The sequence below is a fragment of the Streptomyces sp. P13-3-3 genome, from assembly GCF_050571355.1.
In the GTDB taxonomy this organism is placed as follows: domain Bacteria; phylum Actinomycetota; class Actinomycetes; order Streptomycetales; family Streptomycetaceae; genus Streptomyces; species Streptomyces althioticus.
Genome location: NZ_CP192228.1, coordinates 3,454,585 through 3,510,877 on the forward strand (window position 1 = coordinate 3,454,585; position 56,293 = coordinate 3,510,877).

Annotated in this window: 49 protein-coding genes, 1 tRNA gene and 3 pseudogenes (1 of these 53 cut by a window edge); 41 read left to right on the forward strand and 12 right to left on the reverse strand. The window is 73.6% G+C overall.

Annotated features, from left to right (window positions below):
• From ssd to ACQZOG_RS15835, 7 genes are all read left to right on the forward strand, one after another.
• On the forward strand, positions 1-879 hold the 3' portion of the coding sequence (gene ssd / locus ACQZOG_RS15805) for a septum site-determining protein Ssd (protein WP_033274880.1). The gene continues 219 nt to the left of window position 1, outside the view; the window shows 879 of its 1,098 coding nt (coding positions 220-1,098); its start codon lies off the left edge, out of view; it ends in the stop codon at positions 877-879.
• Entirely contained in the window at positions 876-2,093 is a 1,218-nt protein-coding gene (locus tag ACQZOG_RS15810) for a TadA family conjugal transfer-associated ATPase (RefSeq protein WP_351033983.1), read from the forward strand. The genes ssd and ACQZOG_RS15810 overlap by 4 nt, the downstream gene beginning before the upstream one ends.
• Positions 2,090-2,953, forward strand: a complete 864-nt coding sequence (locus ACQZOG_RS15815; RefSeq protein WP_193468058.1) for a type II secretion system F family protein — start codon at positions 2,090-2,092, stop codon at positions 2,951-2,953. Before ACQZOG_RS15810 ends, ACQZOG_RS15815 begins: the two co-directional genes overlap by 4 nt.
• Complete coding sequence (locus ACQZOG_RS15820; RefSeq protein ID WP_033274883.1) at positions 2,950-3,735, forward strand: type II secretion system F family protein; 786 nt, start codon at positions 2,950-2,952, stop codon at positions 3,733-3,735. Before ACQZOG_RS15815 ends, ACQZOG_RS15820 begins: the two co-directional genes overlap by 4 nt.
• A gap of 162 nt (positions 3,736-3,897) precedes the next feature.
• On the forward strand, positions 3,898-4,107 hold the full coding sequence (locus ACQZOG_RS15825; RefSeq protein ID WP_033274961.1) for a DUF4244 domain-containing protein: 210 nt from the start codon (positions 3,898-3,900) through the stop codon (positions 4,105-4,107).
• Complete coding sequence (locus ACQZOG_RS15830) at positions 4,094-4,552, forward strand: TadE family type IV pilus minor pilin (RefSeq protein ID WP_079031471.1); 459 nt, start codon at positions 4,094-4,096, stop codon at positions 4,550-4,552. Before ACQZOG_RS15825 ends, ACQZOG_RS15830 begins: the two co-directional genes overlap by 14 nt.
• Positions 4,549-4,929, forward strand: coding sequence for an Rv3654c family TadE-like protein (locus tag ACQZOG_RS15835; RefSeq protein WP_033274885.1), 381 nt, complete (start codon positions 4,549-4,551; stop codon positions 4,927-4,929). The genes ACQZOG_RS15830 and ACQZOG_RS15835 overlap by 4 nt, the downstream gene beginning before the upstream one ends.
• Here the strand turns inward: ACQZOG_RS15835 and ACQZOG_RS15840 are convergent.
• Positions 4,865-7,597, reverse strand: a complete 2,733-nt coding sequence (locus tag ACQZOG_RS15840; protein ID WP_351084025.1) for a DEAD/DEAH box helicase — start codon at positions 7,595-7,597, stop codon at positions 4,865-4,867. The genes ACQZOG_RS15835 and ACQZOG_RS15840 overlap by 65 nt on opposite strands.
• A gap of 79 nt (positions 7,598-7,676) precedes the next feature.
• Between ACQZOG_RS15840 and bldG the strand changes: the two genes are divergently transcribed.
• The 25 genes and pseudogenes from bldG to ACQZOG_RS15965 all read left to right on the forward strand — a co-directional run bounded on the left by bldG (position 7,677) and on the right by ACQZOG_RS15965 (position 34,967).
• The gene (bldG, locus tag ACQZOG_RS15845) at positions 7,677-8,018 is read left to right on the forward strand and encodes an anti-sigma factor antagonist BldG (protein ID WP_006132569.1); all 342 of its coding nucleotides are present in this window, start codon (positions 7,677-7,679) and stop codon (positions 8,016-8,018) included.
• 110 nt (positions 8,019-8,128) lie between these two features.
• Positions 8,129-8,566, forward strand: coding sequence for an ATP-binding protein (locus ACQZOG_RS15850; RefSeq protein WP_037640848.1), 438 nt, complete (start codon positions 8,129-8,131; stop codon positions 8,564-8,566).
• Between the two features lie 321 nt (positions 8,567-8,887).
• The gene (locus tag ACQZOG_RS15855) at positions 8,888-11,299 is read left to right on the forward strand and encodes a sodium-translocating pyrophosphatase (protein ID WP_033274887.1); all 2,412 of its coding nucleotides are present in this window, start codon (positions 8,888-8,890) and stop codon (positions 11,297-11,299) included.
• Between the two features lie 182 nt (positions 11,300-11,481).
• A complete protein-coding gene (locus ACQZOG_RS15860; protein ID WP_193454469.1) occupies positions 11,482-12,072 on the forward strand; it encodes a small secreted protein in 591 nt (196 codons plus the stop codon).
• An 82-nt stretch (positions 12,073-12,154) separates the two neighbouring features.
• On the forward strand, positions 12,155-13,684 hold the full coding sequence (locus ACQZOG_RS15865) for a DUF7059 domain-containing protein (protein ID WP_203550395.1): 1,530 nt from the start codon (positions 12,155-12,157) through the stop codon (positions 13,682-13,684).
• Positions 13,685-14,126: 442 nt separating this feature from the next.
• Positions 14,127-14,324 carry a hypothetical protein gene (locus tag ACQZOG_RS15870; protein WP_261675382.1) on the forward strand — a complete coding sequence of 66 codons (198 nt, stop codon included), beginning with the start codon at positions 14,127-14,129 and terminating at the stop codon, positions 14,322-14,324.
• Between the two features lie 244 nt (positions 14,325-14,568).
• Entirely contained in the window at positions 14,569-17,409 is a 2,841-nt protein-coding gene (gene topA, locus ACQZOG_RS15875; protein ID WP_286199477.1) for a type I DNA topoisomerase, read from the forward strand.
• Between the two features lie 180 nt (positions 17,410-17,589).
• Positions 17,590-20,754 (forward strand): dTMP kinase, encoded by a 3,165-nt coding sequence (gene tmk, locus ACQZOG_RS15880; protein WP_193468055.1) that lies wholly within the window; start codon positions 17,590-17,592, stop codon positions 20,752-20,754.
• Positions 20,755-20,901: 147 nt separating this feature from the next.
• Complete coding sequence (locus tag ACQZOG_RS15885; protein WP_033274893.1) at positions 20,902-22,107, forward strand: DNA polymerase III subunit delta'; 1,206 nt, start codon at positions 20,902-20,904, stop codon at positions 22,105-22,107.
• Between the two features lie 107 nt (positions 22,108-22,214).
• Positions 22,215-23,804, forward strand: coding sequence for an alpha/beta hydrolase (locus ACQZOG_RS15890; protein ID WP_387757774.1), 1,590 nt, complete (start codon positions 22,215-22,217; stop codon positions 23,802-23,804).
• A 119-nt stretch (positions 23,805-23,923) separates the two neighbouring features.
• Positions 23,924-23,997 (forward strand) — tRNA-Thr (locus ACQZOG_RS15895).
• 123 nt (positions 23,998-24,120) lie between these two features.
• Positions 24,121-25,260, forward strand: a complete 1,140-nt coding sequence (locus ACQZOG_RS15900) for a sensor histidine kinase (protein WP_430741571.1) — start codon at positions 24,121-24,123, stop codon at positions 25,258-25,260.
• A 118-nt stretch (positions 25,261-25,378) separates the two neighbouring features.
• Positions 25,379-26,281 (forward strand): ABC transporter ATP-binding protein, encoded by a 903-nt coding sequence (locus ACQZOG_RS15905; RefSeq protein ID WP_430741572.1) that lies wholly within the window; start codon positions 25,379-25,381, stop codon positions 26,279-26,281.
• Positions 26,274-27,026: an ABC transporter permease gene (locus ACQZOG_RS15910; RefSeq protein WP_230229000.1), complete on the forward strand. Its 753-nt coding sequence runs from the start codon at positions 26,274-26,276 to the stop codon at positions 27,024-27,026. Before ACQZOG_RS15905 ends, ACQZOG_RS15910 begins: the two co-directional genes overlap by 8 nt.
• A gap of 116 nt (positions 27,027-27,142) precedes the next feature.
• Entirely contained in the window at positions 27,143-27,271 is a 129-nt protein-coding gene (locus ACQZOG_RS15915) for an aborycin family tricyclic lasso peptide (protein ID WP_106963308.1), read from the forward strand.
• A 62-nt stretch (positions 27,272-27,333) separates the two neighbouring features.
• Entirely contained in the window at positions 27,334-29,145 is a 1,812-nt protein-coding gene (locus ACQZOG_RS15920; protein WP_193468051.1) for a lasso peptide isopeptide bond-forming cyclase, read from the forward strand.
• On the forward strand, positions 29,142-29,405 hold the full coding sequence (locus ACQZOG_RS15925) for a lasso peptide biosynthesis PqqD family chaperone (RefSeq protein ID WP_037640857.1): 264 nt from the start codon (positions 29,142-29,144) through the stop codon (positions 29,403-29,405). The genes ACQZOG_RS15920 and ACQZOG_RS15925 overlap by 4 nt, the downstream gene beginning before the upstream one ends.
• A complete protein-coding gene (locus tag ACQZOG_RS15930) occupies positions 29,402-29,827 on the forward strand; it encodes a lasso peptide biosynthesis B2 protein (protein WP_430741573.1) in 426 nt (141 codons plus the stop codon). The genes ACQZOG_RS15925 and ACQZOG_RS15930 overlap by 4 nt, the downstream gene beginning before the upstream one ends.
• Complete coding sequence (locus tag ACQZOG_RS15935; protein WP_037640860.1) at positions 29,824-30,789, forward strand: ATP-binding cassette domain-containing protein; 966 nt, start codon at positions 29,824-29,826, stop codon at positions 30,787-30,789. Before ACQZOG_RS15930 ends, ACQZOG_RS15935 begins: the two co-directional genes overlap by 4 nt.
• A complete protein-coding gene (locus ACQZOG_RS15940; RefSeq protein WP_037640862.1) occupies positions 30,786-31,655 on the forward strand; it encodes an ABC transporter permease in 870 nt (289 codons plus the stop codon). The genes ACQZOG_RS15935 and ACQZOG_RS15940 overlap by 4 nt, the downstream gene beginning before the upstream one ends.
• 13 nt (positions 31,656-31,668) lie before the next feature.
• Positions 31,669-32,142, forward strand: a complete 474-nt coding sequence (locus ACQZOG_RS15945) for a MauE/DoxX family redox-associated membrane protein (RefSeq protein ID WP_078492945.1) — start codon at positions 31,669-31,671, stop codon at positions 32,140-32,142.
• A gap of 2 nt (positions 32,143-32,144) precedes the next feature.
• Positions 32,145-32,870: a DsbA family protein gene (locus ACQZOG_RS15950; RefSeq protein ID WP_193468049.1), complete on the forward strand. Its 726-nt coding sequence runs from the start codon at positions 32,145-32,147 to the stop codon at positions 32,868-32,870.
• Positions 32,867-33,637, forward strand: a pseudogene (locus ACQZOG_RS15955) (CapA family protein); the annotation flags it as partial. The gene ACQZOG_RS15950 and the pseudogene ACQZOG_RS15955, both read left to right, overlap by 4 nt.
• Positions 33,638-33,680: 43 nt before the next feature.
• Positions 33,681-34,190, forward strand: a pseudogene (locus tag ACQZOG_RS15960) (CapA family protein); the annotation flags it as partial.
• 99 nt (positions 34,191-34,289) lie between these two features.
• The gene (locus ACQZOG_RS15965) at positions 34,290-34,967 is read left to right on the forward strand and encodes a response regulator (RefSeq protein WP_058916329.1); all 678 of its coding nucleotides are present in this window, start codon (positions 34,290-34,292) and stop codon (positions 34,965-34,967) included.
• A 201-nt stretch (positions 34,968-35,168) separates the two neighbouring features.
• Here the strand turns inward: ACQZOG_RS15965 and ACQZOG_RS15970 are convergent, their stop codons facing one another.
• The 5 genes and pseudogenes from ACQZOG_RS15970 to ACQZOG_RS15990 all read right to left on the reverse strand — a co-directional run bounded on the left by ACQZOG_RS15970 (position 35,169) and on the right by ACQZOG_RS15990 (position 39,241).
• Positions 35,169-36,311 (reverse strand): PQQ-binding-like beta-propeller repeat protein, encoded by a 1,143-nt coding sequence (locus ACQZOG_RS15970; protein ID WP_352378638.1) that lies wholly within the window; start codon positions 36,309-36,311, stop codon positions 35,169-35,171.
• 228 nt (positions 36,312-36,539) lie between these two features.
• Positions 36,540-37,263 (reverse strand): annotated as a pseudogene (locus tag ACQZOG_RS15975) (serine/threonine-protein kinase); the annotation flags it as partial.
• A 23-nt stretch (positions 37,264-37,286) separates the two neighbouring features.
• Positions 37,287-37,553, reverse strand: a complete 267-nt coding sequence (locus tag ACQZOG_RS15980) for a hypothetical protein (protein ID WP_354793521.1) — start codon at positions 37,551-37,553, stop codon at positions 37,287-37,289.
• A complete protein-coding gene (locus ACQZOG_RS15985) occupies positions 37,493-38,335 on the reverse strand; it encodes a serine/threonine-protein kinase (RefSeq protein ID WP_261675384.1) in 843 nt (280 codons plus the stop codon). The genes ACQZOG_RS15980 and ACQZOG_RS15985 overlap by 61 nt, the downstream gene beginning before the upstream one ends.
• Before the next feature lie 6 nt (positions 38,336-38,341).
• Entirely contained in the window at positions 38,342-39,241 is a 900-nt protein-coding gene (locus ACQZOG_RS15990) for a serine/threonine protein kinase (RefSeq protein ID WP_058916327.1), read from the reverse strand.
• Between the two features lie 294 nt (positions 39,242-39,535).
• Here ACQZOG_RS15990 and ACQZOG_RS15995 point away from each other — a divergent pair, with 294 nt between their 5' ends.
• Positions 39,536-41,449 carry a BTAD domain-containing putative transcriptional regulator gene (locus ACQZOG_RS15995; RefSeq protein WP_430741574.1) on the forward strand — a complete coding sequence of 638 codons (1,914 nt, stop codon included), beginning with the start codon at positions 39,536-39,538 and terminating at the stop codon, positions 41,447-41,449.
• Here ACQZOG_RS15995 and ACQZOG_RS16000 read toward each other — a convergent pair.
• Complete coding sequence (locus ACQZOG_RS16000) at positions 41,431-43,125, reverse strand: bifunctional 3'-5' exonuclease/DNA polymerase (RefSeq protein WP_203550389.1); 1,695 nt, start codon at positions 43,123-43,125, stop codon at positions 41,431-41,433. The genes ACQZOG_RS15995 and ACQZOG_RS16000 overlap by 19 nt on opposite strands.
• A gap of 64 nt (positions 43,126-43,189) precedes the next feature.
• Entirely contained in the window at positions 43,190-43,939 is a 750-nt protein-coding gene (locus ACQZOG_RS16005) for a Clp protease N-terminal domain-containing protein (protein ID WP_033274904.1), read from the reverse strand.
• A gap of 87 nt (positions 43,940-44,026) precedes the next feature.
• On the opposite strand from ACQZOG_RS16005, the gene ACQZOG_RS16010 reads away from it, so the two are divergent.
• Entirely contained in the window at positions 44,027-45,157 is a 1,131-nt protein-coding gene (locus ACQZOG_RS16010; RefSeq protein ID WP_078492960.1) for a DUF2786 domain-containing protein, read from the forward strand.
• A 244-nt stretch (positions 45,158-45,401) separates the two neighbouring features.
• Here the strand turns inward: ACQZOG_RS16010 and ACQZOG_RS16015 are convergent, their stop codons facing one another.
• Positions 45,402-45,953: a hypothetical protein gene (locus ACQZOG_RS16015; RefSeq protein ID WP_203550388.1), complete on the reverse strand. Its 552-nt coding sequence runs from the start codon at positions 45,951-45,953 to the stop codon at positions 45,402-45,404.
• 378 nt (positions 45,954-46,331) lie between these two features.
• Here ACQZOG_RS16015 and ACQZOG_RS16020 point away from each other — a divergent pair, with 378 nt between their 5' ends.
• A complete protein-coding gene (locus ACQZOG_RS16020; RefSeq protein WP_033274906.1) occupies positions 46,332-46,616 on the forward strand; it encodes a DUF397 domain-containing protein in 285 nt (94 codons plus the stop codon).
• An 80-nt stretch (positions 46,617-46,696) separates the two neighbouring features.
• Here ACQZOG_RS16020 and ACQZOG_RS16025 read toward each other — a convergent pair whose 3' ends face one another.
• On the reverse strand, positions 46,697-47,203 hold the full coding sequence (locus ACQZOG_RS16025) for an ATP-binding protein (RefSeq protein ID WP_167338205.1): 507 nt from the start codon (positions 47,201-47,203) through the stop codon (positions 46,697-46,699).
• 366 nt (positions 47,204-47,569) lie between these two features.
• Between ACQZOG_RS16025 and ACQZOG_RS16030 the strand changes: the two genes are divergently transcribed.
• The 5 genes from ACQZOG_RS16030 (at position 47,570) to ACQZOG_RS16050 (ending at position 52,497) form a co-directional block, all read left to right on the forward strand.
• Positions 47,570-48,394 (forward strand): helix-turn-helix domain-containing protein, encoded by an 825-nt coding sequence (locus tag ACQZOG_RS16030; RefSeq protein ID WP_051724511.1) that lies wholly within the window; start codon positions 47,570-47,572, stop codon positions 48,392-48,394.
• A gap of 124 nt (positions 48,395-48,518) precedes the next feature.
• Positions 48,519-49,979 (forward strand): aldehyde dehydrogenase family protein, encoded by a 1,461-nt coding sequence (locus ACQZOG_RS16035; protein WP_203550387.1) that lies wholly within the window; start codon positions 48,519-48,521, stop codon positions 49,977-49,979.
• A gap of 64 nt (positions 49,980-50,043) precedes the next feature.
• Positions 50,044-50,685, forward strand: coding sequence for a PadR family transcriptional regulator (locus tag ACQZOG_RS16040; protein WP_033274910.1), 642 nt, complete (start codon positions 50,044-50,046; stop codon positions 50,683-50,685).
• A 61-nt stretch (positions 50,686-50,746) separates the two neighbouring features.
• Positions 50,747-51,733 (forward strand): ATP-binding cassette domain-containing protein, encoded by a 987-nt coding sequence (locus ACQZOG_RS16045; RefSeq protein ID WP_106963309.1) that lies wholly within the window; start codon positions 50,747-50,749, stop codon positions 51,731-51,733.
• Positions 51,730-52,497: an ABC transporter permease gene (locus ACQZOG_RS16050; RefSeq protein WP_033274912.1), complete on the forward strand. Its 768-nt coding sequence runs from the start codon at positions 51,730-51,732 to the stop codon at positions 52,495-52,497. The genes ACQZOG_RS16045 and ACQZOG_RS16050 overlap by 4 nt, the downstream gene beginning before the upstream one ends.
• Positions 52,498-52,545: 48 nt before the next feature.
• Here ACQZOG_RS16050 and ACQZOG_RS16055 read toward each other — a convergent pair whose 3' ends face one another.
• Complete coding sequence (locus ACQZOG_RS16055) at positions 52,546-53,955, reverse strand: glutamate decarboxylase (RefSeq protein WP_033274913.1); 1,410 nt, start codon at positions 53,953-53,955, stop codon at positions 52,546-52,548.
• 52 nt (positions 53,956-54,007) lie between these two features.
• Positions 54,008-55,294, reverse strand: coding sequence for an ion channel protein (locus ACQZOG_RS16060; protein WP_391605621.1), 1,287 nt, complete (start codon positions 55,292-55,294; stop codon positions 54,008-54,010).
• A gap of 101 nt (positions 55,295-55,395) precedes the next feature.
• Between ACQZOG_RS16060 and ACQZOG_RS16065 the strand changes: the two genes are divergently transcribed.
• A complete protein-coding gene (locus tag ACQZOG_RS16065; protein ID WP_033274915.1) occupies positions 55,396-56,157 on the forward strand; it encodes a MerR family transcriptional regulator in 762 nt (253 codons plus the stop codon).
• Positions 56,158-56,293: the final 136 nt, after the last annotated feature.

Here is a 56,293-nt window from a genome sequence, read left to right on the forward strand (position 1 = left end):
GCGCCCCGCAGACAGGGGGTGGTGCTGGTCGGCCGCGACCAGGACGACCCCGGCGTGTGGCGGCGGGCCGTCGAGATCGGCGCCGACCACGTGCTGATGCTGCCCGACGGCGAGCAGTGGCTCGTCGACCGCATCGCCGACGTCGCCGAAGGCGTCGGACGGCCCGCGCTGACCGTCGGCGTCATCGGCGGCCGGGGCGGCGCGGGCGCGTCCACCCTGGCGTGCGCCCTCGCCGTCACCTCCGCCCGCGAAGGACTGCGCACCCTGCTGGTGGACGCCGACCCGCTGGGCGGCGGACTGGACGTGGCGCTCGGCGGCGAGACCGCGAAAGGGCTGCGCTGGCCCGCCTTCGCGTCGTCGCACGGCCGGGTCGGCGGCGGCGCGCTGGAGGAGTCGCTGCCCGAACTGCACTCGCTGCGCGTGCTCAGCTGGGACCGCGGCGACTGCCTCTCGGTGCCGCCCAGGGCCGTGCGCGCGGTCCTCGCCGCCGCCCGGCGCGGCGGCGGAGCCGTCGTCGTCGACCTGCCGCGACGCGTCGACGAGGGCGTCGCGGAGGTCCTCGCCCAGCTCGACCTGACGCTCCTCGTGGTCCCCGCCGAGCTGCGCGCCGTCGCGGCGGCCGGCCGCGTCGCCTCCGCCGTGGGCATGGTCATGCGCGACCTGCGCGTCGCCGTCCGGGGACCGTACGCACCCGGTCTGGACGACCACGAGGTGGCCCGGCTGCTCGGCCTGCCCCTCGTCGGTGACGTGCCGGTCGAACCCGCCCTCCAGCGCCCGTACGGCACGGGACGCCCGCCCGGAGTGACCGGACGCGGCCCGCTGTCCCGCTTCTGCCGCGCGTTCTGGGAGCGCGCGCTGGTGGAGGCGAGGGCGGCATGAGCGGCATGGGGACGACCGGGGCGGCGATGCCTCCCGGGCTGCTCGACGGGGTGCGGCGACGGCTGGCCGAGAGCGGCGCCGAACCGACGCCCGCGCGGGTCGCACAGGCCCTGCGCGAACAGGGCCGGGTGCTCGGCGACGCCGAAGTGCTCGGCGCGGCCGAGCAGTTGCGGTCCGAGCTGGTCGGCAGCGGGCCGCTGGAGCGGCTGTTGTCCGACCCGACCGTGACCGACGTGCTGGTGTCCGCGCCGGACCGGGTCTGGGTGGACCGCGGCGGGGGCCTGACGCTCACCTCGGTCTCCTTCCCGGACGAGCCGTCCGTGCGACGCCTGGCGCAGCGGCTCGCCGCCGTGGCCGGCCGGCGCCTGGACGACGCACGGCCCTGGGTCGACGCCCGGCTCCCCGACGGCACCCGGCTGCACGCGGTGCTCCCGCCCGTCGCGGTGGGCGGCACCTGCCTGTCCCTGCGGGTCGTGAGGCCGCGCGCCTTCACCCTCGACGAGCTGGTGACCGCCGGGACGGTGCCGCCGGGCGGGGACCAGGTGCTGCGGGCCCTGATGGACGCGCGGCTGTCCTTCCTGGTCAGCGGCGGCACGGGCACCGGCAAGACCACCCTGCTCAGCGCCCTGCTGGGACTGGTGGGGCCGGACGAGCGGATCGTGCTCGCGGAGGACTCCGCCGAGCTGCGGCCCGACCACCCCCATGTCGTCCGGCTGGAGACCCGGCCCGCCAACCAGGAAGGCGCGGGACTGGTGACCCTGGAGGACCTGGTGCGCCAGGCCCTGCGGATGAGGCCTGACAGGCTCGTCGTGGGCGAGGTGCGCGGACCCGAGGTGGTGCATCTGCTCGCCGCGCTCAACACGGGACACGAGGGCGGCTCCGGCACGGTGCACGCCAACGCCGCCGGCGACGTGCCCGCCCGGCTGGAGGCGCTCGGCACGGCGGCGGGCCTCGACCGGTTCGCCCTCCACAGCCAGCTCGCGGCCGCGTTGTCCGTGGTGCTGCACCTGGTGCGCGACCGCAGCGGCAGGCGGCGGATCGCCGAGGTGCACGTCCTCGAGCGCGACCCCTCGGGGCTGGTGCGGACGGCCCCGGCACTGCGGTGGGGACCGGAGACCTTCGTCGCCGAGCCAGCCTGGCCGCGCCTGCGGCACCTGCTGCGCGCCGCGCGGGACGAGGAGGCCCGGGCGGGGCGAGAGGCGGTCGGCGCGTGAGCGGGGTGACCGGGACGACGGTGGGCGCGGCGGTGGCGTGCCTGGGGTCGGCGGCCTGGGTGCTGGGCGGCGGACACCGGGAGGCCCGGAGGGCGCGGGCGCTGGCCGGGGACGACCGGGGGCTCGAGGGACGACCGCTTCTCACGGCGGCGGCGGACCGGCTTCGGGCGCGACTCGGCGTCGAGTGGACGTCGTTGGCCGTCGGCGTGGTGCTCGCGGTGCTCGGGGCGTCGGTGCTGCCGGTCGTCGCGGGGGCGGCCGGGGTGCCCGTGCTGCGCAGGGTGCGGCGGGCGGCCGCGGGGCGCAAGGAGCGGGACGGCCGCGCGGACGCGGTGGTCGCTCTGTGCGGGGCGCTCGCCGGGGAGTTGCGGGCGGGACGGCAGCCGGGCGAGGCGCTGTTGGCGGCCGCCCGGGACTCCGGAGGGCTCGGTGGCCATCAGGCGGCCGTGCTGGCGGCGGCGCGGTTCGGCGGCGACGTGCCGGGCGCGCTCACGGCGGCGGCCCGGCAGCCCGGCGCCGAGGGTTTGCGCGGACTCGCCGCGTGCTGGCGGGTGGCGGTGGACCAGGGCGCGGGACTCGCGGACGGCCTCGACCGGCTGGAAGCGGCCCTGCGTGCCGAGCGGGACCAGCGGGCCGACCTGCGCGCCCAGTTGTCCGGTGCCCGCGCCACGGCGGTGATGCTCGCGGGGCTCCCGGTGGTCGGGCTGGCGCTGGGCGCGGCCCTGGGAGCCGATCCGCTGCACGTCCTGCTGCACACACCGTCGGGGACGGTCTGTCTGGCGGCCGGCGGGGTGCTGGAGGGGCTGGGCCTGTGGTGGGCGCTGCGGATCATGCGCGGGGCCGAGGAGGCGGCGGCATGAGCGGCGACGTCGTCCACAGGCTGGGGACGGTCGCGGGGGTCGCCGCCGTGCTCGTCGGGGCGTGGGCCTGGTGGCACCGGTTCCGGTGCGAGCGGCGGACACGACGGCGGCTCGACGCGCTCGCGGCCCGGGAACGGCGAAGAACGGGAGTGCGCCCCCCGTTGCTCAGGGCCGCGCGCGGACGGCTGCCGTACGTAGCGGTCGTGGGCGCCGGGTGGGTGACGGTGGGCGGGATCGGCGGTGTCGGGCTGGGGCTGGTCCTGGCGGCGGGACTGTGGCGGTGGCACCGGCGGCAGACGCGGGCGGCCCACGGAGCGAGCGCGCCCGACTCGGCTCTGGCGGCACGCCAACTCCCGCTCGCCGCCGACCTGCTGTCCGCCTGCATCGCGGCGGGCGCCGGACCGGTACCGGCGGCGCAGGCCGTCGGGGAGGCCCTGGGCGGCCCGGTCGGGGACGCCCTGGCGCGGGGCGCCGCGGAGGTGCGGCTCGGCGGTGAGCCGGGAGAGGCCTGGCGCCGGCTGGCCGCCCTGCCCGGCGCGGTCCCGCTGGCCCGGCTGCTGGAGCGGGCCGACGTGTCGGGTCTTCCGCTCGCCGCACCGATGGGCCGGCTCGCCGCGGAGGCGCGGGCCGAGTGGTCCCGTGCGGCGACCACGCGGGCCCGGCGGGCGGCGGTCCTCATCAGCGCGCCGGTGGGCCTGTGCTTCCTGCCCGCCTTCATCGCCGTCGGCGTCCTGCCCGTGGTGATCGGGCTCGCGGGCGGGGTGCTGGGAGGGGGTGGGTGAGGAGGCGAGTGAGGAGGCGCGGCGGACGACGAAGGACGACAGCAGACGACGAGAACCGGCGACGACGGGTGACGACAACCAGTGACAGCCGGCGACAGCCAGGCGAACAGCCGGCGACGACAACCGGCGATGACAACGGACACGGCACGTATGGAGGTTCGGATGTATCAGGTGGTGCGGGCGCGGCTGCGTGCCCTGACGGCGAGGGTGCGCGGGGCGCGGAGGGACGCCGGGATGGTGACCTCGGAGTACGCGATGGGAATCGTGGCGGCGGTGGCATTCGCCGTGGTGCTCTACCGGGTGGTCAACAGCGGCCCGGTCAGCACGGCCCTGCGGAACATCGTGCAGCAGGCCCTCGATGGCCGCATGTGACCGGGGACGCGGCAGATGGCGCGGTGGAGGGGGCAGCGGACGGCGCGGTGGACGGGGCGGCGGGAGGCGTGGCCTCTCGCGCGACAACGGGCGCGACCGCGGGTTCGTGACGGCGGAGGCGGCGCTGGTGCTGCCCGTGCTGGTGCTGTTCGTGACGGCGCTGGTGTGGGGGCTGATGGTGGTGGCCGCGCAGATCCAGTGTGTGGACGCGGCCCGGGCGGGGGCCCGGGCCGCGGCACGGCAGGATCCCCCGGACGCGGTGGTCGAGGTGACCCGGGAGGCGGCTCCGGCCGGTGCGCGCGTCACGGTCGGCCGGGACGCCGAACAGGTCAGGGTGACCGTGGTGGCCAGGGCGCCGATGCTGCGGGCGCTGCCCTTCGAACTGCGGGAGGAGGCCGTCGCGGCGGTCGAAGAGGGGGTGGTCGCCGTGAGTACGGCGAGGTGAGGGACGCCACGCGGGGGCGCGACCGCGGCTCCGCCTCCGTGTGGTGCGTCGGCGCGGTCGCCGTGCTGTGCGTGGTGTTCGGGGTGGTGCTCGCCCTGGGGCACGCCGTGGTGGTCCGGCACCGGGCGGCGTCAGGCGCGGACCTCGCGGCGCTCGCCGCCGCCGACCACTGGGAGCACGGTGCGGCGGAGGCGTGCGCGCGGGCGGACCGGGTGGCCCGGGCCCAGGACGCGCGGCTCGTGCGGTGCGTGATGACCGGCGAGGTGTCGGACGTGTCGGTGGCGTCCGGCGTGGGCCCGTTCACCGCGGAGGTCAGGGCACGGGCGGGACCTCCGGGTCCGGCGCAGCCTCCGCCGGCCCCTCGGCCGACGCGCTGACCCCGTCGCGGCGTCCTTCGGCGGACGAGGTGACTTCGTCGCCGCGTCCTTCGGCCGGCGAGCTGACCCCGTTGCCGCGCCCCTCGGCCGGCGAGCTGACCCGGCCACCGCACCCCTCGGAAGCCTCTGCCCCGCCGCGACGCCCCTCGGGAGCCTCCGCCCCCTCCGCGCCCTCGGCCCTTTCATCGGCCCGCTCCTCCGCCCCGTCCGCCTTCTCCTCGGGCGCCCCCTCCAGCAGCACGTCCAGGAGCCGCACGGCGCCCCGCTTGTGCAAGGGGTCGTTGCCGTTGCCGCACTTGGGGGACTGGATGCAGGAGGGGCACCCGGCCTCGCACTCGCAGGAGGCGATGGCCTGGCGGGTGGCCGTGAGCCAGGAGCGGGCGGTGTGGAAGGCGCGTTCGGCGAAGCCCGCGCCGCCCGGGTGGCCGTCGTAGACGAAGACCGTGGGCAGCAGGGTGTCGGGGTGCAGCGGGACCGAGACGCCGCCGATGTCCCAGCGGTCGCAGGTGGCGAACAGCGGCAGCATGCCGATCGACGCGTGCTCGGCCGCGTGGAGGGCGCCGCCGAGGATCTCCGGGTTGATCCGGGCCCGGTCCAGCTGGTCCTCGGTGACCGTCCACCACACGGCACGGGTGCGCAAAGTACGGGGAGGGAGGTCGAGCTTGGTCTCGCCGAGCACCTCGCCGGTGATGACCCGCCTTCGCAGGAAGGAGACGACCTGGTTGGTCACCTCGACGGAGCCGAAGCAGAGGCGTCCGTCGCCCCAGGGGATCTCGGTGTCCGTCTCCAGGACGGAGATGGCCGTCGTGTCCCGGGCCACGGTCGTGTACGACGGGCTGGCCTGCTCGACCAGGGCGACGGAGTCCTCCAGGTCGAGGGAGCGGACGACGTAGGTGCGGCCCTGGTGCAGATGGACCGCGCCCTCGTGGACGCTGGTGTGCGCGGCGCCCGCGTCGACCGTGCCCAGCAGCCGGCCCGTCCCCGCCTCGACGACCTGGACGGGGCGCCCGCCCTCCCCGCGGATGTCGGTGAGGTCGGCGGCCCGCTCGCGGCGGGTCCAGTGCCAGGCCCGCGTCCGCCGGCGCAGCAGCTTCGCGGCCTCCAGCTGCGGCAGCAGCTCCTCGGTGGTGGGGCCGAAGAGAGTGAGGTCGTCCTCGGTGAGGGGCAGTTCCTCGGCGGCCGCGCACAGGTGCGGGGCGAGGACGTACGGGTTGTCGGGGTCGAGGACCGTGGATTCCACCGGACGGTCGAAGAGCGCCTCGGGGTGGTGCACGAGGAAGGTGTCCAGCGGGTCGTCGCGGGCCACGAGCACGGCGAGCGCGCCCTGCCCCGAGCGTCCCGCGCGGCCGGCCTGCTGCCACAGGGAGGCGCGGGTGCCCGGGTAGCCGGCGATGACGACGGCGTCCAGGCCGGAGACGTCCATGCCGAGTTCGAGGGCGTTGGTGGCGGCGAGGCCGAGGAGCTCGCCGGAGTGCAGGGCGCGTTCCAGGGCGCGGCGCTCCTCGGGGAGGTAGCCGCCCCGGTAGGCGGCGACCCGCCGGGTCAGGGACCGGTCGACCTCGGCGAGGCGCTCCTTGGCGATCACGGAGATCAGCTCGGCGCCGCGCCGGGAGCGGACGAAGGCGACCGAGCGGACGCCCTGGACGGTGAGGTCGGTGAGCAGGTCGGCGGCCTCGGCGGTGGCGGTGCGGCGGACCGGTGCGCCCTTCTCGCCGTGCAGCTCGGTGAGCGGCGGCTCCCAGAGGGCGAACACCAGTTCACCGCGGGGTGAGGCGTCGTCGGCGACCTCGACCACGGGCAGGCCGGTGAGGCGTCGGGCGGCGACGGCCGGCTCGGCGGCGGTCGCGGAGGCCAGCAGGAACACGGGCGACGCGCCGTAGCGGGCGCACAGCCGCCGCAGCCGGCGCAGCACCTGGGCGACGTGCGAGCCGAACACACCCCGGTAGGTGTGACACTCGTCGATCACGACGTACTTGAGCGCCTTGAGGAAGGAGGACCAGCGGGGGTGGGACGGCAGGATGCCGCGGTGCAGCATGTCGGGGTTGGTCAGCACGTAGTTGGCGTACTGGCGGATCCATTCGCGTTCCTCGAACGGAGTGTCGCCGTCGTGGACCGCCGCGCGCACCGAATGGCCCAGTGGCTGTGAAAGTTCCTTCACGGACCGGCACTGGTCCGCGGCGAGCGCCTTCGTGGGGGCGAGGTAGAGGGCGGTGGCGCCCCTGCCGTTCGGCGCCTCGGCCCCGTCCAGCAGCGTGGACAGCACGGGCACCAGGTACGACAGGGACTTGCCGGAGGCCGTGCCGGTGGCGACCACCACCGAGTCGCCGTCCAGGGCGTGCTCGGCGGCCCGCGCCTGGTGGGCCCAGGGGTGTTCGATTCCCGCGGCCCGCACCGCGGCGATCACCTCCGGGCGGATCCGGTGGGGCCAGACGGCATGGCGACCCGCACGCGGGGGCAAGTGCTCCGTATGAGTAATGCGGGAAGCCCTGCTCGGTCCGGACGCGAGCCGGTCCAGGACGTCGCCCGGCGCGGCGGTCCCGGATCGCGTGTCCGTCGGGGGTCGATCGGATCGGTGATTCTTGGCCATCGGCACCGAGTGTGTCACCGGCGTGACGGACAATGGGGCCAAGGCGTCGTGCACGCCTGCCGGTAAGTGATTGAATGCCATGGCGGCTGGCGAACCGTCCCGGGGGCTGAGCCGAGATGTCCCAAGGGCGACCGCTCGATAGCTAGGTGCTGGAGGATCCGTGGACCTGTCCCTGTCGACCGAGACCGTGGGCGATCGCACGATCGTCAGGGTCGGTGGCGAAATCGACGTATATACCGCGCCCAAGCTGCGCGAGCAGCTGGTCGAGCTGGTGAACGACGGCAGTTTCCACCTTGTCGTCGACATGGAAGGTGTGGACTTCCTCGACTCCACCGGTCTCGGCGTGCTGGTCGGCGGCCTGAAGCGGGTACGAGCCCACGAGGGCTCGCTGCGCCTGGTCTGCAACCAGGAGCGCATTTTGAAGATCTTCCGCATCACCGGCCTCACCAAGGTGTTCCCGATCCACACCTCGGTCGAGGAAGCGGTGGCGGCGACCGACTGACCACCCGCTCCCGGGCGGTCGTGCCCGGGCAGCACGAGAGACACCGAAGGGGGCCGGGCGTTCGGCGGCCCGGCCCCTTCACCGCACGCCCGTAGTCGCGAGGGGGATGCATGGCCACCGTCGAACTCCGCTTCAGCGCGCTGCCCGAGCACGTCCGGACCGCCCGGCTCGTGGCGGCGGCGGTGGCGCGCAGGGCCGGAGTGGACGAGGCCGTCCTCGACGAGGTGCGGCTCGCCGTCGGCGAGGCCTGCACCCGGGCCGTCGGACTGCACCAGCACGGCGGGATCTCCGCGCCCGTGAAGGTGCTGCTGATCGAGGAGGAGAAGCAGTTCTCCATCGAGGTCGGCGACGAGGCCCCGCACGCCCCCGTCCGGGCCCGCTCGGCCGACGAGGTGCTCGGCGACCCCGACGTGGAGACCGAGGAGGACGAGATGGGCCTCGCGGTCATCAGCGGCCTCGTCGACGACGTCGAGGTCAGTGCCGGGGAGAGCGGCGGATCGATCCGCATGAGGTGGCCCACCACGCCGCCGGCCGCGACGTTCACCTGACCGGTTCACCCGTACGCCGACCGTTTTCCGAAGGGCCCCCTGCGTGGGGGCCCTTCGGCATGTGCGGGTGCCGGGGACCGCGCTTACAGTGGTTCCCAGCGGAAGATCGCGTGAATTCGTTCACGATCCTCCGTGCCCGGGAGAATGCGATCACGAGAATGCTTCAAAGGCATTACCGATTTCCGGCCGGCCGGTCGCCGGAGATCAATGGTGAAGAGTGACTGCACGCCATTTACATTTCTCGCGGTCTGTTTAGATCAGGTTCCGGTACCTACAATCCCGTCCACATCTTGAGCTCAGCCCAAGCGTCAAGGAGGACGAATGGCGGGGCTTTCCATCTCATACGAGTCGGGCCAACCCACATCCCTCGCAGCCGCCGTGCTGACCGACGAGAACCGCGTGCTCGTGGTGACCATCGGCGTCGTGGCCCTGGCGGCGCTGGCCGTCGCGGCGGTCCTGGTGCGCCAGGTGCTCGCGGCCGGCGAGGGCACCGACGGCATGAAGAAGATCGCGGCCGCGGTCCAGGAAGGCGCCAACGCCTATCTGGCCCGCCAGCTGCGCACGCTCGGCGTATTCGCCGTGATCGTTTTCTTCCTGCTCATGCTGCTGCCCGCGGACGACTGGAATCAGCGTGCCGGGCGGTCGGTGTTCTTCTTGATCGGAGCGGCGTTCTCGGCGGCCACCGGCTATATCGGCATGTGGCTCGCGGTGCGCAGTAATGTCCGGGTCGCAGCCGCGGCCCGGGAAGCCACTCCGGCCGAGGGTGAGCCGGAAAAGGATCTCACCACCGTTTCGCACAAGGCGATGAAGATCGCTTTCCGTACGGGCGGTGTGGTCGGCATGTTCACGGTGGGGCTGGGTCTGCTCGGCGCCGCCTGTGTCGTGCTGGTGTACGCGGCCGACGCGCCGAAGGTGCTCGAGGGCTTCGGCCTCGGGGCCGCGCTGATCGCGATGTTCATGCGGGTCGGCGGCGGCATCTTCACCAAGGCCGCCGACGTCGGCGCCGACCTGGTCGGCAAGGTCGAGCAGGGCATTCCGGAGGACGATCCGCGCAATGCCGCGACCATCGCCGACAACGTGGGCGACAACGTCGGCGACTGCGCGGGCATGGCGGCCGACCTCTTCGAGTCGTACGCCGTGACGCTGGTGGCCGCGCTGATCCTCGGGTCCGCGGCGTTCGGCAACGCGGGCCTCGCGTTCCCGCTGCTGGTCCCCGCGATCGGTGTGATCACCGCGATGATCGGCATTTTCGCGGTGGCGCCCCGGCGCGCCGACCGCAGCGGCATGAGCGCGATCAACCGCGGGTTCTTCATCTCCGCGGTGATCTCGCTGGTGCTGGTCGCGATCGCGACGTTCGTCTACCTGCCGTCGTCGTACGCCGACCTCACCGGGGCGACCGACGAGGCGGTCCTGGCCAAGAGCGGCGACCCGCGGGTCCTCGCGCTGGTCGCGGTGGCCATCGGCATCGTGCTGGCGGCGCTGATCCAGCAGCTCACCGGCTACTTCACCGAGACCACCCGGCGCCCGGTGCGGGACATCGGGAAGACCTCGCTGACGGGACCGGCCACCGTGGTCCTCGCCGGCATCTCCGTGGGCCTGGAATCGGCCGTCTACACCGCCCTGTTGATCGGCCTCGGCGTGTACGGGGCGTTCCTGCTCGGCGGCACGTCGATCATGCTGGCGCTGTTCGCGGTGGCGCTGGCCGGCACCGGTCTGCTCACCACGGTCGGTGTGATCGTCGCGATGGACACCTTCGGCCCGGTCTCCGACAACGCGCAGGGCATCGCCGAGATGTCCGGCGACGTCGAGGGCGCGGGCGCCCAGGTGCTCACCAACCTGGACGCGGTCGGCAACACCACCAAGGCCATCACCAAGGGCATCGCCATCGCCACGGCCGTCCTCGCGGCAGCGGCGCTGTTCGGCTCGTACCGGGACGCCATCACCACCGGCGCCCGGGAGGTGGGCGAACGGCTCAGCGGCGAGGGCGCTCCGCTGAGCCTGATGATGGACATCTCGCAGCCCAACAACCTCGTCGGCCTGATCGCGGGCGCGGCGGTCGTCTTCCTCTTCTCGGGGCTGGCGATCAACGCGGTGTCGCGGTCGGCGGGTTCGGTGGTCTACGAGGTGCGGCGGCAGTTCCGTGAGAAGCCCGGGATCATGGACCACACCGAGACGCCCGAGTACGGCAAGGTCGTCGACATCTGCACCAAGGACGCCCTGCGGGAGCTCGCCACGCCCGGTCTGCTCGCGGTGATGGCGCCCATCTTCATCGGGTTCACGCTCGGTGTGGGCGCGCTCGGCGCCTTCCTGGCCGGCGCGATCGGCGCGGGCACGCTGATGGCGGTGTTCCTCGCCAACTCCGGTGGCGCGTGGGACAACGCCAAGAAGCTCGTCGAGGACGGTCACCACGGCGGCAAGGGCAGCGAGGCCCACGCGGCCACCGTCATCGGCGACACGGTCGGCGACCCGTTCAAGGACACCGCCGGTCCGGCGATCAACCCCCTGCTGAAGGTGATGAACCTGGTGGCGCTGCTCATCGCGCCCGCGGTCATCAAGTTCTCCTACGGCGCCGACAAGAGCGTCGGGATGCGGGTGCTGATCGCGGTGCTCTCCGCGCTGGTGATCATCGCGGCGGTGTACGTGTCCAAGCGGCGCGGGATCGCGGTGGACGACGACGAGGGCGACGCGGAGCCGAGGCCCAACTCGCCCGACCCGGCGGTGGTTTCCCGGTAGGGCGAGCCGGACACCGGTCCAAGGTGCGGGCGGGCGGCGCGGTTTGACGCGCCGCCCGCCCGCACGGTTTCCGGCCCGTGACCCTTGTCTCGCCTGGTGCAAATGGTTACAAAAAGTCTCTTACCGGACGTTCGACAAGTGGGTGTAGGCCATCCGGCGTGTATGTTCCGGGGCCGAAGGCCATGGAAGGGACCAATCCGGTGAACAAGAAGCTCGCGGCCGCACTGTCCGGCGGTGCGGTACTGGTACTGGCGCTGACGGGATGCGGCGGCGACGACAGCGACGAGAAGCTGGACGCATGGGCGAAGGAGGTCTGCGACGGCGTGCAGCCGCAGGCCGCCAAGATCAAGGCGGCCAACACCGCCATCCAGAAGGAGACCTCGGACAACAGCACGCCGCAGGCGGTCCAGCAGGCCGACTCGAAGGCTTTCCAGGACATGTCCGACGCCTACAAGGCCATCGGCGCCGCCGTGACCAAGGCCGGCGCGCCCGACGTCGAGAACGGTGAGCAGAAGCAGCAGGACGCCGTGAAGGAGCTCAACAGCATCTCCGCGTCCTACGCCACCCTGAAGAAGCAGGTCGACGGCCTCAACACCAAGGACCAGGCGGACTTCGCCGACGGTCTGAAGGACATCGCGGCCGAGCTGGACAAGCTGAGCAAGAGCGGCAGCGACGCCCTCAGCGCGCTGGAGGAGGGCAAGGTCGGCGAGGCCATGTCCCGTCAGGCCAGCTGCCAGACCGCCACCGCGTCGGCGGGCGCGACCAAGAGCTGACGGCGTCCCGCGCGCTACGGGCCGCCCGGCTGACGGCGGCTCAGCGGCCGCGGGTGCGCGCCGGGTGGGGGCGGCGGCCACAATGGGGGGCGTGAGTGACGCCAGCCTGCCGCCCCTGCCCTCGTCCGACCGCACCGACGCCGCCGCCCGGCTGCGGGAGGCGCTGCTCGGCGCCTCCTTCACCGCCGACGGACTGCTCGATCTGCTCGGCGCCCCCGCGTACGCGGCGCTGGCCCGCAGCGAGACCGTGCCCGCGCTCCGCGCCACGCGAGGGGACACCCCGCTGGAGCTGCTCGTGCGGCTGTTCCTGCTCCAGCAGCCGGTGGAGCGCGCGGGACTGGACGGCGTCCTGCCCGTCGACGTCTGCCTGGAGAGCGGCTGGCTCCGCCCCGCGGGCGGGGACGCGCTCGCGGCGACCGTGGACGTCCGGCCGTACGGCGGGTCCGACGGCGAGGACTGGTTCGTCGTGTCGGACCTCGGGTGCGCGGTCGGCGGCGCCGGGGGCATCGGCAGCCGGGAGCCGGGCGTGGTGCTCGGTGTCGGCGGCGCGTCCACCACGCTTGCCGGCATCACGGTCCGTACGCCCGTGGGGTCGGCGCTCGACGTCGGCACCGGGTCCGGCATCCAGGCGCTGCACGCCGCCCGGCACGCCACGCGCGTGACCGCCACCGACGTGAACCCGCGCGCTCTGCACATCACGGCGCTCACCCTGGCGCTCTCCGGGGTCCCGGCCGCCGACCTGCGCGAGGGGTCGCTGTTCGCCCCGCTGCGGGACGACGAGACGTACGACCTGATCGTGTCCAACCCGCCGTTCGTCATCTCGCCCGGGGCGCGGCTGACCTACCGCGACGGCGGGATGGGCGGGGACGACCTGTGCCGCACGCTGGTGCAGCAGGCGGGGGAGCGGCTCGCCGTCGGCGGGTACGCGCAGTTCCTCGCCAACTGGCAGCACGTGGAGGGGGAGGACTGGCAGGACCGGCTCCGCTCCTGGGTGCCGCGTGGCTGCGACGCATGGATCGTGCAGCGCGAGGTGCAGGACGTGACGCAGTACGCCGAGCTGTGGCTGCGGGACGCGGGCGACCACCGCGGGGACGAGGCGGAGTACCGGGCGCGCTACGACGCGTGGCTGGACGAGTTCGAGGCGCGCGAGGTCAGGGCGGTCGGCTTCGGGTGGATCACCCTGCGCCGGTCGGACGCGGCCGTGCCGTCGGTCACGGTGGAGGAGTGGCCGCACCCGGTGGAGCAGCCGCTCGGTGACACGGTCCGCGCTCACTTCGAGCGGCTGGACCACCTGCGGTCGCACGACGACGCGGCGCTGCTGGAGGCGCGCTTCGAGCTGGCTCCCGAGGTGGTCCAGGAGCAGGTCGGGCTGCCCGGCGCCGAGGACCCGGAGCACGTCGTGCTGCGGCAGAACCGCGGGATGCGCCGGGCGACCAAGGTCGACACCATCGGCGCGGGGTTCGCCGGCGTCTGCGACGGCACCATGACCGCGGGGCGGATCCTGGACGCCATCGCCCAGCTTCTCGGTGAGGACCCCGTCCTGCTGCGGGATCGCACCCCGGCGCAGATTCGGCTGCTGGTCGAGCAGGGGTTCCTGAACCCGGTGGACTGAGGGGCCCTTCGCCCCTGGACCCCGGGTGCGGGTGGTCGGTGGTTGCTCGCGCAGTTCCCCGCGCCCCTTCGGGGTGCGTTCACCGAAGCACCTCCAAAGGGCGCGGGGAACTGCGCGACCAGCTCCCACCGCCCCGCGGCCGACGACGACACGGCACCACGCCCAGCCCACACGAGGCCCCACAGGCCACGCACGCCACAGTGGCACGCACCCGTACACCCCTGTGTCGTGCGCCGCATCTTTCACGCCCATGTCGGCCCCGGCGCCGGGCCGTCCGGAACCCGCGGACATATCCGGAAGCGGACCGAGCCTGCCCGCTTCCGGTCACCCCGCCGCCCTCCCGAGCCGCTCCGTTCACCTCCGGTTCGTCCCCCCGCCGCCCACGCGTGGGAGCGTCCCGAGCAGTCGGCGCAGGGACGGACGAGAGGGGGCGCGGGCGACCATGGAGAGCGGGCCTGCGATCTACGCGGGGACGGTGTTCTGCCTGTTCGGTGCCGGTCTGCTGGCCTGGACGGTGTCCCGTGCGCGGCAGCACCGCCCGGTCGCCCTCGGTGTGAACCGCGTCGCATCGACCATGGGCGCCGGATCCGTCGCGCTCGTCTCCCTGGCCCTCGGCGCCTGGTGCTTCGGCCGTCTCTGAGGCGCACCGAGGTCGGGACCCCGCAGTAACCGAAGGATCGCACTCCGCATAAGAGCGGGCGGAGTCTGGACACTCCGGGCGGCAGGAACGGTGGTAGTCGGGTTACCGTTCGAGTGGCCGTTGCGGGCTTTTCCCGTTTGACACGGGGGCGGGATGTACCGTCACACTCCGCAGCGTCACCATGACCCGACCCCGGGGTGAAGCGCCTGGGGAGGCCCGAGCGTCGACGGAGAGAAGAGCGAAGTTGTCCCCGACCAGCGAGACCGCGAACGGCGGCCGCCGACTCGTCATCGTCGAGTCGCCTGCCAAGGCGAAGACGATCAAGGGCTATCTCGGCCCCGGCTACATCGTCGAGGCGAGCGTCGGGCACATTCGCGACCTTCCCAACGGCGCTGCCGAGGTTCCGGACAAGTACACCGGCGAGGTGCGCCGCCTCGGTGTGGACGTCGACCATGACTTCCAGCCGATCTATGTGGTCAACGCGGACAAGAAGGCGCAGGTCAAGAAGCTCAAGGACCTGCTGAAGGAGTCCGACGAACTCTTCCTCGCCACCGATGAGGACCGCGAGGGCGAGGCCATCGCGTGGCACCTCCAGGAAGTGCTCAAGCCGAAGATCCCGGTCAAGCGCATGGTGTTCCACGAGATCACCAAGGACGCGATCCGGGAGGCCGTGGCCAACCCGCGCGAGCTCAACCAGAAGCTGGTCGACGCCCAGGAGACCCGCCGCATCCTCGACCGTCTCTACGGCTACGAGGTCTCGCCGGTCCTGTGGAAGAAGGTCATGCCCCGGCTGTCCGCCGGCCGCGTGCAGTCCGTCGCCACCCGGCTCGTGGTCGAGCGGGAGCGCGAGCGCATGGCGTTCCGCTCCGCCGAGTACTGGGACCTGACCGGCACCTTCTCCACCGGCCGCACCGGTGACGCGAGCGACCCGTCGACGCTGGTCGCCCGGTTGCAGACGGTCGACGGACGCCGGGTCGCGCAGGGCCGCGACTTCGACTCGCTGGGGCAGCTGAAGAGCGCGAACACCCTCCACCTCGACGAGGCGAACGCCCGCGCGCTCGCCGCCGCCCTGGAGGACACGCGGTTCGCGGTCCGCTCGGTCGAGTCCAAGCCGTACCGCCGCTCGCCGTACGCGCCGTTCCGCACGACGACGCTGCAGCAGGAGGCGAGCCGCAAGCTCGGCTTCGGCGCGAAGGCCACCATGCAGGTCGCGCAGAAGCTGTACGAGAACGGCTACATCACTTACATGCGTACGGACTCGACGACCCTGAGCGAGACGGCGGTCGCCGCCGCCCGCGCCCAGGTCACGCAGCTGTACGGAGCCGACTACCTGCCGCCCCAGCCGCGCACCTACGCGGGCAAGGTGAAGAACGCCCAGGAGGCGCACGAGGCGATCCGTCCTTCGGGGGACCGTTTCCGCACGCCCGCCGAGACCGGTCTGACCGGCGACCAGTTCAAGCTCTACGAGCTGATCTGGAAGCGGACCGTCGCCTCGCAGATGAAGGACGCGACCGGCAACTCCGTCACCGTGAAGATCGGCGGCACATCCGCCGGCGGCCGGGACGTCGAGTTCAGCGCGTCCGGCAAGACCATCACCTTCCACGGCTTCCTCAAGGCCTACGTCGAGGGCGCCGACGACCCGAACGCCGAGCTGGACGACCGTGAGCGCCGGCTGCCGCAGGTCGCCGAGGGTGACGCGCTGAGCGCCGAGGAGATCTCGGTCGACGGGCACGCCACCAAGCCCCCGGCCCGCTACACCGAGGCGTCGCTGGTCAAGGAGCTGGAGGAGCGGGAGATCGGCCGCCCGTCGACGTACGCGTCGATCATCGGCACGATCCTCGACCGCGGCTACGTGTTCAAGAAGGGCACGGCCCTGGTGCCGTCGTTCCTCTCCTTCGCCGTGGTCAACCTGCTGGAGAAGCACTTCGGCCGGCTCGTCGACTACGACTTCACCGCGAAGATGGAGGACGACCTCGACCGCATCGCGCGCGGCGAGGCCCGCGCCGTGCCGTGGCTGAAGCGTTTCTACTTCGGCGAGGGCGAGGGCGAGGGCGCGGGCAGCGGCGCCGCCGCCGACGCCGGCAACGGCGACGGGGACCACCTCGGCGGTCTCAAGGAGCTGGTGACCGACCTGGGCGCGATCGACGCGCGCGAGGTGTCGTCGTTCCCGGTGGGCAACGGCATCGTGCTGCGGGTCGGGCGCTACGGCCCGTACGTCGAGCGCGGCGAGAAGGACACCGAGGAGCACCAGCGTGCCGACGTCCCGGCCGACCTGGCGCCCGACGAGCTGACCGTCGAGCTGGCCGAGGAGCTGCTCGCCAAGCCGAGCGGCGACTTCGAGCTGGGCACGGACCCGGCGACCGGGCACACGATCGTCGCCAAGGACGGCCGGTACGGCCCGTACGTGACGGAGATCCTTCCCGAGGGCACCCCGAAGACCGGCAAGAACGCGGTCAAGCCGCGCACCGCGTCGCTCTTCAAGTCGATGTCCCTGGACACGGTGACGCTCGACGACGCGCTGAAGCTGATGTCGCTGCCGCGCGTGGTCGGCGTGGACGCCGAGGGCCAGGAGATCACCGCGCAGAACGGCCGCTACGGCCCGTACCTGAAGAAGGGCACGGACTCGCGGTCGCTACAGTCGGAGGAGCAGCTCTTCACCATCACGCTGGAGGAGGCTCTGGCGATCTACGCCCAGCCCAAGCAGCGTGGCCGGGCCGCGGCCAAGCCGCCGCTGAAGGAGCTGGGCACCGACCCGGTCAGCGAGAAGCCGGTCGTGGTGAAGGACGGCCGCTTCGGCCCGTACGTCACCGACGGCGAGACCAACGCGACGCTGCGCTCGGGCGACAGCGTGGAGACGATCACGCCGGAGCGCGGGTTCGAGCTGCTGGCCGAGAAGCGCGCCAAGGGGCCCGCGAAGAAGACGGCGAAGAAGACCGCCAAGAAGACGACGGCCAAGAAGGCCCCGGCCAAGAAGACGGCGGCGAAGAAGACGACCGCGGCGAAGAAGACCACGGCCGCCAAGAAGACGACGGCGAAGAAGACCGCCGCCAAGAAGACGGCCGCGGCGAACGGCGCGGAGGACTGATCCCCGTCCCGTGGGGCAGTGGAACCCCCGTCCCCTGACGCCGGGTTCCACCGCCCGTGACGCCGGGTTCCACCGCCCGGCGTTCGGAATGCGAACGTCCCGGCACGGTTCTGTTTCGGGACGTGTGCATGTCAGGCGCGTCGGCCCCGGGGTGTCCTCCCGGGCCGATAGGCTGAACGCATGACGCGAGCCGAGCAGCCCACGGCCTCCCCACCGGCCCCCGACGACGCCCTTGTCGCGGACTCCCGCGAGCGTGCCGTCCGCGCCCTGCTGCGCCGACCGCAGGTGAAACGGTTGTGGAGCGCACAGCTCGTGGGCGGGGTCGGCGACGTCCTCGCCCTCCTCGTGCTGGTGCTCCTCGTCCTGCAGGCGTCGGTCGCCGAGCAGGTGTTCGGCGGCGGGTACCGCGGAGCGGCGTTCGCAGTGGCGACCGTTTTCGGCGTGCGGATCCTCGCGACGCTGCTGTTCGGCGCCGTCCTCCTCGGCCCGCTCACCTCGCTCACCTCGCAGGACGGGCCGCTGGACCGCCGCTGGACGATGGTCGGCGCGGACGGACTGCGTGCCGCCCTGCTGATCGTGGCGCCGCTGTGGATCGACTGGACGTCCGGCAACGCCCTGGCGATCCTGCTCGTCACCGCGTTCGTGGCCGGCGTCGCCGAGCGTTTCTGGACGGTGTCCCGCGAGGGCGCCGCGCCCGCGCTGCTGCCCGGGCCGCCGCCCGAGGGGGCCAGCATCCGGCCGCTGCCCGACCACCTCGACGCCCTGCGCCGCCTGTCGCTGCGCACCGGCTTCGTGGCGATACCGCTCGCCGCCCTGACGCTCGTCGTCGCCGCCCTCTGCAACAACCTGCTGGGCACGGGCATCGAGTGGTTCGGCCAGCACCAGGCGGCCCTCGCCTCGTACGTCGCGGCCGGACTGTTCGCCGCGTCGCTGTCCGTCGTCACCTTCCTCGAACTGCCGGGCACCCGCACGCCCCGCCCGCGCTCACCGCTGGAGGGCCTGCGCCGCCCGCGGCACGCCGCCGGACCCGACAAGGGCCGCACCGGCGCGCTGCGGCTGCTGGTCGTCGCCGGCGCGTCCGTGGCCGGGGCCGTGGCGGCCGCCGTCGCCGTGGCCGTGCTGCACGCCAAGGACCTCGGCGGCGGGCCCGTCCTGTTCGGTCTGACGGTGGGCGCGCTCACCGGCGGCGTGGTCGTCGGCATCCGTACGGCGCCCGCCCTGCTGCCGTCGCTGTCGCGGCGGCGCATGCTCGCCCTCACCCTGGCCTTCACGGGCCTCGCGCTGCTCGCCGCCGGGCTCGTCCCGGACGTCACCAGCGTGCTGCTGATCCTGGCGCTCGCCGGCGTCGGCGCGGGCATGGCCGCGAACATCGCGCACACCCTGCTCGACCAGGAGACCGAGGAGCAGCGCCGGCCTCGGGTCACCGAGCACCTGCACGCGGTCGTCCGCGTGTACGTCGGGCTCGGCGCGGTGATCGCCCCCGTCGTGGCGGCGGCCATCGGCCCGCACCGCCTGGAGAACGGCAAGTTCGTCTTCGCCCACGGCGGCGCCGCCTTCACGCTCATGCTCGTCGGCGCCCTGCTGCTGCCGGTCGCCGCGATGGTGCTGGCCAAGGTCGACGACCGCTCCGGGATCCCGCTGCGGCAGGACCTGCGGGACGCGCTGCTCGGCGGCGACGACCCCGCCCCCGCCTCCGCAGGCACCGGCTTCTTCATCGCCCTGGAGGGCGGCGACGGCGCGGGCAAGTCCACCCAGGCCGAGGCCCTCGCCGACTGGATCCGCTCCAAGGGCCACGAGGTCGTCCTCACCCGCGAGCCCGGGGCGACCCCCGTCGGCAAGCGGCTGCGCTCGATCCTGCTGGACGTCTCCAGCGCCGGCCTCTCGCACCGCGCCGAGGCCCTGCTCTACGCGGCGGACCGCGCGGAGCACGTGGACACCGTCGTGCGCCCGGCGCTGGAGCGCGGCGCGGTCGTCATCAGCGACCGGTACATCGACTCCTCCGTCGCCTACCAGGGCGCCGGACGCGACCTCTCGCCCACCGAGATCGCCCGCATCAACCGCTGGGCCACCGCCGGACTCGTGCCGCACCTGACGGTGCTGCTCGACGTGTCGCCGGAGACCGCCCGGGAGCGGTTCACCGAGGCGCCGGACCGGCTGGAGTCCGAGCCCGCGGAGTTCCACGCGCGCGTGCGCTCCGGCTTCCTGACCCTGGCCGCCGCCGACCCCGGCCGCTACCTGGTGGTCGACGCGGGCCAGGAACCGGAGGCCGTCACCACGGTGATCCGGCACCGGCTCGACCGCGTCCTGCCGCTGTCCGAGGCCGAGATCGCCGCCCGCGAGGAGGCGCGCCGCAAGGCCGAGGAAGAGGCCCGTCGCAAGGCGGAGGAGGAGGCGGCCCGCAAGGCCGAGGAGGAGCGCCTGGAGCGGGAGCGCCAGGAGCAGCTCGCCAAGCTGCGCGCCGAGGAGGAGGAGCGCAAGCGGCGCGAGCTGGAGGAGGCGCAGCGACGCGAGGCCGAGCGCCAGGCGGAGGAGGCCCGGCAGCGTGCCGAGGAGGCCCGCCGCCGCGCGGAGGAGGAGCGTCAGCGGCTGCTCGCCGAGGAGAAGGCCCGCGCCGAGGAGGAGGCGCGCCGCAAGGCCGAGGAGGAGCGCCGCCGCAAGCAGGCGGAGGAAGAGGCGCGGCTGCGCGCCGAGGCCGAGGCGCAGCGCCTGGAGAAGCAGCGCAAGGCCGAGGAGGCCCTGCTGCGCGCCGAGCAGGCCCGGCAGCTCGCCGAGCGCGCGGCCGCCGCGGCGGAGGCGGGCCCGCGCACCGCGGCGACCCCCTCCGAGGCCCCGGCCCGGCCCGCCTCGGGCCAGGACGCCGACGAGGCGCTGACCGTGCCGACGCCGGTGGTCACGCCGACCAACGCGACCGGCGGCCCCGTGGACGAGACGGCCGTTCTGCCGCGCGTCCGGGACGAGGAGGCCGCGCGGGACGCGGACCGTCCGGCGCCTGCCGACGCCGAGGTGACGACCGAGCTGCCCCGGCCGCAGGTGCCGGGCGCGGCCGACGAGACGGCGGTGCTGCCTCCCGTCCCGCCGGGCGCGGCCGACGAGACGGCGGTGCTGCCCCCGGTGCGCGAGGACGGGCCCGGTCCCGCGGGCGGCGCCGAGGAACCCGAGGACCGTACGCGTGAGCTGCCGCAGGTCGACGCCGGGAACGCCCCGCGCCGCCGGGAGCGTCCCGACTGGGCGGAGGAGACCCCGCTGGACGACCTGCCGTCGCTGGCCGACGAACTGCTCGGCCCGCACGAGGACGACCACGGCGACGACGACGGCCGTGGCGGCGGACGGTGGCGCCGGCGCTGAATAGCATGTTGTGCCGTGCCGGGCGTGCCTTCGGGCGCGCCCGGCACCGCTGTGTCCGGGGATCGTGGCTCAGGGATGTCGGTCCGGACCCGCACAATGGATCCGGCACAGTACGAACGCGAACGCGACGGAAGGGCGGGCTGACCCATGACCGTGTGGGACGACCTGGTCGGGCAGGAGCGGGTGAGCGAGCAGCTCGCGGCCGCCGCCCGGGACGCCGACGCGTTCGTCACGGCCGCGGCGAGCGACGCGCCCCCGCCCGAGGCGTCCCGCATGACGCACGCGTGGCTGTTCACCGGCCCGCCCGGCGCGGGCCGCAACCAGGCGGCGCGCGCCTTCGCCGCCGCCCTCCAGTGCGTCAGCCCCGACCGCGCCCTCGGCGGCGCCCCCGGCTGCGGCTTCTGCGACGGCTGCCACACCGCGCTCGTCGGCACCCACGCCGACGTCTCCACCGTGGCCGCCGTCGGCGCGGAGATCCTGGTCAAGGACATGCGCGACACGGTCCGCAAGTCGTTCACCGCCCCGGCGAACGGCCGCTGGCAGGTGATCCTCGTCGAGGACGCCGAGCGGCTCAACGAGAAGTCCGCCAACGCCGTCCTCAAGGCCGTCGAGGAACCCGCCCCGCGCACGGTGTGGCTGCTGTGCGCCCCGTCCGTCGAGGACGTCCTGCCGACGATCCGGTCCCGCTGCCGCCACCTCGTCCTGAGCACGCCGTCGGTGGAGGCCGTCGCCGACATGCTCGTCCGCCGCGAGGGCATCGAGCCGGACGTCGCCGCCTCCGTCGCCCGCGCCACCCAGGGCCATGTCGACCGGGCGCGCCGCCTGGCCACCGATCCGGCCGCGCGCGCCCGCCGTGCCACCGTGCTGAAGCTGCCGCAGCGGGTCGAGGACGTCGGCGGCGCGCTGAGGGCCGCCCAGGAGCTGGTCGACGCGGCCGCCGAGGACGCCAAGCAGCTCGCCGAAGAGATGGACGGCAAGGAGACCGAGGACCTGAAGGCGGCGCTCGGGGCGGCCCAGGGCGGCCGGCTCCCGCGGGGCACGGCGGGCGTGGTCAAGGATCTGGAGGACATGCAGAAGCGGCGCAGGACGCGCACCCAACGTGACAGCCTCGACGTCGCCCTCGCCGACCTCACCAGCTTCTACCGCGACGTCCTCGCGCTGCAGCTCGGCTCGCGCATCGCCCTCGCCAACACCGACGCCGAGGACGCGCTGGAGCGTCTGGCCCGCAGCAGCACGCCCGAGTCCACGCTGCGCCGTATCGAGGCGATCGCGGCCTGCGGCGAGGCGCTGGACCGGAACGTGGCGCCGCTGCTGGCGGTGGAGGCGATGACGATGGCGCTCAGGGCGGGATGACGCTCAGGGCGGGCTGAGCGGGGCGTCGTCGCGCGGTGGCGTAACTCGTCCGGGGCACGGCGTGTACGCAGAGCTTCTGTGATGTCGCTCACCGTTACGCTCCCGGTATGCACACACGGCGCACCCCCCGCAGGACCCTTACCGCAGCAGCCCTGTTCACCGCAGCCGCGCTGTTGTCGGCGGGCTGCTCCTCCGGCACCTCGACGAACACGACGGCCAGTTCACCGGTGGCGGGAGCGGCCGCCGCCCTCGCCCCACTGCCCGGCTCGACCCCCGCGGCCCTCGCCGAGTACTACGCACAGGAACCGGCGTGGCGCGACTGCGGCGTCCCCGGGTTCCAGTGCGCCACGGTCAAGGCGCCGCTCGACTACGCCGAACCGTCCGCAGGGGACGTCCGCCTCGCCGTCGCCCGCAAGAAGGCCACCGGCCCCGGCAAGCGGCTGGGCTCCCTGCTGGTCAACCCGGGCGGACCCGGCGGCTCGGCGGTCGACTACCTCCAGATGTACGCGGGCATCGGCTACCCCGAGGAGGTGCGCGCCCGCTACGACATGGTGGCCGTCGACCCGCGCGGCGTCGCCCGCAGCGAGCCCGTCGAGTGCCTGGACGGACGCGCGATGGACGCGTACACCCGCACGGACACCACGCCCGACGACGAGAAGGAGACCGAGACCCTCGTCTCGGCGTACCGGACGTTCGCCGAGGGGTGCGGGGCGAAGGCGCCGAAGCTGCTGCGCCATGTGTCGACCGTCGAGGCGGCCCGGGACATGGACGTCGTGCGGGCGGTGCTGGGCGACGAGAAGCTGAGTTACGTCGGCGCGTCGTACGGCACGCTGCTGGGCGCGACGTACGCGGGGCTGTTCCCGGAGCGGACGGGACGGCTGGTGCTGGACGGCGCGATGGACCCGTCGTTGAGCGCGCGCCGCCTCAACCTGGAGCAGACGGAGGGCTTCGCCACGGCGTTCACGGCGTTCGCGAAGGACTGCGTGCGGCGCAGTGACTGCCCGCTGGGCGGCAAGGGCACGAGCCCGGAGAAGGTCGGCGAGAACCTGAAGGCGTTCTTCGAGAAGCTCGACGCCCGCCCGCTGCCGGCCGGGGACGCCGACGGCCGCGAGCTGACCGAGTCGCTGGCGACGATGGGCGTGATCGCCGCGATGTACGACGAGGCGGCCTGGCAGCGGCTGCGCGAGGCGCTGACGTCGGCGATGAAGGAGAACGACGGCGCCGGGCTGCTGGTCCTCTCCGACAGCTACTACGAGCGGGACGCGGGCGGGGCGTACTCCAACCTGATGTCCGCCAACGCCGCCGTCAACTGCCTCGACCTGCCGCCCGCCTTCGAGACCCCGGAGCAGGTGCGGGAGGCGCTCCCCGACTTCGAGAAGGCGTCCCCGGTGTTCGGCGAGGGCCTCGCCTGGGCCTCCTTGAACTGCGCGTACTGGCCGGTGCGGGCCACGGGTGAGGCGCAGCGCATCGAGGCGAAGGGCGCGGCGCCGATCGTGGTCGTCGGCACCACGCGGGACCCGGCGACCCCGTACCGCTGGGCGGAGGGCCTGGCCGGCCAGCTCTCCTCGGCCCGCCTCCTCACCTACGACGGCGACGGCCACACCGCGTACGGCCGCGGCAGCTCCTGCGTCGACTCCGCGATCAACACGTACCTGATCGAGGGCACCCCTCCGGCGGACGGAAAGCGCTGCTCGTAACCGGTACGGCCACCCCCGGAGGCGACGGCCCCGCCCCGCCTCCGGGGGCGGTACGAAGCACCCCCGGAAACTGTGTAGACTTACCGACGTCGCTGATCGCACCATGGTGCACACGGCACGCCGCCTTAGCTCAGATGGCCAGAGCAACGCACTCGTAATGCGTAGGTCTCGGGTTCGAATCCCGAAGGCGGCTCTTCTTCAAGCCCCGCACAGACAGTGTCTGAGCGGGGCTTCTTCGTTCCCTCAATGTGCCGTCGTCCGACCGGCCGGGGCCGGCCGTGGACGGGCCGTGGAGCGAGCGCCTACGTTCGACGGCATGGGTGAGGGGTCCCGGAGGCGTGCGATCGTGCTGGACGGGGCTGCGGCCTGCGTGTTCACGCTCCTGCCGCAGGTGTCGCTGCTGCGGCCGGCCGTCGACGGCGGGACGGGCGGCGGCGTTCTGTGGCTGCTGTCCCTGGGCGCCGGACTCCCGCTCGTCGTACGGCGGTTGTGGCCCGTCCCGGTCTTCGTCCTCGTCCTGGCCGCCGCCTGCGGGGCGCTGGCCGCAGGCCTCGGACCCGCATCGTTCCTGGCCGCCGCCTACGCCGTCTACACGGTGGCCACCACCCGGCGGCGCGACCCGGGGGTGTCGGCCGTCGCCGTCGCCGGGCTGTGCGCGGCGGTCGCGGCCCTGCTCACGCTGTCGGGCGGGCAGTCCCACCAGGGCGGCAGCACCGCCGTGCAGGCCGTGTTCGGCCTCCTCGTGCTCGGCGCGACCTGGGCGGCCGGCTCGGCGGTCAGCGAGCGCAGACGCAGTACCCGACGTGCCATCGAGCACGCCGCCGAGCAGGCGAAGACCGAGGAGCGCCTGCGTATCGCCCGCGACCTGCACGACGTCGTCACCCACAGCGTGGGACTCATCGCCGTCAAGGCCGGCATCGCCAACCACGTCGTGGCCACCCGTCCCGAAGAGGCGAAGGAGGCGCTGGCGGTCATCGAGGACGTCAGCCGCCGGGCGCTGCGCGACATGCGCGCCACCCTGACCGTGCTGCGCGGTGAGGACCGGAGCGACGCCGGGGACCTGCGGCCCGCCCGCGGCCTGGCGGACCTGCCCGCGCTGCTCGGGACCGCCGAGGCGGCGGGCGTCCGTGTCGAACTGCGCACCCGCTACGACCAGGAGCCGCCCGAGGGTGTCGCGCTGGCGGCGTTCCGCATCGTCCAGGAGGCCCTCACCAACGTGGTCAAGCACGCCGCGCCGACCGGCTGCCGGGTGGACGTCACGGCGCGGGAGGGCGTGCTGACGGTGGAGGTGACCGACGACGGCCCCGCCCCCGGACGCCGGACCACGGTGCCCGGCGGCGGCATGGGGCTGGTCGGCATGAAGGAGCGGACCGCCGCGCACGGCGGCACCCTCAGGGCCGGCCCCCGGCCCGGCGGCGGCTTCCGGGTGACGGCCACCCTGCCGTTCCAGGTCTGACAGCCCGACGGCCACCGACTCATCCTCGGGTATGAGGAGCGCCCGCGCGGCACCGCGCCGGGTTCCCGACCGCGGACCGATGCGGTCGCGGGGTGCCCGCCGCGAGACTCGACGTGTGATGCTTGCCGAGAGACTGACCAAGCGGTACGGGCCCGCCACCGTCGTCGACGACCTGTCCTTCACGGTGCGACCAGGGGTCGTCACCGGCTTCCTCGGGCCCAACGGCGCCGGGAAGTCCACGACGATGCGGATGATGCTCGGCCTGACCCGCCCCGACAGCGGCACGGCCACCGTCGGTGTACGCCCCTACCGCGACCTGACCTACCCGCTCCGGCACGTCGGCGCGCTCCTGGAGACGTCGGCCCCGCACCGTGGCATGACCGCCGTCGGCCATCTGTCGTGGCTGGCGCGCAGCAACCGCATCCCCCGCCGGCGGGTGGACGAGGTGCTCGACGCGGTCGGTCTGACGGGAGCCGCCCGTCAGCGGGTCGGCACCTTCTCCCTGGGCATGGGACAGCGTCTCGGCCTGGCGGCGGCCCTCCTCGGCGACCCCCCGGTCCTGGTGCTCGACGAGCCGGTCAACGGGCTCGACGCCGAGGGCATCCGGTGGCTGCGCGAACTGCTGCGTGCCAAGGCCGCCGAGGGCCGCACCGTCCTCGTCTCCAGCCATCTGATGGCGGAGATGGCGCAGGTCGCCGACGAGCTGATCGTGATCAGCCGGGGCCGCCTCCTCGCCGAGACCAGTGTGTCGGAGTTCATCGGACGCCATGGCCGGACGTTCGTACGGGTCCGGACCCCCGAACCGCTGCGGGCCGCGCAGGAGTTCCAGGCGAGGGGCGCCGCCTCGGTGCGGCGGGCCGCGGACGGCGGCCTGGAGGTGGACGGCCTGCCGGCGGGCGAGGTGAACCGCATCGCCGCGGCGGCCGGCGTCCCGGTCGAGGAACTGAGCACCCACACCGGCTCGCTGGAGGAGACCTTCCTCAAGCTCGTCGACGACGGAGGAGATCCCACGCATGTCTGAGACGCTCGCGGCCGCTCGGGCGGAGTTCACCAAGATGCGGGCGATGCGCGCCACGTCCGTCGCGCTGCTGCTGTTCGTCGCCGTCAGCGTGTTCATCGCCGCGCTGGGCGGCTGGTCCGCCAAGGGCGCGATCGAGTCCGACAACCCCGGGCTGCGCTCCGACTTCACGCCCGAGCAGGCCGGCCTGGACGGCATCCTCTACGGCCAGCTCGCCCTGATCGTGTTCGGGGTGCTGATGATGTCCGGCGAGTACACGTCGGGCATGATGCGGGTCTCGCTGCTCGCGGTGCCCCGGCGCGGCCGGCTCTACCTGGCCAAGACGGCCGTCACCGCCGCCGCGGCCCTGGCCGTCGCCCTCCCGGTCACGGTCGTGTCGTACCTGGTCACCCAACTCGCCCTGGGCCCTCACGGGTCCACGCTCGACGCGGACGGCGTCCCGCGTGCCCTGGCCGGCGGGGTCGTCTACCTCACCCTCATGAGCCTGCTCGCCGTAGGGGTGGCGGCCGCCGCCCGCAGTGCCGTCCTCCCGCTGGCCGTGCTGCTGCCTCTGGTGCTGGTCGGCTCGCAGATCCTGTCCGTCATCGGGGCGACCAAGGAGGTGGCCCGCTGGTTCCCCGACCGGGCCGGCGCCCAGATGCTCACCGTCGACTCCGGTGACGCCCTCACCGGCCTCGTCGTGCTGCTCGCGTGGACCGCGGCCGCGCTGACGGCCGGCTGGGTGCGGCATCGCTCGTGGGACGGGTGACGGGACGGGCCTGAGTCATGTGCCCCATGCACGTGGGACATGGTCCCTCGTAGGTTCCCGGACAGGTCACGGAGCCGAAAAGGTCGGCCCGGGCCGTTCGACCCACGGGAGGAACCATGACCGCGATCTACGAGCCGCCCGCCCTGCAGGAGATCGGCGACTTCGACGAGCTCACCAAGTGCCTCGGCATCGGGAGCTGCAACGACTTCGCCGGCTGCGGTTACGCCGTCGTCTGCTTCTGGTGATCGCACCGGTGCCGGTGTGCCCCTCGCGGCACACCGGCACCGCCCGGGGGGAGTGAGGCGACATGGAATTCACAGTGCTTCCGGACTGTCCCGCCGGCGCCGCGCTGGCGGACCGGGTGGCGGCACCGAAGCGGATCGACCACGCGTCGGGACGGCCCTGGATCGTGGGGGACTGGGCCGAGGGCGAGGCGACGGTGACCGAGGCCGGCATCCGCCGCCTGGCGGTGTTCGGACACACCCGGCCCGACGACGCGGGAACGGCCTCCGCGCTCGGCCGGATGCGCTCGCTGCACGACGTCGACCGGGTCGCGTCCCGGCTGCCCGGGGTCTTCCACCTCGTGGCCTCCCTGGACGGCGCGGTCCGCCTCCAGGGCTCCGTGGCAGGCGTACGGCAGGTCTTCACCACCCGGGTCGACGGGGTGACGGTCGCCGCGAGCGCCGTGGACCCGCTGCTGCGCCTCACCGGCGCGGGACTCGACGAGACCCTGCTGGCCGCCCGGCTGCTGGCGCCCGGCGGGGCGCCCTGGCCGCTCTCGCTGCGCCCGGTCCGCCGCGGCGTGGACGCGCTGCCCACCGGCCACTGGCTGGAGCTCGGCGCCGACGGACGGGCCCGCAGCGTGCGGTGGTGGGAACTGCCCGAGGCGACCCTCTCGCTGGAGGAGGGCGCCGGGGCCGTCCGCTCCGCGCTCACCGACGCGCTCGCGACCCGCGTCGCCCCGGACCGCACGATCAGCGCGGACCTCTCCGGCGGACTCGACTCGACCACCCTGTGCTTCCTCGCCGACGCGGCCGGCGCCGACCTGGTCACCTACCACGTCATGCCGCTCGACGAGGCCAACGAGGACACCGCATGGGCCCGCAAGGCCGCCGCGCATCTGCCGCACGCCCGCCACCACATGCTCGCCGCGGACCGCGCCGCCAACCTGTTCGACGTCGGCTACACCGCCGACACCGCCGACGCGGCGCCCGAGGGCCCCTCGACGTGGGCCTCGGGCCTCGCGCACATCCGGGACCTCGCCGGGCGGGCCACCGCCGAGGGCGCGGCCCTGCACCTGTCCGGGTTCGGCGGGGACGAACTCTTCGGGCGGATGCCCGCCTGCGCCTGGTCCCTCGCCCGCATCCGTCCGGCCGACGGCCTGCGGCTGGTGAACCGCTACCGGCTGGCCAACCGCTGGCCGTGGCGCAGCACCCTGCGGCAGCTCGCGGACCGTTCGACGTTCGCGCAGAACCTGATTGAGGTCGCCGGGCGGATCACCGCCCCGCCCCCGCCGGTCAACGAGCCTGACTTCGGCTGGGTGTTCGCGCCGCGCATGCCCGCCTGGGCCACCCCGGACGCGGTGGCCACCGTGCGGGACCTGCTGACCACGGCAGCCGAACGGACCCCGGAACCGCTGGACGCCGACCGGGCCCGGCACCAGGCTCTGTCCTCCGTCGTGTTCGAGGGGAACACCGTCCGGCAGGTCAACACCGCCGTCGCCGGCACCGGGCTGGTCTGGGAGGCGCCGTTCCTCGACGACCGGGTTCTCGAGGCGGCCTTCGCCACCCGGATCGACGAGCGGCTGGCCGCCGGACGGTTCAAGCCGCTGCTGACCACCGCCGTGCGGGGTCTCGTGCCCGACGACTTCCTCGCCCGCCGCGACAAGGGCGAGTTCAGCGCCGAGACGTTCCGGGGCATCGAACGCAACCGGGACCGGATCCTGGATCTCTGCGAGGACTCGCTCCTGGCCCGGCTCGGCCTCGTCGACCCGGTCGCCTTCCGGTCCGCGGTGCTCAACCCCGGGCCGATGTCCCATCACCTCCAGCCGATCCAGACCACGGTGGCGTGCGAGAGCTGGCTGCGGGCGCACCCCCAGGACTCCGGAGAGAACCGATGAAACTGAGCCTTGCCCGCGACGTCACCCTCACGCCCGTCGATTCCGGGGCGGTCCTGCTCGACGGCCGCCGCGGCCGCTACTACCAGCTGAACGCCTCCGGCTCCGCGATCCTGCACAAGCTGCTCGACGGCGACACGCCCGCCGCGGCCGCCGCGAGCCTGTCGGAGTCCGCCCCCGTCAGCGAGGAGCGGGTGCACCAGGACGTGCTGGCCCTGGTCCGCTCGCTGAGCGAGGCCGACCTCGTGGAGGTGACGCAGTGACCACGCCCGCCGTCGCCGAACAGGCCACGCGCCTCCCGCTGCACCGGCAGATCGCCCCGAGATGCGCGGCCGGCGCCGCCCGCCTGCTGGTCGGACTGCCCCCGGCCCGGCTGCACCGGGTGCTGCGCGTGCTGAGCAAGGGCTCCCGGCCCGCCGGGTACGCCCAGGTGGCACGGGCCCGGCGGTCCGTCGTCTCGGTCAGCACCCGTTGCGCGGGCCTCGGCTGCCTTCAGCGGTCCGTCGCCACCGTGCTGCTGCTCCGTGTCCGGGGCAGGTGGGCCGACTGGTGCACCGGCTTCCGGGTGCAGCCCTTCGCCGCGCATGCCTGGGTCGAGGCCGACGGCCGCCCGGTCGACGAGCCCGGAGAGATCGGCGTGTTCCGCACCGTGCTGGCCGTGCGCCGCACCGGAGGCGGCTCATGACGGCGATCCGGGCCGAGGGCCTCTACGCGTACTACGGCACCACACCGGCCGTGAACGGCCTCGACCTGACCGTCCCCGAGGGGGCCACCTTCGGGTTCCTGGGGCCGAACGGCGCCGGCAAGACCACCACCATCAGCATGCTGACCACGCTGCTCAGGCCCACGGCGGGCCGCGCGGAGGTGGCCGGGTTCGACGTCACCACGCACGCCGCCGAGGTGCGGCGGAGGATCGGCATCGTCTTCCAGGAATCGACGCTCGACCTGGAGCTCACGGCCACCGAGAATCTGCGCTTCCAGGCCGACCTGTGCGGTCTGGGCCGGGCCGAGGCACGCGCCGCGGTGGCCGCGATGCTCGACATGATGGAGCTCACGGGACGCGACAGGACCCCCGTACGGCACTTCTCCACCGGTCTTCGCCGGCGCCTGGAGATCGCCCGCGGCCTGCTCGGCTCCCCGCGCGTGCTCTTCCTCGACGAGCCGACCACCGGCCTCGACACGCAGACCCGCGCGGCCGTCTGGCACCACCTGGACCGGCTCCGCGAGGAGCAGGGCATCACGGTCTTCTTCACCACGCACCAGCTGGAGGAGGCCGAGCACTGCGACCGCATCGCGATCTTCGACAGCGGCAAGCTGGTCACGGAGGGCTCACCGGCGGAGCTGAAGTCCGTCATCGGGGCCGACGTCGTCGACCTGCGCACCGAGGACGACCGGCTGGCCGTGGACCTGCTGTCCGACCGCTTCGGACTGACGGCCGAGAGCGTCCCCGGCGGGCTGCGGCTGAGAGTGCAGGACGGTGCCTCCACGGTGCCCCGGCTGTGCACCGGACTGGGCCTGACCGTGCGGTCGGTGACCGTCACCCCGCCCTCGCTCGACGACGTCTACCTGCACCACACCGGGACCGCGATCAGGGACAGCGGGTCCGACGCCCGCTCGCTCGACAGCCTCGGGGAGGGACTGCGATGACCCGGACCGACATCCCGCCGAGTGTCACCCTGACGAAACCGGCCCCGTCCTCGTCCGAGGCGCGTACCTGGCACACCGTACGGCCCTACGCGCTGCTGTGGCGGCGGGAGATGACCCGGCTGCGGCACAATCCGCTGCGCCTCGTCATGGGCCTGGTCACCCCGCTGCTGTTCCTGGTCGTGCTGGGCACGGGGCTGGAAGCGGCGTCGTCCACGCTCGGCAAGGCCCAGCTGAACGACTACCGGGCCTACCTGTTCCCGGGCGCGCTCGTGATGTCCGTGCAGGCCCCGGCCATCGCCGTGGGCATCTCCCTCGTCTGGGACCGCCGGCTCGGCATGCTGCGCCAGATGCTCGTCTCCCCGTTCCCACGGTCGAGCATCGTCCTCGGCCTCGCGCTCGGCGGAGCCACCACGGGTGCCGTCTACGGCCTCGCCCTGCTCGCCGTCGGAGGCATCGCGGGCGTCCGGTACACGCCGATGCTGCTGGTCGTCCTCGTCGAACTGCTGCTGGTCTCGCTGCTCTTCACCTCGTTCGGCCTTCTCGCCGCGGTCACCATCCGGCAGGTCGACACCTTCCAGATCGTGGTGAACCTCAGCCTCATGCCGCTGATGTTCTTCTCCGGCGCGATGTTCCCGCCCAACGGGCTGCCGGGCTGGCTCGACACCGTCGTCAAGCTGAACCCGCTGACCTACGGCGTCGACGCCGTGCGCCGGACCCTGCCCGGCCCCGACGTCCTCACCTCGGAGCAGACCCGGCTGATGCTCGGCGACTGGAACCCGCCCGTGTACGCGGAACTCGGTGTGCTGGCCGCCCTCACCGCCGCCGTACTGAGCCTCGCCACCTACCGGTTCTCCCGGACGCAGTGAAAGGGGGCCGGCCGTGACGTTCGTGCGGACATGGGCGGGCACCGCGGCCCGGATCGTCCTCGCGGCGGTCCTGGGCTACGCGGGCTGGGTGAAGGTCCAGGACCTCACGGAGGCCGGCCGTACCGTCGCCCTCTACCAGTTCGTCCCCGAGGAGAGCGCGCAACTCGTCGGCGCAGCGGTGGCGTTCGTCGAGCTGGCGCTGGCCCTGCTGCTTCTCGCCGGGCTCGCCACCCGCGCCGTGGCGGCCGTCACCGCCCTGCTGATGGTCACGTACATCGCGGCCATCGCCTCGGTGTGGGCGCGCGGGATGTCCATCGACTGCGGCTGCTTCAGCAGCGGCGGCACCCTCACCGGCGGTGCGGAACGGGGCTACGTCGTCGACATCGCGCGCGACCTCGCCTTCCTCGGCGCCGCCGCCTTCCTGATCACCCGCCCGCGAACCCGTTACGCCCTGGACCGCTGGGTCCTGGAGACGAAGGAGCGTTAGACATGCAGCCGTCGACGGACGCCCAGGTCCGGGAAATGGTGCACCGGCGCCGGCGGCGCCGCCGCACCGTGCTGGTGTCGCTCGCGGCGGTGGTCACGGTGCTCGGCGCCGCGCTCGTCGGCGCCGGGCTCGTCCGGGCCACCAACACCGAGCCCGGCGAGGCCCCCGAGGAGGTCCCCGCCGGCGTGGCCGCCGACCGGGCCGGCCTGGTCACGTCCGAGGGCCCGGTCCGGGTCGACCTCTACCTCGACTACCTCTGCCCGGAGTGCCGCATCACCGAGAAGGCCCTCGAGCCCGAACTGAGGAAGATGCAGGAACGCGGAGAGGTGCGCGTCGTCCACCACCCGGTCGCCTTCCTCGACGACCGCAGCGCACCCGCCGGCTACTCCACCCGGGCCGCGTCCGCCGCCGCCTGCGCCGCGGACCAGAACAAGTTCCAGCCCTACACGGCGGCGCTCTTCGACGAGCAGCCGCCGGAGCAGGGCCCCGGCCTCGACACCGACCGCCTGGTCGCCCTCGGCCGGGACGTCGGCATCACGGGCGCGTCCTTCGAGCGGTGCGTCCGCGACGGCACGTACCGGCCCTGGGTGACGTACGTGTCCGACGTCGCCGCCTCCCGCGGGGTGGCCCTCACCCCGACCGTGAAGGTGGCCGGCAAGCGCGTGGAGCTCTCCGGACCCGACCGGGCGAAGGCGTTCGTGCGGGCGGTGGAGGAAAGCCGTTCATGAGCCGCCTGACCGTGGCCCTGACCGGGGACTGCATGACGACGCGGGGCGCGCCGCTCACCTCCGACCCCGCCGCCGGCCGGCTGGGCGAGGTGCTGCACACGGCCGACTTCGCCTTCACCAACCTGGAGGTCGCGCCCGCCACCGGACGCGGCCACCCGGTGCCCGACGCGGCGAGCGGAGGCGGCCTGATCGCGGACCCCGCCGTCCTCGACGACGTGACCGCGATGGGTTTCTCGGCCCTGAGCTGCGCCAACAACCATGCCCTCGACCTCGGTACGGAGGGCGTCCTCGGCACGGCGGACCTGCTGCGGGCCAAGGGGGTGCCGTTCGCGGGGATCGGCGCCGACCTCACCGCTGCCCGGCGCCCGGTGTACGTGGACCGGCCGGCCGGCAGTCTGGCGCTGATCGCGTGCACCGCCACCTTCCGGGACGGGCAGGAGGCCGCCGTTCCGTCCCCCGACCTGCCGGGCCGGCCGGGGGTCAACCCGCTGCGGCACGGCGTGACGCTCCGGGTCACGGCCGCGCAGCTGGAGGCGTTGCGGGAGATCGACGGCGTCACAGGACTGCGGTCGCGGCGGGCCGAGGCGCGCACCCTGCTCGGGTTCGACCCCGCCATGCCCGGACCGGGCCGGCTCGCGCTGTTCGGCACCCGCTTCGAGACCGCGGACACGCCGGGCCTGACCACCGCCTGCGACCCTCGGGACGTCCACGACATCACCCGCTGGGTGGCCGAGGCGCGCCGCCGCGCGGACCTGGTCCTGGTCAGCGTCCACTCCCACGAACCCGGCCCGACACCCGAGACGCCCGCCGAGTTTCCTGCGGGACTTCGCCCGCGCGGTGATCGACGCCGGCGCCGACGCCGTGGTCGGGCACGGCCCGCACATGCTGCGCGGTGCGGAACTGCACCGGGGCCGGCCCGTCTTCCACAGCCTGGGCAACATCGTCAGCCAGATAGAACTGGCCGACCGCGTCCCGGCCGAGGACTACGCGCGGGCCGGTACGGACGAGGCCCTCACCCCCGGCGCCTACTTCGAGCGCATCACCGCCCACGGCCGGCGCATGTTCGCCCCGCACCGCCGGTACTGGCAGTCGCTCGTGCCGGTGCTCACCTTCGACGACGGCGTCTTCACCGGCGCCCGGCTGCACCCGGTCGACCTGGGCTTCAGGCAGCCCGTGCACCGGCGAGGACGGCCCCGGCTGGCCGGTCCGGTCGACGCCAAGGAGATCCTCACCGACTTCGCGCGGCTCGCGGAGCCCTACGGCGTCACCGTCACCGTCGGGGACGACGGGACGGGGGAACTGGTGGCGGCGGAAACCTGACGGCGGCCGCCGGCCCGGCCGATAGAGTGCCGGAGAGACAGGCTGACGAGGCGTCGCACCGCCGGCCACGGCGGCGACCCGAGGTACGAGGGATGCGGAATGGCCGAGGCGGTCCAGGTCCTGATCGCGGACGACCAGGCGCTGCTGCGCGGGAGCTTCCGGGTCCTCCTCGACTCGACTCCCGGCATGGAGACGGTGGGGGAGGCGGGGGACGGCGCCGAGGCCGTCGCGCTCGCCCGTGAACTGACCCCGGACGTCGTCCTGATGGACCTGCGGATGCCCGTCATGGACGGGATCGCCGCCACTCGCGAGATCTGCTCCGACGCGGCCCTGGCGGGCGTGCGGGTGCTGGCCCTCACGATGTTCGACATGGACGAGTACGTCTACCCGGCCCTCCAGGCGGGTGCGAGCGGCTTCATGCTGAAGGACGCCTCGCCGGACGACCTGGTCACGGGCATCCGCGTCATCGCCACCGGCGAGGGCGTGCTGGCCCCCTCGGTCACGCGCCGCGTCATCGCGAACTTCTCCCACCAGGACACGGCCGCCCGGCCGGCCCCCCGGCTGGTCGGCCTCACCCGGCGCGAACAGGAAGTGCTCGTGCTGATCGCCAAGGGCCTGTCGAACGCGGAGATCGCGGACCACCTGGTGATCAGCCTGCCCACGGTGAAGACCCACGTGAGCAGCCTGCTCTCCAAGCTCAACGCCCGCGACCGCGCCCAGCTGGTCATCGTCGCCTACGAGAGCGGCATCGCGGAGCGGGGGATGCCGCCGGCCTGAGCGGGTCGCGCCCCGCAGGCGGTCGCTTTGACCGCTCCGTCCCGCGTGGCAGGGGGTGCGGGGCACCGCTGAGTTCTCGCCGCCTCGTCGGTCGCGCGCACGACGGCTTCACGACCCAGGTGCAGGGCATGCCCGCGGCCGCCGTGCCCTTCACGAAGGGCTGGCGACGGAGCGGGTGCCGTTCCCGGTCGGCTCCGGTCCTCAGAACACCGGCAAGGCACTGAGCGACGTGCCGTCCACGAGGAAGACGCGGTTGGCGTCTCCCGTGATCCAGTAGCGGTCGCGGTTCCGGAGCACGGGAAACGTCCACGTCGGGCGCTGTTCCTGGGAGAGGTCCAGGGCCTGGACCGCTGCCTGTTCGCCGTCGGTGGCCACCGACCACAGTCCGCTGCCCTGCAGCACGAGCGGGCTGCCCGCGTCGCACTGGAGGAGACCGGTGTGGATCCAGTCGGTGGGCCGGCCCGTGCGGAGGTCGAGCCGCACCGGGAAGACGACCTCGGTCGCGTACACGGTCCGGCCGTCGACGGTCGGAGAGCTCCAGAAGGCGGGGTCGCCGCTGGGCTGGTCCGGGGTCTCGGTCGACCAGAGTTCCTTGCCGTCGGCGAGGTCGTAGGCGGCCAGCTGCCTGCCGGCCACGCACAGAGTGCCGCCCGACCGGTCGACGTCGGCCCGGCCCGAGTCGGTCAGCGACCGGTGCTGCCACACCTGCCGGCCGTCGGCGGTGTCGAGGGCCGCCACGGAGCCGTCCGCGGCCGTGACGACCAGCCTGCGCCGCGCGGCGAGGCCGCGTGACGCGGCCTTCTCACCGAGGTCCGCGTCGATCGGCACGGTCCAGCGGACCGTGGCGTCGGACCGGTTCACGGCGCGGATCCGGCCGTCCTCGGTGATCAGATACACCGCCTCGGCGTCCGCGTCGAGCAGTGAGGCGGCCCGCGCGGGCGCCGTCCATTTGGGCTCGCCGGTGGAGGCGACGAAGGTGACGAGCGTGCCTTCACGGTCCACGGCCGCCACCAGCCGGTCGGACAGGGACAGGTAGCGGCCCGTGGCTTCCACGTCCGGCGCCGACCAGCGGACCGAGCCGTCGACGACGCTGTGCGCAGCGATGCCGCCCTTCGCCGCCGCGACGACGAGGACGTCGCGGACGGGAAGGGGCGCCGCGGGGCGGTCGGAGAGCGCCGACGGCGCCTGCCAGAGCGGTTCGGGAGCCTCACCGAGGACGTAGTCGCCCTTCGCCGCGTCCAGAGCACGGGCCTTCGGGGCCGCGACGGCCGGAGGGATGTCGAAGGGGTCGTCGCCGTCCGTCCTCCAGTTCCACCATGCCGCAGTACCGCCGACGGCGAGCACGGAGGCGCCGGCGGCGAGCCCCGTCAGCAGACGGCGTCGGGATACGGGACGCGGTGCGCCCTCGTCCGGTACGGCCGTCAGCTCACGGACGCGCTGCTCCCGGAGTGTGATGTCCTGCGCGATCGGCCCGCCGCGCCACGCGCGGTCCGCGCCCGCGGGCGGAGCCGAGTACTGGACGATCTGGTCCGGGAGGGGCCGGGCCGCCGGGTCCTGGGCGAGACACGGTCCGATCAGCGGCCGGAGAGAGGGGGGTACCCGGTCCAGGCGGGGCGCTCCGTGGACGACCTCGTACTGCACGGCGGCGACGTGCGCCCCCTCGTACGCGTGCAGACCGCTCGCCGCGTACACGAGGACGGCGCCCAGGGAGAAGACGTCGGCGGGCGGGCCGACGCGCCGGCCGAGGACCTGCTCGGGGGCGCCGTAGCCGGGGGTGACCGGGGCCTGGCCGGTGGTGGTCAGGGTGAGGCCGTGTTCGGGGCGGGCGATGCCGAAGTCGATGACGCGGGGGCCCGTCGAGGTGAGCACGATGTTGGCGGGCTTCACGTCGCGGTGGACGAGCCCCGCGGAGTGGATGTCCTTGAGCGCGGGCGAGCCCCGCAGCCAGGGCCCGGACCGTCGGTTCGTCGAGCGGTCCGTGGGACCCGACCACGTCCGCGAGTGTGGGGCCGGCCAGGAACTCGGTGGCGATCCAGGGACGGCCGTCCTCCGTCCGGGCGTCCAGGACACGGGCCACCGTCGCGGACGTGACCGCCCGGGCCATCTGCGCCTCGCGGACGAAGCGGCGGGCAAGGCCGGCGTCGTGGGCCAGGTGCGGGTGCAGCACCTTCACGGCGGCGACGCGGCCCTCGCCGTCCCGGCCGACGTAGACCTTGCCCATGCCTCCCTCGCCCAGTACGCCGTGGACGCGGTACGGACCCAGACGGATCGGGTCTCCGGATTCGAGGGGCTTCATGGTGGGTGCGGCTTTCTGTGAGTTCAGGCGAGGGGGTACGCGGCGGTGTACGCGTCTCCGACGGCTATGAGCCTCTTGGCGGACCGGTGGGCGAAGTACCGCGCCGCGGCGGCCTTGACGGTGTGGGACACGGCGCCGGTCCGCAGGTCCGCCGTCATCAGCCCGGAGGGCACCTTGCCGTACACGAACGCGATTCCCGCGACGGGCGGTGTGCCGAGGTCGCCGGCCGTCACCGCCTGACCGGTCTGCGCCCACCGCCGGGCGCCGTTCGCGCTGTCGAGCGCGACCATGCCCTGGCCCTCCTCCATCGCGTACACCACACGTCCTTGGCGAAACAGCGGGTCAGGACCGGGACCAGGGCCGCGGGGACCCCGGTGAGGTCGGGTTCGGCGTAGCGGACGCGGTAGACGAGGTCGGCGTGCTGTCCGGTGCCGAAGGGCCCGTGTCCGGTGGCCGCGTACGTGAGGACCCCGGCCAGTGCGAAGACGTCACCCGCGGAGGTGTGCTCCTGACCGGTGGCCTGTTCGGGCGACATGAAGGCGGGCGTGCCCGCGGCCATGCCGGTGCGGGTGAGCCGGTCGTCGCCCAGGGCGCGGGCGATGCCGAAGTCGATGACCTTGGGACCGTCCGCCGTGATCATGATGTTGGAGGGTTTGAGGTCGCGGTGGACGACCTCCGAGGCGTGCAGCTGCCCCAGCGCTGCGCACAGCAGGGCGCCGAGGCCTCGCACCGTCGGCTCGGGGAGGGGGCCGGCGAGGGCGACGGCGTCGTCGAGGGGCGGTCCGATGACGTACTCGGTGGCCAGCCACGGGGTGTCCGCCTGCGGGTCGGCGTCGAAGACGCGGGCGCCGTGCACGGGTCCGATGACCCGGGCCGCGTCCGCCTCGAGACGGAAACGGGTGCGGAACGCGGGGTCGGTGGCGATACGGGCGTGCATCGTCTTCAGCGCCGCCGTACGGCCCGTGGCCGTGCGGGCGAGGTAGACGGTGCCCATGCCGCCGCTGCCCAGGCGGGCGACGAGACGGTACGGGCCGACGCTGTGCGGGTCGTCGTGGGTGAGCGGGGAGAACATCGGCTGTCAGTCCAGAGCAGCAGGGGGCGAGGGGAGTTCGGCGGCGAGCACCTGCGCCGACTGGCGCGCGAGCGCGGCGACCACGGCCGCCGGCAGCGGAAGCGGCGAGGCCGTGTCCGGGGCGGTCGGCGGATGCGCCGCCGCCTGGCCGGGGACGTCCGGGTCCAGGAGGGCGAGGACCTCGTGCGCCTGTGGGCGTCGGGCGGGATCACGCGACAGGCACGCCGGGATCACGACGCGGAGGAACTCGGGCAGTTCACGGCTCTCGGGCGCGGTGTGGCCGGTGCTCGCGTGGGCGAGTACCGCCCCGAGGGCGTACACGTCGCCCAGCGGGCGCGGCCGGCCACCGGCCGCCTGCTCAGGGGCGAGGCTGCCGGGGTCCAGGCCCGGCAGGTCGCTGCGCAGTTCACCATCGGGGGCGGCGGCCCGTGCCGCTCCGAAGCAGCTGAGGCGTGGGCCCTCGGTGGTGAGGAGGACGGAGGCCGGGGAGAGACCCGCGTGCGTGACGCCCCGGGTGTGGGCCATGGCGAGTGTGCCGGCGAGAGCGGTGGCCAGGGCGCGGACTGTGGGATCCGGAAGTGGACCGCCGTGGGCGCGCAGGGCCGCGGGAAGGGAGACGGCCGGGATGTACGGCGTCGCGCACCAGGGCAGGTCCTCCGTACCGCCGACCTCCTCGACCGGCAGGAACCCCGGTGTCGCCAGCCGTCGTGCGCCTTCCGCCTCGACCGCCCAGCGGGCCGGGTCCGCACCTGGGACCGGCAGACGGACGAGGAGCGTGCGGTCACCGTCGGCGCTGCGCGCGATGAAACGGCGTTCGGCGACGGCGTGGTCCGGTTCCCGCTCGAGCCGGGCGAGGATGCGGTGCGGCCCGGCCCAGGCCGGGTCGTCGTGACGCGGACGTTCCATGCGAGCTCCCCCGAGTCCGTGATGATCGCGAACGAGCCTACTCACGCGTCCCTGAGAGCCCGGGGCCGGTGTCGGCCGTCGCTGCGGCCGAAAACAACGAGGACCCGGTCGTTCACCTCTGGCGACCGGGTCCTCGTGAAGCGGATCCGCCGGCGGCGACACTCCCCCGAGTTGCGCTCGCGCGCGCACCCCCGGGCCGGATCCGATGTAGTGATCACATCAAACCTTGCCAACGGATGGCTAACATGAGGCCAATGGATTCCCCCTCGGTCACCCGGAAGGCAGTGGTGCGGCGTGACACGGCGCGGTCTGCGCTTCGGACTGCTGGGGACGCCCGTCCTCTACGGCGGTGAGCCGACCTCCGGTGAGCCGGCGCACGGTGAGCCGGCGCACGGCGAGCCGACCCCCGCGGACGCGGCACCCCCGCACACCCCCTGCACCCGCAACGGCACCCCCCTCCTCCCCGTCACCAGCCCCAAACTCCGCACCCTCCTCGCCGTCCTGCTGCTCGACGCCGGGCGGGTCGTCTCCGTCGAGGTGCTGAAGGACGCCCTGTGGGGCGGGGAGCCGCCCGTCTCCGCGCTGCCCTCGCTGCACAACCACGTCGCCCGCCTGCGCCGCCTCCTCGACGAGCCCGGTCGGCTCCTCACCGTGCCCACGGGGTACGTCCTCCGCGTCGACGACGGTGAACTCGACGTCCAGGTCTTCGACGCCCATATCTCCGCCGCCCGTGCCGCCCGGGCCGAGGGTGACTGGGCGCGGGTCCGCCGCGAGTGCCGGGCCGCGCTCGGGCTGTGGCGGGGAAGTCCGCTGGGCGGGCTGGCCCCCGAGGTGGGCGGGTACGCCCTCGTGCGCCGCATGGAGGAGGCGCGGCTGCTGCTCCACGAGTGGCGCTACGACGCCGAACTCGCCCTCGGCGACGACGGCCTGGCCGATCTCGTGCCCGAGCTGTCCGCCCTGGCCGCCGAGCATCCGCTGCGGGAGGCCTACCACCGTCAGCTCATGCTCGCCCTGCACCGCACCGGCCGTCAGGCCGAGGCCCTCGTCGTCCACCGTGATCTGCGCGCCCGTCTCGCCGACGAACTCGGCGTCGAGCCGGGGAGGCCCGTGCGCGAGGCTCACGTCGAGGTGCTGCGGGGGAGCGGGACGCGGGACGGCGCGTCCGGGTGGGTGCGGCCCGCGCAACTGCCGCCCGCGCCAGCCCATTTCGTGGGGCGGGCGGACGTGCGGGAGGGCATCGTCCGGGCGCTCTCCGGGACGGACGCGGCCGGTGCCGTCGTCCTCAGCGGGACGGCCGGTGTCGGGAAGAGCGCCCTCGCGCTCCAGGTCGCGCACGCCCTGGAGGAACGTTTCAGCGGCGGCCAGCTCCACCTCAACCTTCGGGCCACGGAACCCGGTTCCGCACCGCTGACCGTCGAAGAGGCCCTCACCTCACTCCTCCGCGACCTCGGAGTCCCCTTCCGTGACGTCCCCGGACACCCCGATGCCGCCTCCGCGTTGCTGCGGTCCCTGCTCGCTCCCACCCGCACCCTGCTCGTGCTGGACGACGCCGCGAGCGCGGCCCAGGTGCGGCCGCTGCTCCCCGCAGGACCCGGGTGCGGCGTCGTCGTCACCAGCCGGTCGCCCCTCACCGCCCTCGACGGCGCCGCCCGCTTCCCCCTCCGGCCGCTGAGCGACGAGGAGAGCGCCGCGCTGCTGCGCTCCGCGTCCGGGAGGGACGACATCACCGCCCGGCACCCGCTGGTCGCCCTCACCGGCCGGCTCCCGCTCGCGCTCCGCGTCGTCGCGGCCCGGCTCGCCGCCCGCAGGGCCCTCACCCCGGAGGCCCTCGCCACACAGCTCGCCGCCGCCGACAGCCGCCTGGACCTCCTCGACTACGACGACCTCGGTGTCCGCCGCTCACTCGACGCCGCCTTCGACGCCCTCACCGCCTCCGACCGCCGCACCGACCAGGACGCCGCCCTCGTGCTGCGCCACATCGGCGCCCTCGACCTGCCCTGCTGCGACGCCCGGTCGCTGGCCCGCCTCACCGGCGTCGACGAGGCGCGGGTCGAGGCGGCGCTGGAGCGGCTGGCCGACGTGGCCTTGCTGGAGGAGACCGCCTACGGGCGCTTCGAGCCGTACGACCTCGTACGGGACTACGCCCGCGAACGGGCGGCGGAGCCCTGCGCGCAGTCCCCGTCGGGGTGTCACTTCGCGTCGGCGTAGCACTCGACCACCGCCGTGGTGAACGGGAAGCGCACCGGCGTCCGACCGAACGCGATCCGCCCCGCCTGCTCGGCGGCCTCGCGGATCGCCGCCGTCACCGTCGCCGTCTCCTCCTCGGGGCAGTGCACGATCACCTCGTCGTGCTGGAAGAAGACCAGCTCCGCCGCCATGCCGGTCAGCGCCCGGCGCAGGCCCGCGAGCAGCAGCAGCGCCCAGTCGGCCGCGCTGCCCTGCACCACGAAGTTGCGGGCGAAACGGCCCCGGGCGCGGGCGTCGGTCGAGGCGTAGCCGGGGGTCCACGCGCGGGCCGTCTCGGGGTCCGGCTCGTCCCGCGCCACCGGGATGCCCGCCTCCTCCACCGCGTCGTCCGACGTCCGCGCGGCCGGCGGGCAGGTGCGGCCCAGCCAGGTGCGGACCAGCCGGCCCTCCTCGCCCGCGCGCGCCGCCTCGTCGACGTACGCCACGGCCTTGGGGAAGCGGCGGCGCAGCGCGGCGAGGTTCTTCAGGCCGTCGCCGGAGGTCTGTCCGTACACCGCGCCCAGGACGGCGATCTTGGCGCGGTCGCGGTCGCCGGAGAAGGCGCGCTCGGACACCGCCTGGTAGAGGTCGCTCTCCCGGCCGGCCACCTCCATCAGACCGGGGTCGCGGGAGATCGCCGCCAGCACCCGCGGCTCCATCTGGTCGGCGTCGGCGACGACGAGCCGCCAGCCCGGGTCGGCGACCGCCGCGCGGCGGATCACCTTGGGGATCTGCAGCGCGCCGCCGCCGTGGGTGACCCAGCGTCCGGTCACCGTGCCGCCCGCGAGGAACTCGGGGCGGAAGCGGCCGTCGCGCACCCAGTCCTGCAGCCAGGACCAGCCGTGCGCGACCCAGATCCGGTACAGCTTCTTGTACTCCAGGAGCGGCTTCACCGCCGGATGGTCCACCGACCGCAGCTCCCAGCGGCGGGTGGACGTCACCTTGATCCCGGCCTGCGCGAACGCCTTGACCACGTCGGCCGGGAGGTCGGGCCGGACCCGGCGGCCGAAGGCGGCGGACACCTCGTCGGCCAGCTCGGCCAGCCGGCGCGGCTCGCCGCCGCCCGCGTACCGCTCGCCCAGCAGGTCGTGCAGCAGCGCGCGGTGCACGTCCGCCCGCCAGGGCAGACCCGCGCGGTTCATCTCGGCGGCGATCAGCATGCCCGCCGACTCGGCGGCCGTCAGCAGGCGCATCCGGTCCGGGTGCGCGGTGGCGTCGGTGCGCCGCTGCTGCTCGGCGTAGACCGTGAGCAGGTCGGCCAGCGGCAGCGGTGCCGCCTGCGGGTCGAAGAGCGACGACTGGGCGCCCGGGTCCGCGTGCCGCTGCGGCGGGTCGGGCGGCACGGGTCCGCCGCGCAGCCGGGCCAGCGCGGCCGCGGCCGAACGCGGCTCCCCGTACCGCCCCTCGTGGCCGAGGAGCAGGGTCTCGGCGGCCTCGACGTCGTACGCCCGCTCCACTCGCACCCCCGTGGCGAGCAGACGCGGGTAGACCTCGGCCGTGGACCGCCACACCCACCGGGCGACTTCCGGACGGCTCCGTACGGCCTCGGCGAGGTCCGCCTCGCGCCGCACCGGGCCCGAGGGCAGCCCGTCCGGGCCGAGGGGGGCGACGTCCACGCCACCGTCCTCGGCCGGAGCGAGCGCCCACCGGCCGGCCATGTACGCGAGTGTCGCAGGGGGGTGTGACAACGGCCTGGTGGGAGCGGGCCGGCCGGGCCGCGGATCAGCCCTCCCGCGCCGGCTCGTCCCCCGTCCTCGTCTCCACGTACTGCGCGAGCATCTCGACCACGTACCGCTCGGTGGCGCCCTTGGTGACGCCGAGGCCGCTGAGCACACCGGTGCCGTTCTCGTGCTCCAGGAGGGCGAGCAGGATGTGCTCGGTGCCGATGTAGTTGTGGCCGAGGCGCAGCGCCTCGCGGAACGTCAGCTCCAGCACCTTCTTGGCCGCCGAGTTGTACGGCACCAGCTCGGGGGCGTCCTCGGCGGCGGGCGGCAGCGCCGCGCGCGCGGCCTCGCGGACCGCGTCCACGCCGACGCCCTGCTCGGTGACCGCCTTGACGGCCAGTCCCTGCGGCTCGGCCAGCAGCCCGAGGACCAGATGCTCGGGGCCCATCTCCGCACTGCGGGCGGCCTGCGCCTCGTTGTGACCGGCCATGATCGTGTTGCGGGCGCGGGGCGTGTAGCGGTTGAAGCCCTGGCTCGGGTCGAGGTCGTTGCCGCCCTGGGGGACGAAGCGCTTCTGGGCGGCCTGCCGGGTGACGCCCATGCTCTTGCCGATGTCGGTCCAGGAGGCGCCCGAGCGCCGGGCCTGGTCGACGAAGTGGCCGATCAGATGGTCCGCGACGTCGCCGAGGTGCTCGCCGGCGAGCACCGCGTCCTGGAGCTGTTCGAGCGGTTCGTCGTGGACCGTCTTGATGGCCGCGATGAGGTCGTCGAGACGGACGGATGACTTGATGGCGGGGTTCTTCGACATGTGTCAACCGTAAGTTGACAGTAGAAGGGTGTCAACCCGTCGTTGACACTTCCGGGTGACGGGTCGCGGCGTGGCACGATCGGCCCTGTGAGTACGTCCGGCACCGTCGACCGCGCCTTCCGCTCCGCCCTCTACGACACGGGCGACGACACCCTCGACACGGGGGCCTCCCTGCTCGCCGCCGACCCCGCGGCGGACGCCGAGCTCGCCCGCCGAGGTGAGGACTTCGTCGCGTCCGCCTGGCAGCGGGGGTGGCAGCCCGCGGACGTCGTCCGGGTGGTGCGGCGGGAACTGGACGAGACGCACGCCCGGCTGGCCGGCTCGCTGATCCGGGCCCAGGCGCGGCGGGACGGGCGGGCGCGGGGAACGCGGTGGGAGGCGCAGGTCGCCGAGGTGCCGACGTCCGACGCGGCCGCGCGCGGTGACCGGTTCTCGTACGCCACCGCCGTCCTGGAGCTGTACCGGCTGCTGCTGCGGCTGCCCGCGCTGGAGCCGCTCGACCAGGCGGCGGGAACGTCACCGTCCGGCGGGCGGGAGCGGAAGCCGGAGTCGCGGATGCTCGGGCGTATCCGGGCGCTGCTGGCGAAGGCCGAGGCGACCGGGTTCCCGGAGGAGGCGGAGGCGCTGAGCGCCAAGGCGCAGGAGCTGATGGCGCGGCACAGTGTGGACGAGGCGCTGCTCGCCGCGCAGGGAGCGGTCGCGGAGGGGCCGGACGCCGTCCGGATCGGGGTGGACCCGCCGTACGAGCAGGCCAAGGCGGTGCTGCTGGACGCGGTGGCCTCGGCGAACCACTGCCGGGCGGTGTGGAACGAGGCGTTCGGGTTCTCGACGGTGGTGGGGTTCGCGTCCGACCTCGAGGCGGTCGAGCTGCTCTACACCTCGCTGCTGGTGCAGGCGACCGGTGCGATGACCAAGGCGGAGGCGGCGCAGCGGGCGGGCGGGCGAAAGCGGACGAAGACGTTTCGGCAGTCTTTCCTCGCCGCGTACGCCCACAGGGTGGGGGACCGGTTGGCGGCGGCTGCGGCCGAGGTGCCGGTGGGGGGCGATCTGCTGCCTGTGCTGGCGTCGCGGGAGGTGGCCGTGGCCGAGCGGACGGACCGGCTGTTCCCGGCGACGGCCACGACGCGGTTGCGTGGGGTGAGTGATGTGGCGGGGTGGGAGGAAGGGAAGCGGGCGGCCGATGGGGCGCAGGTGCGGGGGCGGCGGCGGTTGCCGTGACGCGGGGGTGGTCGCCCCGACGCGGCGGCGCTGCTGACGGCGGGGTGCTGTGCGTTGCCGACTGCGGGTGCCGTCTGCGCCCACCCTCCCCCACTCTCGGCTTCGCTCGAGCGGGGGGACCCCCATCGCCCCAAGCGGCACGACTGCCCGCAGACGGGGGTGGGCGCGCCCGCCCCGGAAGGCGCGGCACGACTCCCCGCAGACGGTGGGGGTGCGCCCGCCCCGGACGGCGGGGCGGCCGGCCCTAAGAACCCAGGCCCTCCGTCGGGAGGCCCGGGGGCAGGGAGCCGCCCTCCGCCTTCGTGTACGTCTCCGTGCCTGCCGCGCCGTCCCACTCCACCGTGAGGGACTTTCCGTCGACCGACGTCACCGTCCCCTTCGTGCGGTCGCCGTTGCCCGTCGGGCACTTCAGGGCGAGCGTCGGCTCGGCGCCGCCCTTCGCCGTGCCGCTGCACACCGTGCCGCCTGTGGCGAAGAGGGCCGCCTCCTCACCGGTGACCATCAGGACCACCGCCTTGCCGTCCGCGGTGGTGAGCCAGCTGCCCTCGAGGTCGCCGGCCGGGGCGCCGCTCGCGCTGGAGCCGCCCGTGCTGCCGCCGGAGTCCGCCGTCCTCGTGGCGGACGCGGTGGGCGCCGCGGAGTCGTCCGAGCCGCCGTCGCCGTCGCTGCACGCCGTGAGCCCGAACGCGCCGGCCAGGCACACCGCCGCGGCCGCCAGCCGTGTCCGCCGGGTGCGGGACCGCCCGTCCCGCGTGAGCGCCGGACCGACCCGGTCCACCGAAGTCTCCACAGTCACCGCTGGTCCCCTCCCTGGTTCCGGCCCGGGCGGCCGGACGACCGGTGTCAGCTAACAGGAACCGCCCCGCGCCCGGCCAGGGTTGCGTGACGGACCTCGCACCATCGACGCCGGCCCGCCCGGAACACATCACCGCCCACCCACCGGAAGGGCACATGAGGGAACACAATCGCCCCCGCTCGCGTCTCTAAGGCAGCGGGGCCCGGTAAAACGTCCGTCAAAGCGGACACCGGGCGGCGGGTGAGGCTGTAACCGCGCCGCCACCCGCCGTGCACGTGCATCTGCCCCTGCATATGCACGTGAACGGAGTTATGATCCGGGTCAGTTGACCACTGCATCAATGGCCACACCAGCCGGTGCACCAGCGGGGAGCGACCTGTGGACCACGACGTGTACGACGGTGACGGGCACGACGGTGCCGGCGCGTCCGGCGTGTACAACGGCATGGCGGCCACGCGGCTGGACGGTGTGGCCTGGCAGAAGAGCCGGCACAGCAACTCGCAGGGGTCCTGCGTGGAGTTCGCCCGGCTGCCGGGCGGGGAGGTCGCGGTGCGCAACTCCCGCTTCCCCGACGGTCCCGCGCTCGTCTACACCCGCGCGGAGATCGAGGCCATGCTGCTGGGCGTGAAGGACGGCGAGTTCGACCACCTGGTCGCGAGCTGACCGCGGAGGGCGCGGCGCCGGGCGGGCCCGTCGGGCGCGACGCGCGTAGACACGTGGCACGCGCGTGCGCCGTACGGGGATCAGGGCTGCGGGAGCCGGAAGAGCGCCCACACCACCTTGCCGCTGAGCGCGCCGGCCAGCGGGTGCCAGCCCCAGCTGTCGCTGAAGGTGTCGACCAGGAACAGCCCGCGTCCGGACTCGGCGGAGCAGTCCTCGGACAGGTCCTCCGGCTCCCGGGTGACCGGGCCCTCGTCGCTGGGGTCGCGCACCGCGCACACCAGCCGTCCGGTCCACCGCATCAGGTGCAGCCGCACCGGGGGTTCCGGGGCGGCCAGGCGCGGGGTGTTCGCCGGCAGGGCGTGGCGCAGGGCGTTGGTGACGAGTTCGGAGACCACCAGGCAGACGTCGTCGAACCGTTCGCCGAGGTGCCACTGGTCGAGGGTGCCCCGGGTGAACCGCCGTGCCTCGCGGACCGCTTCGTAGCGGGCGGGCAGGGCGCAGGAGGCGGCGTCGGAGGCGGCGGCGAGGTTCAACGGCGGAAGGCCCTGCCGTAACGGCTCGAGCATGGTCGATCCATTCGTCCCCATGCGAGGCACTCCCGGGAATTCGCGGTCGTAGCGAGGCTGCGGTGGTGCGGGGCCCATGGTTTCGGATGCGCACAGCAGATGCAAGGGCAGATGCACGTGCAGCTGACCGAAATCAGCCCTGCCGTTCTGGTTTGTTGGGCAATTTTTCCGTCATCCCCGCGTCTCCTCCTGGCTGTTCTCTTGCCCCCCGGTTGCGCCTCGGTGCCCGTTCCGTGCCGCTTCCTGACCGGATCGAGCGGCGGAATTCCGTTTGTGTAATCGGTCGAGTACTGCTCGGAGTGTTTTAGTGGCAGACTGCGGGCCTTGAAGACGTTGGGGAGGCTGTCGAACGTGAGCGCGGGAGAGCCGGGATCGGTGGTGCGGCGCATGCTGCTCGGATCACAACTCAGGCGACTGCGTGAGGCGCGGGGGATCACGCGCGAGGCCGCGGGCTACTCGATTCGCGCCTCCGAATCGAAGATCAGCCGGATGGAGCTGGGCCGGGTGAGCTTCAAGACCAGGGACGTGGAAGACCTGCTGACGCTGTACGGCATCACGGACGAGCAGGAGCGCGCCTCGCTGGTCTCCCTCGCCAAGGAGGCCAACGTGGCGGGCTGGTGGCACAGTTACTCGGACGTCCTGCCCAGCTGGTTCCCCACCTACGTCGGCCTGGAGGGCGCGGCCTCGCTGCTGCGGGCCTACGAGGTGCAGTTCGTGCACGGCCTGCTGCAGACCGAGGACTACGCCCGCGCGGTGGTGCGGCGCGGCATGAAGAGCGCGAGCGACGCCGACGTGGAGCGCCGCGTGGCGCTGCGTCTGGAGCGGCAGAAATACCTGGTCGCGGAGAACGCCCCCGAGTTCCACGTGGTGCTCGACGAGGCGGCGCTGCGCCGGCCGTACGGCGACCGCGCGGTGATGCGCGGGCAGCTCCAGCACCTGATCGACGTCTCCGAGCGGCCCAACGTCCGGCTCCAGGTGGTGCCGTTCAGCATGGGCGGGCACTCCGGGGAGTCCGGCGCCTTCACCATCCTGAGCTTTCCCGAGCCCGACCTCTCGGACGTGGTGTACCTGGAGCAGCTCACCAGCGCGCTGTACCTGGACAAATCCGAGGACGTGGCCCACTACGAGAAGGCGCTCAAGGAGCTGCAGCACGACAGCCCGGGTCCCGCCGAGAGCCGCGACCTGCTCCGCGGGCTGCTGCAACTGTCCTGAAGTGCACCGGCGCCTGTCCCGAGAGACCCCTCAACTCCCTTGTGACACACGTACGATGACGTGTGATCACACCCCGGTGTGCTGATCGTGTTTCTGCTGACGCAGCGAGGGATCGAGGGATCACATGTCGTCGTACTTCACCGACCTGGCTCAGCAGTACATCGACGGTGAGTGGCGCCCGGGCACCGGCTCCTGGGACATCATCGACTTCAACCCGTACGACGACGAGAAGCTCGCGTCGATCACCATCGCCACGGTCGACGAGGTCGACCAGGCGTACCGGGCGGCGGCCCGCGCGCAGAAGGAGTGGGCGGACACCAACCCGTACGCCCGCCGCGCGGTGTTCGAGAAGGCGCTCCGGCTGGTCGAGGAGCGCGAGGAGGAGATCGCCGGGGCGATCGTCGCCGAGCTGGGCGGGACCCGCCTCAAGGCCGCCTTCGAGCTGCACCTCGCCAAGGAGTTTTTGCGCGAGTCGGTGCACCTGGCGCTCGCCCCCGAGGGCCGGATCCTCCCCTCGCCGGTGGACGGCAAGGAGAACCGCGTCTACCGCGAGCCGGTCGGCGTGGTCGGCGTGATCAGCCCGTTCAACTTCTCCTTCCTGCTGTCGCTGAAGTCCGTCGCCCCCGCGCTCGCGCTGGGCAACGGCGTGGTGCTCAAGCCGCACCAGAACACCCCGGTCGTCGGCGGCTCCCTGGTCGCGAAGATCTTCGAGGACGCGGGACTGCCCCCCGGGCTGCTCAACGTCGTGATCACCGACATCGCGGAGATAGGCGACGCCTTCCTGGAGCACCCGATACCGGAGGTCATCTCCTTCACCGGCTCCGACGAGGTCGGCCGGCACGTCGCGACCGTCTGCGCGTCCCTCTTCAAGCGCGCGGTGCTGGAGCTGGGCGGCAACAGCGCGCTGGTGGTCCTGGACGACGCCGACGTGGACTACGCCGTGGACGCGGCCGTGTTCAGCCGGTACGTCCACCAGGGCCAGGTCTGCATGGCCGCCAACCGCATCCTGGTCGACCGGGCCGTGGCCGACGAGTTCACCGAGAAGTTCGTCGCCAAGGTGCGCACGCTGAAGGCCGGCGACCCCCGCGACCCGGAGACCGTCATCGGTCCGGTGATCAACTCCCGGCAGGCGGACGCCCTCACCGGCGTCGTCGAGCAGGCCCTCGCCGAGGGCGCCACCGCCCTGGTGCACGGCGGACGCAGCGACAACCTGGTCGAGCCGTCCGTCGTCACCGGGCTGCCGGCCGACTCCGCCCTGCTGCGGCAGGAGGTGTTCGGCCCGGTCGCGTTCCTCGTCCCGTTCGACGGCGAGGAGGAGGCGGTGCGCCTGGTGAACGACACCCCCTACGGGCTCAGCGGCGCCGTGCACACCGGGGACGTCGAGCGGGGCGTGCGGTTCGCGAAGCGGATCGACACCGGGATGTTCCACGTCAACGACGGCACCGTGCACGACGAGCCGATCGTCCCCTTCGGCGGCGAGAAGCACTCGGGCGTGGGCCGGCTGAACGGCGACACCATGCTGGACGCCTTCACCAGCACCAAGTGGATCTCGGTGCAGCACGGCCGCAGCGGCTTCCCGTTCTGATCCGGCCCGCCCGTCCCTCCGGGCCGCTCCCGGTGCCCGCCGGGCGCGGCCTACGCTGGTCCGCATGTCAGTGATCCGTCTTCTCGTGCTCGGCGCGGTGCGCCAGCACGGGCGGGCCCACGGCTACCAGGTGCGCAACGACCTGGAGTACTGGGGCGCGCACGAGTGGTCCAACGCCAAGCCCGGCTCGATCTACCACGCGCTGAAGCAGATGGCCAAGCAGGGGCTGCTCGTCGCGCACGAGACCGCTCCCTCCACGGCCGGCGGCCCGCCGCGCACCGAGTACGAGGTCACCGAGCAGGGCACGGAGGAGTACTTCCGGCTGCTGCGCGAGGCGCTGACCTCCTACGACCAGAAGCCGGACGTGCTCTCGGCCGGGCTCGGCCTGATGGTCGACCTGGAGCGGGAGGAGGCCCTGGCCCTGCTGGAGCGCCGGCTGGCGTCCATCGAGGAGTGGCGCAAGGCGGTCACGGAGTACTACGTCCCGGAGAACGGGCCCGGTGAGCTGGGGCACATCGGCGAGATCATGGACTTCTGGGTCCACTCGGCGGACACCGGGGCCGCGTGGACGCGCGGGCTCGTGGCGCGTATCCGGGGCGGCGCCTACACCTTCGCCGGCGAGGGCGAGCCGTTCGTCGGTGTGCTCGCCGAGGGCGAGGAGAACCCGTACGCGACGCGGCAGCCGCATCCCGGGGATGCCGAGTAATCAAGTTTGACGAGTGAGGGTGGCGGGTAATACGGTGCGCGACGCTAGTCAAGTTTGACTAATGAAGGGGGCTTCAGTGTCCGACGCGGCGATCACCGTCGAGGAAGCACGCAAGACGTACCGGGGAGCCAGGGGATCGGGCACGGCCGCACTCGACGGACTCGATCTCACGGTCGCCCGCTCGACAGTCCACGCGGTGCTCGGGCCGAACGGCGCGGGCAAGACCACTCTGGTCCGGGTCCTGTCCACCCTGCTCCGCCCCGACTCCGGCCGGGTCGTCGTGGCGGGACACGACGTGGTGCGCGAGGCGTACCAGGTGCGTCTGCGGATCGGCCTGCTCGGCCAGCACGCGGCGCTCGACGAGGAACTCGGCGGCCGGCAGAACCTCGAACTGTTCGGCCGCCTCCACCACCTGGGCGCCCGGCGGGCCCGCGCCCGGGCGGACGAACTGCTGGAGCGCTTCGGGCTCTCCGGCACCGGCGCGAAAGCGGTGGCGAAGTACAGCGGCGGCATGCGGCGCCGGCTCGACCTCGCCGCCTCCCTGATCACCGAACCGGAGGTGCTCTTCCTGGACGAACCGACCACCGGGCTCGACCCGCGCGGCCGCGCCGAGGTGTGGGACGCGGTGCGCTCCCTGGTCGGCGGCGGGACGACGGTCCTGCTCACCACGCAGTACCTGGAGGAGGCGGACCAGCTGGCCGACCGGGTGTCGATGGTGGACTCCGGCCGGGTCGTCGCGGACGGCACGGTGGACCAGCTCAAGACGGCCACCGGCGGCGACCGCATCGACGTGGTGCTGCGTGACGCCGGACAGCTGGAGACGGTGGCGGGCCTGCTGCCCGCACCGCGGGACGCGGTCACCGTGGACGCCGACCGGCGGCTGCTGAGCGCGCCGGTCAGCGACCGCATGGCGGCCCTCACCGCCGTGGTGCAGGCCCTGCGGGAGGCCGGCGTCGAGGCCGAGGACGTCGCCCTGCGCAGGCCCACGCTCGACGAGGTGTTCCTGCACCTCACCGGACGCGACGAGCGAGTGAAGGAGGCAGCATGACCAGCACGGCGTACGCACTGGCCGACTCCTGGACCATGACCCGCAGGGAGCTGGCCCGCTGGGGACGGCAGCCGGCCGCGGTGGTGGTGAACCTGGTCTTCCCGGTGATGCTGCTGCTGATGTTCGGCTACCTCATCGGCGGCGGGCGCGGGGTGAGCGGCGACTACCTCGGCTACCTGCTGCCGGGGATGCTCGCGCTCAGCATGGCCTTCGGCCTGGAGGGCACGATGATCGCCGTCACCCAGGACATGAACAAGGGGGTCGTCGACCGCTTCCGGTCCATGCCGATGGCCGACGGCGCGGTGCTGGTGGGCCGCTCCGCCGCCGACATGCTCCAGTCGGTGCTCGGCCTGGTGGTGCTGCTCGGCGTGGCCGCCGCGCTCGGCTGGCGCACGGACGCGGGCCCGGGCGCGTTCCTGGGCGCGGTGGGACTGCTCCTGCTGCTCCGGTTCGCGATGCTGTGGATCGGCATCCACCTGGCGCTGGTGGCGGGCAAGCCCGAGATGGTGCAGGCGGTGCAGATCCTGGTCTGGCCGTTCGGCTTCCTGTCCACCGTCTTCGCCGTCCCCGAGTCCATGCCCGGCTGGCTCGCCACGGTCGCGCGGTGGAACCCGATCTCCCACACGGCCGCCGCCGTACGGGACCTGTTCGGCGTGCCCGGCGCCGAGTCCGGGCACGCGGGGGCCGCGGTCCTGTGGCCCCTGGCGCTGCTCGCGGTGTTCTTCCCGCTGGCGGTACGGCGGTTCGCCCGCCTCAGCAGGTAGGGCGCCCGTGGTCCGGCTCCCGTCCACACGGGAGCCGGACCACCCGGCTCAGTGATGGAAGCCGGTCGCCGCGTTCCTGTCCCGCGTGAGGGGGTGTGACTGGCTCCGCAGGTCCGGCAGCAGCCGGGTGAGGTCCTCGGCGAACAGGTCGGCGAGGTCCTCGGAGAAGCCGTTGCGGCACACCACCCGCAGCACCGCGAGGTCCTGACGGTTCGCCGGGAAGGTGTAGGCGGGCACCAGCCAGCCGGTCTCCCGCAGCCGCCGCGCCACGTCGAACACGTCGAACGCCGTCACGTCCGGCGCCGTGGTGAAGGCGAACACCGGCAGCTCGTCGCCCCGGGTGAGCAGCCGGAAGTCGCCGAGCGCCTCGATCCGCGCGGACAGTCCCGTGGCCACGTCCCGCGCGGCCTGCTGCACCGCGCGGTAGCCGTCCCGGCCCAGCCGCAGGAAGGAGTAGTACTGCGCCACCACCTGGGCGCCCGGCCGGGAGAAGTTCAGCGCGAAGGTCGGCATGTCGCCGCCCAGGTAGTTCACCCGGAACACCAGCTCCTCGGGCAGCGCCGCCGCGTCCCGCCACAGCACCCAGCCCACCCCTGGGTACACCAGGCCGTACTTGTGCCCGGAGGTGTTGACCGACGCCACCCGGTCCAGCCGGAAGTCCCACACCAGGTCCTCGTCGAGGAACGGCGCGACCATCGCCCCCGACGCCCCGTCGACGTGCACCGGGACGTCCAGGCCCGTGCGCTCCTGGAGGTCGTCCAGGGCCGCGCACAGCTCGGCGACCGGCTCGTAGGACCCGTCGAAGGTGGAGCCGAGGATGCCGACGACGCCGATGGTGTTCTCGTCGCACAGCTCCGCGGCCGCCGCCGGGTCGAGGTGGAAACGGTCGCCCTCCATCGGCACCTGACGGGGCTCCACCTCGAAGAAGGTGCAGAACTTGTCCCAGCACACCTGGACGTTGATGCCCATCACCAGGTTGGGACGGGCCTCCCGCGAGGGGTAACGGCCGGCGTTGCGCAGCGCCCAGCGCCGCTTCATGGCCAGCCCGGCCAGCATGCACGCCTCGCTGGAACCGGTGGTCGAACAGCCCACCGCCTTCGACGGGTCGGGCGCGTGCCACAGGTCGGCGAGCATCGCCACGCACCGCCGCTCCAGTTCGGCGGTGCGCGGGTACTCGTCCTTGTCGATCATGTTCTTGTCGCGGCACTCCATCATCAGCACCCCGGCCTCGGGCTCCATCCAGGTGGTGACGAAGGTGGCCAGGTTCAGCCGGGCGTTGCCGTCCAGCATCAGCTCGTCGTGCACCAGCTGGTACGCCGTCGACGGGGCCATGGGGCCGTCCGGCAGCCGGTGCCTGGGCGGCGCCTGGGTCATCCCCCCGACCGGGTTCGCGGGCCCCAGGAAGGGGTTGACGGACATCGGGCGCTCACCGGCCGGCCGGCCGGGGTGCAGCGGCATGGGTCCTCCGTAGGGGTCGGGCGGCCCGGGGCGGACCGCCGGGGGAGCGGGGTCACCTGACGGCCGTCCCGTCCGGCCGCAGCTGCATGTGCGGGCGGCCGGTGACGAGCAGCCAGGCGGGGAGGGAGGCGAGGCAGAGCAGGGTGAGCATGCCGGGGGAGGCGACCAGGACGGCCGCGACGAACAGGCTCACCCAGCCCTGCCGGGTGACGGCCAGCAGCACGCCCAGGACGGCCGCCGACACCCCGACCGCCGGGTGCACCCCGGGCACCAGGGCGTGCGCGCACAGGCCGAGCGCCGTCCCGACGAACACCGAAGGGAAGATCCGTCCGCCGCGGAAGCCGCAGGACGCGGCGACCAGCAGCGCGGCCAGCTTCACCACCGTCATCACGGCGAACTCGCCCGCCGTCCAGCCGTCGGGGTCGGCGGCCAGCTCGGCGATCTCGTCGAGCCCCTTGAACAGCGTGAGGTGCCCGCCCAGGGCCGCGAGCGCGCCCAGGACCACCCCGCCGACCGGAAGCATCAGCATCGGGTGCCGCAGCCGCCGGAACGCGCCGTGCACGTACGGGAAGGCGTACACGGCGCACATGCCGAGCAGCGCGCCCGCAGAGGCCACCACGAGCGACGCCAGCAGATCGGCCCAGCCGGGCCCCTCGAACGGCGGCAGATGCAGGTCGAAGCTCGGCTCCGACACGAGCGTGGTGGTCAGCGCCCCGGCCCCGGCGGCGGCCAGCGGTGCGAACAGGCTGTCCCACAGCTGTCCCTTGACGCGCTGCCCGGCCAGCGCCTCGGAGATCACCAGCGCGGCGGCGACCGGCGTGCCGAACAGCGCGCCGATGGTTCCCGCCTCCGCGAGGGCCACCCAGCCCCGCCGGGCCGTCCTCGGGAGGACGCGGGCGCCGAACCAGACCGCCAGCGACACGTTCACGGCGATGATCGGGTTCTCCGGTCCCAGACTCGGCCCGCCCGCCAGGACCAGCGCGGTCACCAGCACCAGTCCGGGCAGCACCGCGAGCGGCAGCACCGGCGCCTCCAGGCCGGTGGTCGCCGGGTCGGGGCCCGCGTGCCCGGGGACCTTCCACACCACCAGCCCGACGGCGGCCCCGGTGGCGGTCAGCACGGCGAACATCCACGCCACGGAGTAACGCCCCACGCCGAGCGCGTCCGGCAGGTCCTGCCAGAGGGCGTGCTGCAGCTCCTCGGCGGCCGCGCTCACCCCCAGCAGGACCAGGCTCGTCACCACGCCGACCAGCAGCGCGGGCACGATGGTCGGCAGGAGGGCGCGTGCCGAGGCCGCCGGGGCGGTGCCGGGCGCCGGCTGCGTGCTGTCCTGGGCCACGCGCACACGATAAAGGGGGCGAAAGGGATAAACCGGTAACCCGCTTGCACCTCACGTGGCGTGAGGACCCAGCCTGGAGCGCGCAAGGGAAGGGAGCGGACATGAGCTGGTCCGTGGGACAGGTGGCCGGGTTCGCCGGCGTCACGGTGCGCACCCTGCACCACTACGACGCCATCGGCCTGCTCGTGCCGAGCGGGCGCAGCCACGCGGGGCACCGGAGGTACGGCGACGCCGACCTCGACCGGCTGCAGCAGATCCTGTTCTACCGCGAGCTCGGCTTCCCGCTGGAGGAGGTCGCCGCGCTGCTCGACGACCCGGACGCGGACCCGCGCGCGCACCTGCGCCGCCAGCACGAGCTGCTGACCGCCCGGATCGAGAGGCTGCAGAAGATGGCGGCGGCCGTGGAACAGGCCATGGAGGCACGCACGATGGGAATCAACCTGACGCCCGAGGAGAAGTTCGAGGTCTTCGGCGACTTCGACCCCGACCAGTACCAGGAGGAGGTCCAGGAGCGCTGGGGCGACACCGACGCCTACCGCCAGTCGCGGGAGCGGACGGCCTCCTACACCAAGGAGGACTGGCAGCGGATCCAGGACGAGGCCGACGAACTGACCCGGCGCTTCGTCGCCCTGATGGAGGCGGGCGAGCCGGCGGACTCCGAGGCGGCGATGGACGCCGCCGAGGACCACCGGCGGGGCATCTCCCGCAACCACTACGACTGCGGGTACGAGATGCACACCTGCCTGGGCGAGATGTACGTCGACGACGAGCGGTTCACCCGCAACATCGACCAGGCGAAGCCGGGACTGGCCGCGTACATGCGGGACGCGATCCTCGCCAACGCCGTACGGCACACCGCCTGACGGTCGTGGCCCGGCCGCACCGGGCCACGACCAGCGGTGACCGCCCCACGGCGCCGGCTCGCGGCTTTCCACGGGGCGGGGCACAGTGCATCCTGGGTACCCCCGCGGAACCTGGGCTTCTACGGCTGCGTTCATA

Bases quoted from the DNA above. Each gene is read 5' to 3' on its own strand.
- ACQZOG_RS15810 (WP_351033983.1), top strand. From the start codon at position 876: ATGAGCGGCATGGGGACGACCGGGGCGGCGATGCCTCCCGGGCTGCTC.
- ACQZOG_RS15820 (WP_033274883.1), top strand. From the start codon at position 2,950: ATGAGCGGCGACGTCGTCCACAGGCTGGGGACGGTCGCGGGGGTCGCC.
- ACQZOG_RS15825 (WP_033274961.1), top strand. From the start codon at position 3,898: ATGTATCAGGTGGTGCGGGCGCGGCTGCGTGCCCTGACGGCGAGGGTG.
- ACQZOG_RS15830 (WP_079031471.1), top strand. From the start codon at position 4,094: ATGGCCGCATGTGACCGGGGACGCGGCAGATGGCGCGGTGGAGGGGGC.
- ACQZOG_RS15840 (WP_351084025.1), bottom strand. From the start codon at position 7,597: ATGGCATTCAATCACTTACCGGCAGGCGTGCACGACGCCTTGGCCCCA.
- ACQZOG_RS15850 (WP_037640848.1), top strand. From the start codon at position 8,129: ATGGCCACCGTCGAACTCCGCTTCAGCGCGCTGCCCGAGCACGTCCGG.
- ACQZOG_RS15855 (WP_033274887.1), top strand. From the start codon at position 8,888: ATGGCGGGGCTTTCCATCTCATACGAGTCGGGCCAACCCACATCCCTC.
- ACQZOG_RS15860 (WP_193454469.1), top strand. From the start codon at position 11,482: ATGGAAGGGACCAATCCGGTGAACAAGAAGCTCGCGGCCGCACTGTCC.
- ACQZOG_RS15865 (WP_203550395.1), top strand. From the start codon at position 12,155: ATGGGGGGCGTGAGTGACGCCAGCCTGCCGCCCCTGCCCTCGTCCGAC.
- ACQZOG_RS15870 (WP_261675382.1), top strand. From the start codon at position 14,127: ATGGAGAGCGGGCCTGCGATCTACGCGGGGACGGTGTTCTGCCTGTTC.
- tmk (WP_193468055.1), top strand. From the start codon at position 17,590: ATGACGCGAGCCGAGCAGCCCACGGCCTCCCCACCGGCCCCCGACGAC.
- ACQZOG_RS15885 (WP_033274893.1), top strand. From the start codon at position 20,902: ATGACCGTGTGGGACGACCTGGTCGGGCAGGAGCGGGTGAGCGAGCAG.
- ACQZOG_RS15890 (WP_387757774.1), top strand. From the start codon at position 22,215: ATGCACACACGGCGCACCCCCCGCAGGACCCTTACCGCAGCAGCCCTG.
- ACQZOG_RS15900 (WP_430741571.1), top strand. From the start codon at position 24,121: ATGGGTGAGGGGTCCCGGAGGCGTGCGATCGTGCTGGACGGGGCTGCG.
- ACQZOG_RS15905 (WP_430741572.1), top strand. From the start codon at position 25,379: ATGCTTGCCGAGAGACTGACCAAGCGGTACGGGCCCGCCACCGTCGTC.
- ACQZOG_RS15910 (WP_230229000.1), top strand. From the start codon at position 26,274: ATGTCTGAGACGCTCGCGGCCGCTCGGGCGGAGTTCACCAAGATGCGG.
- ACQZOG_RS15915 (WP_106963308.1), top strand. From the start codon at position 27,143: ATGACCGCGATCTACGAGCCGCCCGCCCTGCAGGAGATCGGCGACTTC.
- ACQZOG_RS15920 (WP_193468051.1), top strand. From the start codon at position 27,334: ATGGAATTCACAGTGCTTCCGGACTGTCCCGCCGGCGCCGCGCTGGCG.
- ACQZOG_RS15925 (WP_037640857.1), top strand. From the start codon at position 29,142: ATGAAACTGAGCCTTGCCCGCGACGTCACCCTCACGCCCGTCGATTCC.
- ACQZOG_RS15935 (WP_037640860.1), top strand. From the start codon at position 29,824: ATGACGGCGATCCGGGCCGAGGGCCTCTACGCGTACTACGGCACCACA.
- ACQZOG_RS15940 (WP_037640862.1), top strand. From the start codon at position 30,786: ATGACCCGGACCGACATCCCGCCGAGTGTCACCCTGACGAAACCGGCC.
- ACQZOG_RS15950 (WP_193468049.1), top strand. From the start codon at position 32,145: ATGCAGCCGTCGACGGACGCCCAGGTCCGGGAAATGGTGCACCGGCGC.
- ACQZOG_RS15965 (WP_058916329.1), top strand. From the start codon at position 34,290: ATGGCCGAGGCGGTCCAGGTCCTGATCGCGGACGACCAGGCGCTGCTG.
- ACQZOG_RS15980 (WP_354793521.1), bottom strand. From the start codon at position 37,553: ATGGTCGCGCTCGACAGCGCGAACGGCGCCCGGCGGTGGGCGCAGACC.
- ACQZOG_RS15985 (WP_261675384.1), bottom strand. From the start codon at position 38,335: ATGTTCTCCCCGCTCACCCACGACGACCCGCACAGCGTCGGCCCGTAC.
- ACQZOG_RS15990 (WP_058916327.1), bottom strand. From the start codon at position 39,241: ATGGAACGTCCGCGTCACGACGACCCGGCCTGGGCCGGGCCGCACCGC.
- ACQZOG_RS16000 (WP_203550389.1), bottom strand. From the start codon at position 43,125: ATGGCCGGCCGGTGGGCGCTCGCTCCGGCCGAGGACGGTGGCGTGGAC.
- ACQZOG_RS16005 (WP_033274904.1), bottom strand. From the start codon at position 43,939: ATGTCGAAGAACCCCGCCATCAAGTCATCCGTCCGTCTCGACGACCTC.
- ACQZOG_RS16025 (WP_167338205.1), bottom strand. From the start codon at position 47,203: ATGGGGACGAATGGATCGACCATGCTCGAGCCGTTACGGCAGGGCCTT.
- ACQZOG_RS16030 (WP_051724511.1), top strand. From the start codon at position 47,570: ATGCTGCTCGGATCACAACTCAGGCGACTGCGTGAGGCGCGGGGGATC.
- ACQZOG_RS16035 (WP_203550387.1), top strand. From the start codon at position 48,519: ATGTCGTCGTACTTCACCGACCTGGCTCAGCAGTACATCGACGGTGAG.
- ACQZOG_RS16040 (WP_033274910.1), top strand. From the start codon at position 50,044: ATGTCAGTGATCCGTCTTCTCGTGCTCGGCGCGGTGCGCCAGCACGGG.
- ACQZOG_RS16045 (WP_106963309.1), top strand. From the start codon at position 50,747: ATGAAGGGGGCTTCAGTGTCCGACGCGGCGATCACCGTCGAGGAAGCA.
- ACQZOG_RS16050 (WP_033274912.1), top strand. From the start codon at position 51,730: ATGACCAGCACGGCGTACGCACTGGCCGACTCCTGGACCATGACCCGC.
- ACQZOG_RS16055 (WP_033274913.1), bottom strand. From the start codon at position 53,955: ATGCCGCTGCACCCCGGCCGGCCGGCCGGTGAGCGCCCGATGTCCGTC.
- ACQZOG_RS16065 (WP_033274915.1), top strand. From the start codon at position 55,396: ATGAGCTGGTCCGTGGGACAGGTGGCCGGGTTCGCCGGCGTCACGGTG.